Origin of the sequence: Xanthocytophaga flava (genome assembly GCF_030068545.1) — a bacterium.
Classification (GTDB): domain Bacteria; phylum Bacteroidota; class Bacteroidia; order Cytophagales; family 172606-1; genus Xanthocytophaga; species Xanthocytophaga flava.
Genome location: NZ_JASJOR010000040.1, coordinates 1 through 57,671, shown reverse-complemented (window position 1 = coordinate 57,671; position 57,671 = coordinate 1). Strand labels below are relative to the sequence as shown.

At 39.2% G+C, this 57,671-nt stretch carries 46 protein-coding genes and 1 tRNA gene (1 of these 47 running past the window's edge); 13 read left to right on the top strand and 34 right to left on the bottom strand.

The genetic code is table 11. The features are described 5' to 3' along the window. On the top strand, positions 1-734 hold the 3' portion of the coding sequence (locus QNI15_RS34845; RefSeq protein WP_313985437.1) for an MBL fold metallo-hydrolase. 706 nt of this gene lie to the left of the window's left edge; only the last 734 of its 1,440 coding nucleotides appear in the window; the start codon falls outside the window, past its left edge; its stop codon occupies positions 732-734. 119 nt (positions 735-853) lie between these two features. Here QNI15_RS34845 and QNI15_RS34840 read toward each other — a convergent pair whose 3' ends face one another. The 15 genes from QNI15_RS34840 to sufC all read right to left on the bottom strand — a co-directional run bounded on the left by QNI15_RS34840 (position 854) and on the right by sufC (position 14,884). Then, entirely contained in the window at positions 854-1,696 is an 843-nt protein-coding gene (locus QNI15_RS34840) for a hypothetical protein (protein WP_313998986.1), read from the bottom strand. Positions 1,697-2,403: 707 nt separating this feature from the next. Beyond that, a complete protein-coding gene (locus QNI15_RS34835; RefSeq protein WP_313985433.1) occupies positions 2,404-3,414 on the bottom strand; it encodes a hypothetical protein in 1,011 nt (336 codons plus the stop codon). 179 nt (positions 3,415-3,593) lie between these two features. Further along, positions 3,594-4,736 carry a DegT/DnrJ/EryC1/StrS family aminotransferase gene (locus QNI15_RS34830; RefSeq protein WP_313998988.1) on the bottom strand — a complete coding sequence of 381 codons (1,143 nt, stop codon included), beginning with the start codon at positions 4,734-4,736 and terminating at the stop codon, positions 3,594-3,596. Positions 4,737-4,823: 87 nt separating this feature from the next. Further along, a complete protein-coding gene (locus QNI15_RS34825; RefSeq protein WP_314036454.1) occupies positions 4,824-5,444 on the bottom strand; it encodes an acetyltransferase in 621 nt (206 codons plus the stop codon). A 9-nt stretch (positions 5,445-5,453) separates the two neighbouring features. Beyond that, positions 5,454-6,086, bottom strand: coding sequence for a sugar transferase (locus QNI15_RS34820; RefSeq protein WP_313985427.1), 633 nt, complete (start codon positions 6,084-6,086; stop codon positions 5,454-5,456). Between the two features lie 142 nt (positions 6,087-6,228). Further along, the gene (locus QNI15_RS34815) at positions 6,229-6,693 is read right to left on the bottom strand and encodes a DinB family protein (RefSeq protein ID WP_314036452.1); all 465 of its coding nucleotides are present in this window, start codon (positions 6,691-6,693) and stop codon (positions 6,229-6,231) included. Between the two features lie 60 nt (positions 6,694-6,753). Further along, positions 6,754-7,422, bottom strand: a complete 669-nt coding sequence (locus QNI15_RS34810) for a macro domain-containing protein (RefSeq protein WP_314036449.1) — start codon at positions 7,420-7,422, stop codon at positions 6,754-6,756. Between the two features lie 89 nt (positions 7,423-7,511). Beyond that, positions 7,512-9,374 (bottom strand): hypothetical protein, encoded by a 1,863-nt coding sequence (locus QNI15_RS34805; RefSeq protein WP_313998996.1) that lies wholly within the window; start codon positions 9,372-9,374, stop codon positions 7,512-7,514. Positions 9,375-9,664: 290 nt separating this feature from the next. Beyond that, complete coding sequence (locus QNI15_RS34800; RefSeq protein WP_313985414.1) at positions 9,665-10,087, bottom strand: BrxA/BrxB family bacilliredoxin; 423 nt, start codon at positions 10,085-10,087, stop codon at positions 9,665-9,667. A 47-nt stretch (positions 10,088-10,134) separates the two neighbouring features. Next, the gene (locus QNI15_RS34795) at positions 10,135-10,446 is read right to left on the bottom strand and encodes an SUF system Fe-S cluster assembly protein (protein ID WP_313985413.1); all 312 of its coding nucleotides are present in this window, start codon (positions 10,444-10,446) and stop codon (positions 10,135-10,137) included. Between the two features lie 61 nt (positions 10,447-10,507). Then, entirely contained in the window at positions 10,508-10,930 is a 423-nt protein-coding gene (locus tag QNI15_RS34790) for a SufE family protein (RefSeq protein ID WP_313985409.1), read from the bottom strand. A 3-nt stretch (positions 10,931-10,933) separates the two neighbouring features. After that, positions 10,934-11,332, bottom strand: coding sequence for a hypothetical protein (locus QNI15_RS34785; RefSeq protein ID WP_313998998.1), 399 nt, complete (start codon positions 11,330-11,332; stop codon positions 10,934-10,936). 14 nt (positions 11,333-11,346) lie between these two features. After that, positions 11,347-12,573, bottom strand: coding sequence for a cysteine desulfurase (locus QNI15_RS34780; protein WP_313999000.1), 1,227 nt, complete (start codon positions 12,571-12,573; stop codon positions 11,347-11,349). Positions 12,574-12,725: 152 nt separating this feature from the next. Beyond that, a complete protein-coding gene (gene sufD, locus QNI15_RS34775; protein WP_313999002.1) occupies positions 12,726-14,033 on the bottom strand; it encodes a Fe-S cluster assembly protein SufD in 1,308 nt (435 codons plus the stop codon). Positions 14,034-14,131: 98 nt separating this feature from the next. Further along, positions 14,132-14,884: a Fe-S cluster assembly ATPase SufC gene (gene sufC, locus QNI15_RS34770; protein WP_314036447.1), complete on the bottom strand. Its 753-nt coding sequence runs from the start codon at positions 14,882-14,884 to the stop codon at positions 14,132-14,134. Positions 14,885-15,190: 306 nt separating this feature from the next. On the opposite strand from sufC, the gene QNI15_RS34765 reads away from it, so the two are divergent. Further along, positions 15,191-16,822, top strand: a complete 1,632-nt coding sequence (locus QNI15_RS34765; protein WP_314036445.1) for an amidohydrolase — start codon at positions 15,191-15,193, stop codon at positions 16,820-16,822. A gap of 37 nt (positions 16,823-16,859) precedes the next feature. On the opposite strand, the gene QNI15_RS34760 is transcribed toward QNI15_RS34765, so the two are convergent. The 3 genes from QNI15_RS34760 to QNI15_RS34750 form a co-directional block, all read right to left on the bottom strand. After that, positions 16,860-17,978, bottom strand: coding sequence for a hypothetical protein (locus tag QNI15_RS34760; RefSeq protein WP_314036443.1), 1,119 nt, complete (start codon positions 17,976-17,978; stop codon positions 16,860-16,862). Positions 17,979-18,041: 63 nt separating this feature from the next. Continuing rightward, complete coding sequence (locus tag QNI15_RS34755) at positions 18,042-19,844, bottom strand: metallophosphoesterase (RefSeq protein ID WP_314036441.1); 1,803 nt, start codon at positions 19,842-19,844, stop codon at positions 18,042-18,044. Between the two features lie 121 nt (positions 19,845-19,965). Continuing rightward, positions 19,966-22,125, bottom strand: coding sequence for a S9 family peptidase (locus QNI15_RS34750; protein WP_314036439.1), 2,160 nt, complete (start codon positions 22,123-22,125; stop codon positions 19,966-19,968). A gap of 314 nt (positions 22,126-22,439) precedes the next feature. On the opposite strand from QNI15_RS34750, the gene QNI15_RS34745 reads away from it, so the two are divergent. Beyond that, positions 22,440-22,604 (top strand): DUF1328 domain-containing protein, encoded by a 165-nt coding sequence (locus tag QNI15_RS34745; RefSeq protein ID WP_313985391.1) that lies wholly within the window; start codon positions 22,440-22,442, stop codon positions 22,602-22,604. Positions 22,605-22,903: 299 nt separating this feature from the next. On the opposite strand, the gene QNI15_RS34740 is transcribed toward QNI15_RS34745, so the two are convergent. Both QNI15_RS34740 and QNI15_RS34735 read right to left on the bottom strand, forming a co-directional pair. Then, entirely contained in the window at positions 22,904-23,311 is a 408-nt protein-coding gene (locus QNI15_RS34740) for a hypothetical protein (RefSeq protein ID WP_313999014.1), read from the bottom strand. Between the two features lie 11 nt (positions 23,312-23,322). Beyond that, positions 23,323-23,823: a hypothetical protein gene (locus QNI15_RS34735; protein WP_313985387.1), complete on the bottom strand. Its 501-nt coding sequence runs from the start codon at positions 23,821-23,823 to the stop codon at positions 23,323-23,325. Positions 23,824-24,385: 562 nt separating this feature from the next. Here QNI15_RS34735 and QNI15_RS34730 point away from each other — a divergent pair. Beyond that, positions 24,386-26,197, top strand: a complete 1,812-nt coding sequence (locus QNI15_RS34730) for an alpha-amylase family glycosyl hydrolase (RefSeq protein WP_314036437.1) — start codon at positions 24,386-24,388, stop codon at positions 26,195-26,197. Positions 26,198-26,296: 99 nt separating this feature from the next. Here the strand turns inward: QNI15_RS34730 and QNI15_RS34725 are convergent, their stop codons facing one another. The 7 genes from QNI15_RS34725 to QNI15_RS34695 form a co-directional block, all read right to left on the bottom strand. Then, positions 26,297-26,689 (bottom strand): hypothetical protein, encoded by a 393-nt coding sequence (locus tag QNI15_RS34725; RefSeq protein WP_313985382.1) that lies wholly within the window; start codon positions 26,687-26,689, stop codon positions 26,297-26,299. A 144-nt stretch (positions 26,690-26,833) separates the two neighbouring features. After that, complete coding sequence (locus tag QNI15_RS34720) at positions 26,834-27,892, bottom strand: serine hydrolase domain-containing protein (protein ID WP_313985381.1); 1,059 nt, start codon at positions 27,890-27,892, stop codon at positions 26,834-26,836. A 150-nt stretch (positions 27,893-28,042) separates the two neighbouring features. Continuing rightward, positions 28,043-28,888, bottom strand: coding sequence for a helix-turn-helix domain-containing protein (locus QNI15_RS34715; protein WP_314036435.1), 846 nt, complete (start codon positions 28,886-28,888; stop codon positions 28,043-28,045). A gap of 445 nt (positions 28,889-29,333) precedes the next feature. Further along, positions 29,334-29,405 (bottom strand) — tRNA-Glu (locus tag QNI15_RS34710). 139 nt (positions 29,406-29,544) lie between these two features. After that, positions 29,545-31,116, bottom strand: a complete 1,572-nt coding sequence (locus QNI15_RS34705) for a serine hydrolase domain-containing protein (protein WP_314036433.1) — start codon at positions 31,114-31,116, stop codon at positions 29,545-29,547. Positions 31,117-31,749: 633 nt separating this feature from the next. Continuing rightward, positions 31,750-32,289, bottom strand: a complete 540-nt coding sequence (locus QNI15_RS34700; RefSeq protein ID WP_313985374.1) for a YbhB/YbcL family Raf kinase inhibitor-like protein — start codon at positions 32,287-32,289, stop codon at positions 31,750-31,752. 84 nt (positions 32,290-32,373) lie between these two features. After that, positions 32,374-33,261: a helix-turn-helix transcriptional regulator gene (locus QNI15_RS34695; RefSeq protein ID WP_314036431.1), complete on the bottom strand. Its 888-nt coding sequence runs from the start codon at positions 33,259-33,261 to the stop codon at positions 32,374-32,376. Positions 33,262-33,473: 212 nt separating this feature from the next. Between QNI15_RS34695 and QNI15_RS34690 the strand changes: the two genes are divergently transcribed. Beyond that, positions 33,474-34,871 carry an MBOAT family O-acyltransferase gene (locus QNI15_RS34690; protein ID WP_313999031.1) on the top strand — a complete coding sequence of 466 codons (1,398 nt, stop codon included), beginning with the start codon at positions 33,474-33,476 and terminating at the stop codon, positions 34,869-34,871. 35 nt (positions 34,872-34,906) lie between these two features. Then, complete coding sequence (locus QNI15_RS34685; protein WP_313999033.1) at positions 34,907-35,860, top strand: hypothetical protein; 954 nt, start codon at positions 34,907-34,909, stop codon at positions 35,858-35,860. 46 nt (positions 35,861-35,906) lie between these two features. Here QNI15_RS34685 and QNI15_RS34680 read toward each other — a convergent pair whose 3' ends face one another. The 4 genes from QNI15_RS34680 to QNI15_RS34665 all read right to left on the bottom strand — a co-directional run bounded on the left by QNI15_RS34680 (position 35,907) and on the right by QNI15_RS34665 (position 42,025). Further along, positions 35,907-38,084, bottom strand: coding sequence for a tetratricopeptide repeat protein (locus QNI15_RS34680; protein ID WP_313999035.1), 2,178 nt, complete (start codon positions 38,082-38,084; stop codon positions 35,907-35,909). 242 nt (positions 38,085-38,326) lie between these two features. Next, a complete protein-coding gene (locus QNI15_RS34675) occupies positions 38,327-39,787 on the bottom strand; it encodes an amino acid permease (protein ID WP_313999037.1) in 1,461 nt (486 codons plus the stop codon). A 286-nt stretch (positions 39,788-40,073) separates the two neighbouring features. Further along, entirely contained in the window at positions 40,074-41,351 is a 1,278-nt protein-coding gene (locus tag QNI15_RS34670; protein ID WP_314036429.1) for a sensor histidine kinase, read from the bottom strand. Next, positions 41,348-42,025 carry a response regulator transcription factor gene (locus QNI15_RS34665; RefSeq protein ID WP_313985354.1) on the bottom strand — a complete coding sequence of 226 codons (678 nt, stop codon included), beginning with the start codon at positions 42,023-42,025 and terminating at the stop codon, positions 41,348-41,350. Before QNI15_RS34665 ends, QNI15_RS34670 begins: the two co-directional genes overlap by 4 nt. Before the next feature lie 487 nt (positions 42,026-42,512). Here QNI15_RS34665 and QNI15_RS34660 point away from each other — a divergent pair, with 487 nt between their 5' ends. The 4 genes from QNI15_RS34660 to QNI15_RS34645 all read left to right on the top strand — a co-directional run bounded on the left by QNI15_RS34660 (position 42,513) and on the right by QNI15_RS34645 (position 50,264). Beyond that, on the top strand, positions 42,513-43,694 hold the full coding sequence (locus QNI15_RS34660) for a DUF5700 domain-containing putative Zn-dependent protease (RefSeq protein WP_314036427.1): 1,182 nt from the start codon (positions 42,513-42,515) through the stop codon (positions 43,692-43,694). A gap of 649 nt (positions 43,695-44,343) precedes the next feature. Next, complete coding sequence (locus tag QNI15_RS34655) at positions 44,344-45,819, top strand: TolC family protein (protein ID WP_313999044.1); 1,476 nt, start codon at positions 44,344-44,346, stop codon at positions 45,817-45,819. Positions 45,820-45,846: 27 nt separating this feature from the next. Further along, positions 45,847-49,080, top strand: coding sequence for an efflux RND transporter permease subunit (locus tag QNI15_RS34650; protein ID WP_313999046.1), 3,234 nt, complete (start codon positions 45,847-45,849; stop codon positions 49,078-49,080). Then, complete coding sequence (locus tag QNI15_RS34645; RefSeq protein WP_314036425.1) at positions 49,077-50,264, top strand: efflux RND transporter periplasmic adaptor subunit; 1,188 nt, start codon at positions 49,077-49,079, stop codon at positions 50,262-50,264. Before QNI15_RS34650 ends, QNI15_RS34645 begins: the two co-directional genes overlap by 4 nt. A gap of 766 nt (positions 50,265-51,030) precedes the next feature. Here the strand turns inward: QNI15_RS34645 and QNI15_RS34640 are convergent. Together QNI15_RS34640 and QNI15_RS34635 are read right to left on the bottom strand one after the other, a co-directional pair. After that, complete coding sequence (locus QNI15_RS34640; protein ID WP_314036423.1) at positions 51,031-51,729, bottom strand: LytR/AlgR family response regulator transcription factor; 699 nt, start codon at positions 51,727-51,729, stop codon at positions 51,031-51,033. A 55-nt stretch (positions 51,730-51,784) separates the two neighbouring features. Continuing rightward, positions 51,785-52,954 carry a sensor histidine kinase gene (locus tag QNI15_RS34635; RefSeq protein WP_314036420.1) on the bottom strand — a complete coding sequence of 390 codons (1,170 nt, stop codon included), beginning with the start codon at positions 52,952-52,954 and terminating at the stop codon, positions 51,785-51,787. Between the two features lie 152 nt (positions 52,955-53,106). Between QNI15_RS34635 and QNI15_RS34630 the strand changes: the two genes are divergently transcribed. Beyond that, entirely contained in the window at positions 53,107-53,355 is a 249-nt protein-coding gene (locus QNI15_RS34630; protein WP_314036418.1) for a cytoplasmic protein, read from the top strand. Between the two features lie 709 nt (positions 53,356-54,064). Here QNI15_RS34630 and QNI15_RS34625 read toward each other — a convergent pair. Continuing rightward, complete coding sequence (locus QNI15_RS34625; RefSeq protein WP_314036416.1) at positions 54,065-54,925, bottom strand: hypothetical protein; 861 nt, start codon at positions 54,923-54,925, stop codon at positions 54,065-54,067. A gap of 487 nt (positions 54,926-55,412) precedes the next feature. Between QNI15_RS34625 and QNI15_RS34620 the strand changes: the two genes are divergently transcribed. Both QNI15_RS34620 and QNI15_RS34615 read left to right on the top strand, forming a co-directional pair. Then, positions 55,413-56,468 carry a hypothetical protein gene (locus QNI15_RS34620; RefSeq protein ID WP_313999060.1) on the top strand — a complete coding sequence of 352 codons (1,056 nt, stop codon included), beginning with the start codon at positions 55,413-55,415 and terminating at the stop codon, positions 56,466-56,468. A 44-nt stretch (positions 56,469-56,512) separates the two neighbouring features. Beyond that, positions 56,513-57,517 (top strand): hypothetical protein, encoded by a 1,005-nt coding sequence (locus QNI15_RS34615; protein WP_314036414.1) that lies wholly within the window; start codon positions 56,513-56,515, stop codon positions 57,515-57,517. Positions 57,518-57,671 lie beyond the last annotated feature (154 nt).

The window sequence follows — 57,671 nt, the reverse complement described above, 5'->3', positions numbered from 1 at the left end:
ATGCTCCCGAAGAGGCTCTCGCAAAGATTATCAAAGAAACCTGTATTGATCAGCCCGGACGTCTTATCATCCCAGCATTCAGTGTAGGACGTACACAAGCTTTATTGTTTGTGTTAAACAAACTCTACACAGAAGAAGGGCTCCCTCCTATCAAGGTTTTTTCAGATAGTCCGCTGGCGCTGGCAAGTACACGTGTATATGAAAAGAATATTGGCCTGCTCAACAAGGAAGCGAAGGAGTTTTATGAGGAGCATGAGGAACTGTTTGACTTTGACAACCTGACCTATGTACAGGATATGAAACAAAGTAAGGCCATTGCCAATTACAATGAGCCCTGCATTATCATTTCCTCATCCGGAATGATTTCAGGAGGCCGGGTTGAGCATCACGTAATGACAAACCTTCCTAACCCGTATGCCACAATTCTGCTGGTAGGCTTTGCCGCAGAAGGAACGCTGGGCAATAAACTGCTAAAAGGAATGAGAAGCTTGTCTATCTCCAAAGACAAAGAAATTCCGATTATGGCTACGATCAAAAGTATAGATGTATTCAGCGGCCATGGCGACCTGGATGATCTTACAGACTTTGTAGAATACCAATCCAACGACAAGCTGAAAACAATCTTCCTGGTACACGGCGAACTGGAGAGCATGGAATCCTTTAAGTCGCATCTGCACTATCGGGGATACACAGACATCCAAATCCCTAAATGGGGCGATGAGTTTGAATTATAACAAAACAGGCACAATCTACATTGTGCCTGTTTTGTTTATACTATTTCCCTCGGAGTAGAATACTTCGAGGGAAATAGTATATCTACCTGGCAAAAAAAGCCTGGATCACTCAGATATGACTAATTGGAGGGCATCCGTATTTCCAGATTATCAATCTGAATTCCACTTGTGCCTTGAGCACTCGAAATCAGCACTTCGGTAATACCAGTTGTATGAGCTGAAATATTCTTTTTCCCATTACTTAAACTAGCTAAATGAAACCATCCACCATTTTCTTTCTTGTAGACTAACTGAATCGGCCCATTCAGAACATTGATGCTTAACAGATCAAATACTCGTTTGGATGTGTTATGGTCATTGGCGTAGACTTTGATCCACTGCTTCCCATCATGGGTATAAAGCGTCCGATTCTCTTTTTCAGGATTTAGGATAGGTACACAATTTTTGCCTGAAGGCTTACCTGTAGTGCCATCCCCAGGATAACAGGGCGTGAAGTTCTGATAAGGCAAGTGATAAAAGCCTCGTTTACTTATAAACTTAGGAAAATAGTCACCTCCACTATTTTCTTCCACATGTACCCACGCATTGCCTACCGGATGCATGTAAAAAGGAGAAGTAGCAAATTGATTGATGGCCTTATCCGGTATCAGAGAAAGGCCCTGCTCATTTGCAAAGTCTACAAAGTCAGTTGTACTACCTAAGCGACCACTGGCCAGGTCTGTTTTAGGGAAAGAAGCACCAGATGGATCTGTATCAACCTCTTTTAAAAGAGGGGAGGCAATTGCAATGGGTTCAGGCACCGCAGAAGTAATTTCTTGACTGGCTGATGGATCAATTGTTTTAGGAACTATTGTTTGATTGTCGTTGGAACAATTAGTAAGAAAAAAAATAACGGTTACTACGCCCAAAGCCAGCTTGCTACAAGTACGGTTTGATTGAGGCACGAATTCAGTGTGGTTCATACTTTTAAAATTAAAGTGATTGTCATTACGTTCTTTTAAATAATTGGATAACAGACATTTACTTGCCATAAACTGTGCTTACCAGCGAAGTAAGTTCTCTTCTTAGTAATAGATCATTTGCAAATTGTAACTTCAGATTTACTTTAATTTAACTTTTTCACTCTCAACCTCTTAATGTGATCAAAGTATGCATGCCAGATATTATTCCCTAACCAGCCTAAACATAACCTTTAGCTTATAATAAATAGAGAAAGATACACTCCAATCGGAAAGGCCGCGGTCTTGCCACACCTGTCCTTCTCACGCCGATGCGTGGTAGGACAAGTGTGGCGGGAAGTTCCTTCCAGGAGGACAAAAAGGAGAGATCCTTTCAGGAAATAAGCCACAAAGAGAGTTGCGATGCCTTCAATCGTGTTTGGCAGTGTAGGTGCGTAGGCAATCCTTTTCCCGCGAGGTTGGCCTTTGGCCTGCGGGTAGAAGGATCGGGAAAAGGTGTCCTTTTTGGCCTACTTTTTTGGACAAGCAAAAAAGTAGGAGGTCAGTGGAAGAAAGATGAAAAGGAATCTGAGTAAACTCAGGAAGAGAGAACATTAAAATGTAGTAAGCACTAATCCGAAAGCTGAAGAACAGAGCAATCTTACTAAAAGAAGAGAGCCTATACTCTCGAAAGAATACAGGCTCTATCTTTTGATGATATAACTCAATGTTTACTGTTGCCTGCCAAAGCTCCCATGCATAGCCAGCTTATTCGCTCCTTTCAAATTCTGAAGCATTTGCTGATAAGCAGGTTTCTGCATTTCCTTTCCTAATAACTTATACTCAGTAAGATAATTTCCTGCACCAAAACGATTCAGATAAATCCACTCATCTTCTTCCACTACTTTTACCCCTTTTGCACGCAAATCTGCAAAAATTTTCTCCTTCGTCTTCTCATATTTTTTTATCAACTGTGTAAACAACTCATTCACGTTCAGGAATGTTTCTACCAGTTCGTGGTTTTGCATCAATGCTTTGTAATCCTGTGGGTAATACTTTTGGGCATAAACCAGATACGACAAACAGAAAAATTTAAACTCCTGATGTGCATTGATAGCACTACACACATTTGAGAAATAGTCGTACCAATCTTCTGCATTGCCTGGTGTATTTTCTTCATACCAGCAATTCATATTTACATCTGTAAGCGTTCCATGATAGTAAGCAACCCACTCGTCCATTAAACCATAGATTCCCAACGTATTGGATGCGAGTGCTATGGATTCTTTGGGATTATAGATATAGGTATCAAAACGGAACGTACGTAAGTTTTTCGGAATGTTTCTTCCCATTTTTTCTGTTGGAAAGACATCTGTAAATTTCACTAAATGGTATTCATCACTTCCCAGATAATAGCACATATAGTTTTGTGCATCCTTCGGCTTTAGTTTTCCTGCTAATAAAGAGGCATATCCGTGATTCATTTCGTGCACAATCGTCCCCAATGAGTTTCTGACATCAAATTCCGTATTGCCTTCTACATATTGATCATAGGGATGATGAAATGCCAGCGAGTCTACCTGTCGGAGTATTTTCCATCCTTCCGGATTGTATTTTTTAAGTAGTTCTACTGCATACGTTCTCTTTTCTTTCGGCTGGAGAGTGCGTTGAGCATAAGAGACATGGCAAAAAGCCGATAACACGATGGCTGTCAGCCATTTACAGTAACATAATTTGTGCATATCAGGAAGGATTTATTGCGTAACCCTTTGGCAGGTTACTTAATGAAAAGATATACTACAGAGAGGAGAAACTCAAATCAAGCACCCTTACTAAAAATATAAACATGTAAGTTTCTGCTTTTATTGTATAAAAAGTAGTATATCTTTCCATTCCTGAAAGCACTGGATCTCAAGCTTTTTCAGGATTTTTTCTGAAAGGTTTTCCGTATAATAGCTACAACTCTGTTCAGATCTTCAGATGTAAGACTAGAACCTGAAGGTAGGCAAAGGCCCCGATTAAATAAATCAGCTGCCACATGGTTGGAACCATAATACGGATGCATCTCAAATACAGGCTGTAAATGCATTGGTTTCCAGAGAGGTCTTGACTCGATATTATCGGCATCCAGTGCCAGACGAACGTCTTCTCTGGTTACTCCTCCGGATAGTTCCTCATCAATGATAATACAAGTAAGCCAGCGATTGCCCATACTACTTTCAAGCTCAGGAGAAAAAGAGATAGCAGGAATATCTTTTAATGCCTCTTTATAAAAATCAAATACTTTACGGCGAGCATCCACCCGTTGTCTAATCACTTCCATTTGACCACGTCCTACGCCAGCCACAATATTGCTCATACGATAGTTATAGCCAATCTGAGAATGCTGGTAATGAGGAGCCTGATCTCGGGCTTGTGTAGCCAGAAAACGAGCCTTCTCTACCAAAGCAGGTTCGTCTGATAATAAGGCTCCACCTCCGGATGTAGTAATGATCTTATTGCCATTAAAAGATAAAATGCCAAATTTACCAAACGTTCCTAAGGCTCGGCCCCGATAAGTAGCCCCCAAGGCTTCTGCTGCATCCTCAATGACTGGTATTCCAAACTCATCAGCCAGATCCATTAATTCCAGCATGGAAGCAGACTGTCCATACAAATGAACAATAATCAAGGCTTTGGGTTTCTTGCCCAAACGAATCCGGTCTTTAATAGCCTGTCGTGTATGATCCGGACAGATATTCCAGGTACGGTAATTACTATCTACAAAAATAGGGGTTGCCTTCTGATATACAATCGGATTGGTTGTTGCAGAGAATGTAAAGGTTGGACACAATACTTCGTCTCCCTCTCCGATACCCAGTAAGATTAGCGCCAAGTGAATGGCAGCTGTTCCCGAACTTAAGGCAGCAGCTTGTTTGGCTCCGGTAAACTCACATAAATCTTTTTCAAAATTATCGACATTCGGCCCAAGAGGAGCAATCCAGTTCTGGTCAAATGCATCTGCAATATATTTCTGTTCGTTCCCACCCATATGAGGCGGAGAGAGATAAATGCGTTTGTTCATGGGTTAATTGGTTAAATACAATCGTTACACCTCACTCTCACAAAATTCAATCTGTCATCTGGCAAAAATAATATAATTTTGGAATTATTACTCTTTCGTGCCTGTATTGCCTATACTGCGAATTACACGTGCAGGCACCCCCACAGCTACAGAAAAATCGGGTATATCCTGTGTAACAACGGCTCCTGCCCCAATGACACACCACTCCCCAATATGAACGCCTGGAATTACAGTAGCGGAGGCACCAATATGTGTTCCCTTTCCAACTCTAACACCTCCACACAAAGTTGCATTAGGTGATATATGTACAAAGTCTTCCAGTATACAATCATGATCTACACTGGAAGCAGTATTGATGATACAATGCTCTCCAACATAGGTATCTGCCTGCACTACTGCTCTGTGAAAGATTACACTTCCCTCTCCAATACCTTTCACAAACCGCGACACTTCAGCAGATGGATGAACAACCGTTCCAAAGCTATGTGTAATCCGTTGACTAAGAGTCTGCCGTATCCGGTTATTCCCTATCGCAATAATTACTTTCTCCTTATCCAATACCTGCGGATTATAGGCTCCAAGAAAAGGCATATTCTGAAATGTTCGCAGATTTGGATTGTCATCAAACACCCCCAACACAGTTATTCCTCGTGCATCCAGACAATCAAAAATTACTTTTGCATGTCCGCTACCTCCATATAAAATCATAGATCTTGTTTAATTATTCAATTCTTTTTGAGAAGAAGTGTTAGTCCCTCTAAACTTCTCCATGGTAGCACTATTGTCTGCACTAATCCCCTCCCCTTGTATAATCTTTAAAATGGTCAGAAAGAAAATCTTTATATCCAGAGCAAGGCTTACATGATCAACATAGTATACATCATATTCAAACTTCTTTTCCCAGGATAGCATGTTGCGCCCGTTTACCTGTGCCCATCCTGTTATACCAGGTCGTACTTCATGACGTCGCCGTTGTGTTTCATTGTATAAAGGCAGATACTCCATTAACAAAGGTCGTGGTCCTATCAGACTGATATCCCCACGCAAAACATTGATTAGCTGTGGCAGTTCATCAATAGACGTTTTACGCACTAACCGGCCTATTTTCGTCAGGCGAATGGCGTCAGGTAAAAGTTCACCCGAAGCATCCCGTCTGTCATTCATTGTTTTAAACTTGATAATTCGAAACGGCTTCCCATGCAACCCAGGTCGTTGTTGTATAAAGAATATCTTTCCCTGGTTAGCAAAAGATAAAAGGATAGCAGCCGTCAGGCTGAAAGGCAATGTTAAAATCAATAAAACAACTGATATTATGCTATCTATCAGCCGCTTAAAATACATTCGATACATGAATAGTTTATTTTCTCTTAACTGTACTGGTCTACGAATCTTACGATACTAAAAAATCAAAAGCCCCCGAAACTATATCCGGAGGCTCAAAGTAACATATTTTGTAGGCTTAGCTCAACTAAAAAAAATATTTTCTCCCAGCTTATTTTCTAACCAGTCGTCTGATTGCTGTTGCATAGCCCAAATGGAATCCTTCATGAAAAGAAACGTATTTGACTACATCCGTGATATTTCGGATTTCAATTCCATAGGTTGGAGAAACATAGGAATTATAGTTGTCAAACAGATGGGTTGAAAGGTCTTTTTCTAATTGATCAATTAGTGTTGTGAAGTAGTTTTTCAGAATATCAAACTCTCCCTGATCAATATAGGCTTCGGGTTTAGTCCCATTCTTATACTTCAAAATGTATTTTTCTTCAATCAGTGGCTTCTGATTGGCAAACTGGTAACATAGAATTTGCTGGCTTGCTACCAGATGTCCCAGATGCCAGACAAGGTTATTGTTAAATCCAGCAGGGATCTCATTTAAGGTATCCAGTGATAGTCCATCTATCAGTTTGATAAAATTTCTTCGGGAGGTCTTTATAACATCAATAACTTTTTCCATGAAATGTAAGCAGGTAGGTTTTCTGAATGGTAAAATTGCCAAACAGCTTATAGCAGCTATTTATGGCTTGAATTTATTCATCTTTTCTGACAATGCCCAACGGGGTCCCAAAGCGTAAGGAGCCATAGCCGGATGTACCACCAGTTTCCAGTCCTCATCCAGAATGGAATGTATAGCTGTAAACATCTGTTCGGCAGCTTCCCGATAAGGCATCCCACCTATTCCTGTACAAAGGCTCGGAAGCGCGATATGACGTATTTTTTCTTCATGATTGAAATTATGTATCAAAACAGCCTGAAGAATGGCTCTCATAGCGAGATACGCATGAATAGTCTTTCCGACATTGCCAGGAATACGCATAGTAGGTGCAATAATCAGATGAGGATAGGGTTGTTTTTTCATTTCCAGAATACCTGCCATTCCAACTGGAAGTTCACCAAAGTAGTGATGACGAATGTATTGTTGAGCTTTTCGTTGAGCCTCTCCATCATAAAAATCATCTATTACTTTATCTAGTCCTCCACTCATATCACCGAAGCTATTGGCAGGACTAACCAATGCGTCAGCAGTCAGATTCAATATATTTCCCTGCACAACTTCAATACGCTTCTCATCTGCAAATACTTCTGCAAAAATCTGTACAATATCCGGATTAGTATCACAAATGGAAATTTTTACTTCCTGGTCAGCCACACCCTTCCCGAAGGGCTTGTGTATAGTCAGACGCATACGTTTTAAAAAAGTGTAGAACTGGAACCACATGTAAGTGTTGAGTCCACACAAATAGTGCCATTCTATAAGGAGAAAGCCTGATTATATCATTGTTGTATCCCTATCTTGCCAAATGGAACTACTTCAGGGGCACTTATATCAAAATCTGTTAACCGGCTTCGGGGTATCTCGGAAAACTCAGTCCGGAAAGGAGAAATCAAACCTGAAAAGCCATTATAAAAGCCAACTCTGAATTGGAAGGTATTGAAGGTCAGATTTTCATTGCGTAAGCGTATTCCTATTCCGTATCCCTGATAAAGTGGTGTATCTACAACTTCCCTACTACTGGTACCTATCCAGCCAAGATCTACATATCCAAATATAGCTATCTGAAAACCTAATATATTCAATGGAGTAAACAACACTGTTTCCATATTCAACACCATGCTTTGTTGTCCCCGCAGTCCTACATTGGAAATTCCTCTGATTCCATTTGAATTATTTATATCAATATATTCCCCGTTAAACCGTCCGAATCCTCTTGTATAACGTAAATGCACAAATTGGCGTAGTTGAGATGTTCCTACAGGAAGCAAGCGGCTAAAATAATTTACTTCTCCTCTCCATACTCCCTGCTCCCATAATCCTTTGTGTATATAACTACCTGCATTAAAACTAAGAAGCAGATAACCAAAACGTTGAAAGTATTGCCCATGAGCAGCCTTCATCCCTATATAACTCCGAACACCAAATTCTCGTCTTTCCATACCAGTAGTGAAAGACACCATGCTTCCATACGGTACATCCTCGGTTCGTCCAAAACCGTAAATCAATACATCCCGCAAATAATTACGGGTTGAGAACCCAATACTATACAAATTTAACCATCTATGTTCATACAGTTGGTTTGTGTCTGAACGCACTTCCGGACGTTCCCAATAGCGGTTGCCAATCACTCTGGCAGCTAAAATCATACGCGTACGTTCTCCTGCCCACTGTGTACGGAATGAACGACCCAGCCAAATATCCGCATAATCATACCCAACAGGAAATACGGTTGAATCTCTTACATACGGATCAACTTCTACAAATATCCTATTTCTGCTTAGCTCCAAACCTCCTGCATATTTCATAGAAGGTGTTAGAAAGTTGCGCTGTCCTACTAATGCATACCTTTCCTGATTCCAGCTATTTACATATTGTAAGGTTCCTGTAATAAATGTTTTTCCAATATAAGGGATTCGGTAAAGGCTCTGAATACTCCATCCTTTTGGCTTATGATAATATGGATGAGGTGACATATTATAGGAAACACCCACTGCTTTTTCATGTCCTAATCCAAGAAAGTTCAGATCATCTACATTAACTCCTACATTCTGTTGAAAGTCGGTATCAATACTACCATTGATTGACCATACATCCTGAGTTACTACCAGAATATCTACAGTATCGGCACTACCCTTACGAGGAATAGCATAAATCCTGGCATCCAAAAGATTAGGAGTCAAACGCAGAATCCGTTCGTTATCACTAATCATAGAGGCCATGAAGGGATATTTATGCTGGAATAACAGACTCTTCCGTATTACAGATTCACGGGTATCTCTATGCATGGCATTACCTGCCTTCTCAAACCAGTTAGCAGGCGTCCGTAAAGTGTCTGTTACCCTAGGGCCAAATGGGTCCAGACGCTGAATCTGAATATTACCTATAAACTTTCCTTCATATGCACAATTAGGATCTATGGGAGAGGTAGGTGTACGACTTACAGTGCGACTATAGGGGTCACGAAACAAAAATTCAAACACAGCCCGGCTAAGCCGATGCTTATCCATCTTTTTCTTTAGCTTCTTATATAAATGTGTTGTATCTATTCTGTGCTGATCTGCACTATCCAAACGTAATTCTTTAAGTACACCCGTTTGATTTAATGAGTCAACAGTAGAAACGGCGTCTCCCTGCTGTGCCATACATGGATGTATGACACAGCAGAAAAATATCAGTAATCTTCCTAGATAGTTTTCAATAAATCTGTACACTTGCCCGTATCTGTATTTGGATATTGTTCGAATTTACTAAAAGCGATGTATGGCTGGTGGCTTTATCAATTAGTAGAATTTCTCTGGTTTTGTAAATTAACACAAAAACCGGGCCTAAGAAAGAATTAGATAAATAATATTTAATAATGGAAAAATCCTTTTACAAAAAAGAAAAGGGCTTACGATATCGTAAGCCCTTTTCTTTTTTGTAAAATCACAAATTACTTAGTGCAAAACTCGTCGAATGCCATTACCAGATGGTCAGCAATCATTTTTGCATTACGGCCTTCAATGTGATGACGCTCAATAAAATGAACCAGTTCTCCATCTTTAAACAAAGCGATAGAAGGAGAAGATGGAGGATAAGGCAGAAAATATTCACGAGCCTTTGCTGTAGCAGCTGTATCAACTCCTGCAAACACAGTAGCAATTTTGTCTGGTTTTGCACTGCTACTTTCCAATGCCAGTTTTACACCTGGACGAGCAGCTCCAGCAGCGCAACCGCATACAGAGTTTACCACTACCAACAAAGTACCTTGCTGGTTTTCCAAAGTATTAACTACATCCTCAGGGGTTTTCAATTCTTCAAAACCCGCTACGGTCAAATCTTGACGCATAGGAGCAACTAATGGTTCAGGATACATAATATATGAATAATGGTTAATTGTTGTTTCTACTTTACTATATAAAATTACATAAAGCCTAGTTCCAGTTTGGCTACCTCAGACATCATATCCTGTGAGTAAGGAGGATCGAAAGTGAGTTCCACCTGCACGTCATTGACTCCTTCAATCTCACGTATCCGCTGTTCCGCTTCTGTAGGAATTGTACCAGCCGAAGGACAAGACGGAGAGGTAAGGGTCATTTGTACATATACATTATTAACAGGGTATATCTTTATATCATAGATCAGACCCAGTTCGTAAATATCTACAGGGATTTCCGGATCATATACTGACTTTAATGCCTGTACTACTTGTTCCTTTAAATCATTGTCATCCATATTCTTAAAGAATGTATGTGAGTAAACAGCTTGTATTTCTCTTTACTCATTGGTGGTTGGTTTAATTACTCATGGTAGAGTAAGCCAGAGCATATAATTTCATTTGTTTCAGCATAGCAAACAAGCCATTAGCCCGTGTTTGAGCCAGATGTTGTGCCATACCAATACGATCTATAAAATACAGGTCTGCCTTTGCTATTTCTTCCGGAGAGTGTCCGGACAAAACACGAATCAGCAGTCCGATCAATCCTTTTACAATTACAGCATCACTTTCTCCCAGAAACATAACCTTATCATCCTGCATCTCTGCATGCAACCACACCCGCGACTGACATCCTTTGATAATGTTTTCTTCTGTTTTATACTGAGAATCAAGTGGTGGTAACTTCTTGCCTATATCAATGATATAATCATATTTACCTTCCCAATCATCAAACAATGAAAATTCATCAATGATCTCATCCTGTATTTCGTTTATTGTCATTTGCTAGTCTAAATATATTTTAATTCCTTTTGAACTATATACAGTAAGAAATTGAATCAAGGCTTCTGCATCCTTTTTTTCCATTCCATAATACTTATTCACTAATTCTTCATAGTCGAGTGTCCTTAGTGCATCAATTGTATCTGGAATGTCTTCAATTACAGAAGATTCGCTTTTAATTCCATTAAAACCTATACACTCATTCCATTCTTTAACAATCTGAATATACTTACACTGCTTACTTGTAAAGCATGAGTCAAATAAACTTCTGACTAATTCTTCAAATTCAAGATACCTCATGACAAATTTTGCCTCTCCATCCAACGTTTCAAAAATCAAATCATCGCCATCAAACGTAGTCACGATTTCAGCTTCAGTCCATTTTGTTTTGTATAAGAACATAAAACCAAAAGCTATTATCCCAACTTCTTCTTTATCTTATGTAAGCCCTGTACTAACCGATCAATTTCCTCTTTTGTATTATACATCGCAAAAGACGCGCGGGAAGTTCCCAGAATACAGAACCTATCCATCAGAGGTTGAGTACAATGATGTCCTGTACGCACTGCGATACCATCATTATCCAGCATAATTCCTATATCCTGATGGTGAATACCTTCCAGAACATATGAAATCACACTGATTTTTTCCTTTGCCTGCCCTATAATTTGTAAACCATCAATTGACTGTAAAGATTCCGTTGCATAGGTAAGCAATTCATGTTCGTACTCACCAATCACAGATTTTCCAATAGTGGTTACATAATCGAGTGCAGCTTTAAACGCAACGGTATCTGCAATATTAGGTGTACCTGCCTCAAATTTATAGGGAAGATCATTATACGTTGTCTTGCCGAAAGATACTTCCCGAATCATCTCCCCTCCACCCTGATAAGGAGGCATAGCATCCAGCAATTCTCTCTTACCATACAATACCCCTACTCCGGTTGGGCCATATACTTTATGGGAAGAAAACACATAAAAGTCCGCATCCAGATCTTGTACATCTATATCCAGATGGGCAGAAGCCTGTGCGCCATCTATCAATACTTTAGCACCATACTGGTGTGCTTTGGTAATAATCTCTTTTACCGGATTGATCGTTCCAAGGCTGTTGGAAACATAGACAACAGCCACAATCTTTGTTTTCTCAGAAAGCAGTTTTTCGTACTCATCCATCAACAAATCTCCCTGCTCATTGATAGGTATTACTCTGAGTGTCGCCCCTTTCTCTTCACAAATCATCTGCCAGGGCACAATATTCGAATGGTGTTCCATTCCTGAGATAATTACCTCATCTCCAGCTTTCAGATTCTGGCGTCCATAGGTCTGAGCCACCAGATTAATTCCTTCTGTAGTTCCTCGGGTAAAAACAATTTCCTCCCGTTGTGCGGCATTGATAAAATCCTTTGCTTTATCACGAGTAGCCTCATACTCAGCAGTAGCTCTCTCGGCCAGTGTGTGTATACCCCGGTGAATATTGGCATTAAATTCCATATAATACTGGCTTAATGCTTCAATAACAGATAAAGGCTTTTGAGTGGTTGCGGCATTATCAAAGTACACCAGTGGTTTACCATGAATAGTCTGGTTCAGGATAGGAAAATCTTTCCGGATATCGGTTACATCAAAAGTGGCGATCATAAAACAAAATAGAAAAGTATACTAGATTAAAAACAGCCCTTACAGGCACTCCCTCACTACAACACCTGATTTTCTAGCATGTAATCATCCGGCATTATAGCCATTATAAAACAAGTTCAACCGGAAGTTTCCGGTTGAACCAATAGATCATTTTACAGGAACCGGCCAGCAATCCACCGATCCACATGAGCATGTACGTTTTCCAACGTCATATTTTGCAGCACATCATCTGCGAAGGCACGCATAAGTAAGGCTCTGGCACTTTCAAAACCAATACCTCTTGACCGAAGATAAAACAGCATTTCATCATCTAACTGACCTACAGTGGCACCATGTGAACATTTGACATCATCTGCAAAAATTTCCAGCTGAGGTTTTGTGTTCATGGCCGCATCTTTGGAAAGAACCAGATTCCGGTTAGACTGGAATGCATTGGTTTTCTGTGCATCTGGCTTCACATAGATCTTTCCATTGAATACCCCTGTGGATTTCCCATCCAGAATACCTTTATACAACTCATTACTGAAAGAATTAGGCTGCTGATGGTCTGCCAGTGTATGGTTATCTACATGGCAATTTCCATTCAACAGATATAATCCATACATATGAGCATCAATGTTTGATCCGGCCAGCACCATATTAAGGTTGTTACGAATCAAGGCACCATTCAGTGAAACAGTATGGGAGGTGAAATGGCAATCCCGTGCTAGTTGTGCCTGTGTAGTACCCACAATATATGCTTGTTCAGCTTCATTTTGCAAAATATAATGCTCTACAGAGGCATTCTCCCCCACCACTATTTCTGTTACCACATTGGTAAAGCTATGCAACTCTCCAATAGTATGAAAAGCGGTTACAAACTTAGCCTGGCTGCTACGTCCCGCCACAATCAGATTACGCAATTGGGAAAGCGGGGCAACCTGCTGGCTATCACTTATAAAGTATACATATACAGGCGCTTCCAGTACTTTCTTATCAGGCACATAGGCAAATACTCCATCTTCAGCAAAAGCTGTGTTCATTGCTGTTAATGCATCTTTTTGGAAATCAGCATATTTAGCAAAGTGAGCCTCCACAATTTCCGGATACTTGTTTAAAGCTTCCTTAAAGGTAGTTACCACAATACCTTCAGCTTCCTGAGTAAGTACAGACAAGGCAGGCTGATAGGCACCATTTACAAAGACCAAAATGCTTGCCTTTTCAGTAGGGATGATGCTATCTTGTAGTTGTTCAGCGGATATATTTCCGACTGCATTGGGTACAAAATCCTGATTGACAACCGGTTTCAGGTTGGTATATTTCCACTCTTCGTTTTTAATCGATGGAAATCCCAGCGTTTCAAAACGGGTTAGCGCTTCCAGACGAACGGCTGTTACTACTGCATTTTGTTTGGATACAGTATCAAAGGTTGATATGACCCGCTCTGCCAGGGATGATTTATCAATAGTTTGAATAGACATATTTCATATAAAGATTAAGGGTACTGATCAGGCTGACTTTACTACGTGTTGGCTGATTACAAACCTATATAGCTGTCAGATAGAAAAACAGAAAATTACTAGGCAGTTACTTCTGCTTTAATCCAGTCATATCCTTTTTCTTCCAGTTCCAGCGCCAGTTCTTTCGTACCTGATTTTACGATCTTTCCTTTATACAATACGTGCACAAAATCAGGCACGATATAGTCTAACAAACGCTGATAGTGCGTTACCACAATGATTGCATTGTCTTTTGAGCGCAGTTTGTTTACGCCTTCAGCCACAATACGCAGTGCATCTATATCCAGCCCTGAATCTGTTTCATCCAGAATAGCTAGTTTTGGTTCCAACATAGCCATTTGAAATACTTCATTGCGTTTTTTCTCTCCTCCTGAAAATCCTTCATTCAGTGCACGCTTCAATAAGGTATCATCAATATTGACCAGCTTCATTTTTTCCTTCATCAGCTTCAGGAAATTTACTGCATCCAATGCTTCTTCTCCACGTGCTTTGCGAATTTCGTTTATAGCAGTCTTTAAAAAGTTAGTCGTACTTACACCTGGTATTTCTACCGGATACTGAAATGCAAGAAAAATTCCTTTTTGCGCACGTTCTTCAGGCGAAAGTTCCAACAAATCCTCACCCAGATAGTTAACCGAACCATCTGTTACCTCATAAGCTTCACGTCCAGCTAATACAGATGCCAGTGTACTCTTTCCTGATCCATTGGGTCCCATAATAGCATGTACTTCGCCTGGCTTCACTTCCAGATTCAATCCTTTCAGGATTTCTTTTTCTTCTACTCGTGCGTGTAGGTTATTGATTGTCAGCATAAATATGTGTAGGAATATATAAATATAATATCTGCAAAAATATAAGGAGTATCACTTCGGATACAGCATTCTTAGGCTTCTTATTTAAAATAATTTTAAACAAAAACACAAAAGTAGCGGATTTTGTTCGGAACAGCGAGAATCCCGTCAAAAATAATCTCAAATGCTCATTTTATAAATTTTTCGTACATAGTATGCAAGCATGTTTTCCATATAAATTCAATTTTAAGAAACAACCCGAATACATACAATTTGCTACTTTTTTCTATTTTTAAGCACCATATCTCAAACAAACCAAACATACCCATGAAGAAATTGTACGGCATCTTTGCTCTTATATCTCTCTTGTTCTCCTGTCAGTCCAAACAAAAAGCTGATCTGATAGTCTACAATGGCATCGTCTATACAGTAAACGAGAAATTTGAAGTAGCAGAAGCACTGGCAGTAAAGGATGGAAAAATACTAGCTGTAGGCACAACCAAAGACATTCTCAATCAATATGAGGCTCCTGAGAAAACAGATGTTCAAGGCCAGGCTATATATCCAGGCTTTATTGATGCCCACTCCCATTTTTATCGTTATGGCCTAGGCTTACAGACAGTGGATCTTACAGGTACTAAAAGCTGGGATGAAATTATTCAGAAAGTAGCCGAATTTTCAAAAAATAATCCTTCAGAATGGATTATAGGACGAGGTTGGGACCAGAATGACTGGGCTGTAAAAGAATTTCCCAGTAAAGAGCGACTCGATAGCTTGCTACCTGACAAACCTGTTATTCTAACCCGAATCGACGGCCATGCAGCGATTGCGAATCAAAATGCTCTACAAAAAGCGAATATTAAACCAGGACAAACCCTTACAGGGGGTACAGTAGAGGTTCGAAATGGGAAGCTAACAGGTATTCTGATAGATAATGCCGTGGATCTGGTTGGTAGAATTATTCCTGCACCAAACCAATCGGATATTGAAAAAGCATTGCTGGATGCACAACAGAATTGCTTTGCAGTAGGATTAACTACTGTGGATGATTGTGGACTGATGGCAAACGAAGCAGAAGCTATTGATGCCCTGCAAAAAAGTGGTAAGCTTAAAATGCGGGTGTATGTCATGCTGAGTGATGACTCTACCAACTATGCCCGTTATTTATCCAAAGGCCCTTATAAAACAGACAAGCTAAACATTCGAAGCTTTAAAATTTATGGTGATGGGGCGCTGGGATCAAGAGGTGCCTGCCTGCTTGAGCCTTATGCAGACAGGCATGACTGGTCAGGATTTTTACTGAGTAAACCTGAGCATTTTCGCAAAATAGCTCGGCTACTAGCCAATACAGATTTTCAAATGTGTACCCATGCTATCGGGGATTCTGCCAACCGGGAAATTTTAGAGATTTATGGTGAAGTACTCAAAGGCAAAAATGACAAACGCTGGAGAATTGAACACGCACAGGTGGTCAATGAAAAAGATTTTGCCATGTTTGCCAACTATAATGTAGTTCCATCAGTACAACCTACACATGCTACTTCTGATATGTATTGGGCAGAACAACGTTTGGGCTCTTCGCGTGTCAAATATGCGTATGCATACAAAGATCTGTTGAAGCAAAATAACTGGCTTCCATTAGGAACAGACTTTCCAGTTGAAGATATCAGCCCATTTAAAACATTTCTAGCTTCAACATTCCGCGTAGATGCCAAAGGATACCCACAGGGAGGATTTCAGAAAGAGAATGCCCTTACACGTGAAGAAACCCTTAAGGGTATGACAATATGGGCTGCTAAATCTAATTTTGAAGAAAAAGAAAAAGGTAGTCTGGAACCTGGAAAATTTGCCGACTTTATCATTTTGAATCAGGATCTGATGAAAGTTGAATCGCAAAAAGTGCTGGAGACGAAAGTAATCGCAACCTTTATTGGAGGAGAGCAAGTCTATAAAAAGTAGTATCAAAAGCTAACATCATCCCCAACGTCTATAATTATTAGTTGGGGATGATCTGCTTGCCACAATTTACATCATGCCAGAAAACAACATTTTTTAGTGTACGGCCAGTTGGATACAACAACCACACTCCAATCATCACATATAGTATCCACCTACTCTTTCTGGAGAGTTGAGGTAATATAGTATCTATAATCGCAATAAACCCAGCTATCAGCCATATATATCCAGGCACAGCAAAACGATCAATCTCAGTCAGAGTACCTCCTATTCCTATCATAAAAAACAGATAGGACCATCCAAGAAAATTAGCTTGAAAGGCAAAGGATTTTACAGAGATTCTCTTATAAAAAAGAAACAATCCTGTACTTATTAACCATCCTATCACCAGAATAACTTTTATGCTAAAATATAAGCCAACAGGTACAATCCAGTTTCCTACAGCTTCGATATAGGAATACAATGTCTGATCTAAAGAAGCAACAAATACATTATCAACAAAAGAAGGATTGACTTCAACCTGCGTGTTTCGCCACAACCAAGCCAGTATCCCGATCATAGAAAGAGCTATATAACAACCTGCTTTTTTTACATCTTGCTGATTTAACCATAACAGCATTCCAAACAAGCCTACAACGCCAATTCCAACCAGTCGCTGCAAACACAATAAGTTACTTACCATGATCAATCCGATGAGTAAAGGCCATTTGGGAGATTGCTGATACTTCTGAAATAACAGATACATTGCCAATGTCAGCAAGACAAACAATCCCTCAGACCAAACAAAGACATTCACCAACATTAGAGGTGTCCCAACAGCAATCCCAATCAGAAGAAAAGTTCTTAGAAATTTATCTGTAATGCTCTGGCTAACTATACAATGGGTTAGATAAACTATGCCAAGTAAAACAATTCCCTGTCCAATCTTTATAAGAAATTCATTTGTACCCAAGAGAGCAAGAAATACCGGATAGAGAGGCGGCCAGTTCGAATAGGTACTCCCGTCTGCATTTTTTAACACCCCATCTTGTAAGAGGCTGGAAGCAGCACTAAGGTAATGCTGTGAGTCATAGGTAATTCCTAAACCACACCAGGTACTATATCCATACATCCCTGCACTCACCAGTAAACACAATAATACGATCAGTTTAAAATTCACAGGAAGATTGTAGTAAATAGAATATGCACTTGATTGTTTAGCTTCATAGATACAGTAAACAAATCAACTCAGATTAATCTCAATAGGTTTATCTATCAGTTCATAGGAAGCAGTTTTCCCCTTAAAGCTACACTTCCCATTCACAATCAAGGTTTCCCACTGTGTAGTCACATTCCGGACTCCAATCGGATAAATAGTTACCTTATTTTTAGCCACATGAATTCGTAAGAAGTTTTTGTATCCTTCATACCGAAAAGATGAAAAGGCCTCATTATAGTGTATATGAAAGAAATAGGTACTACAAAAAAGATAACAACCCATCAGAAACGAGCCTAAAAAACCTGCCACTCCTACTAACTCAACAATCAGCAAGGCTAGTAAGGTTACATTAATTCCAAAGTCACTGGTATGTTTGTTAGCCAGATTTTTTTCTATCTGACTGACGTCCTGTCCCAGCAACCAATAGTTGAATCGACTCAGTCCCCATAAAAAGAAGAAAAGAAGCAATACCTGTAAAATACCATGAATAGCACCTGCAAATTTAAAATGGTTTTTCTTTCCCTTCTCTCCTGTCTGATTGTCTGCAAATCCAATAAATCCACTGACCAGAATAATGACTAGGATAACAGCCATAGGACTATGTTGTAAAAAGTTGGCAGTATTACGCACAAAATCTTTTACTGTATAGGAACCAGCTAGCTGACTGATTAGCGATCGATCACCCACAGGTACAGAACTCTGCAGCATCCAGACAATAATCAGAAATAAGGTTCCCAGTACTATTCCAAATCCTGGATTTAAAAATGGAAAGAGAAAATTCTTAAAAGCCAGCGTATGTGATTCATCTTTATTTGGGAAACGTGCCTGTAACCCTAATTCTTCAGTAATGCCATTGGCATGTAAGTCTGTAAGTTTTTCTTTTAAAAAATGCGTAGGATGCAAAAAAGCCCCGCCTCCTCCTGCTGTAATATTGTGAATCACCGATTTTGTCTTTCCATTTGTACGTACACCTGTATAGTGGGAATAGTGATGAAGGTCTCCTGTAAGGGTAGCAATTAAAGAAAGTCCTTGCTCATCAATACATTTTCGCTGAAAATAAGTGAGTCGTTCATAGGAGTAGTCTGTCAAGTGATGTGTATGAAATACCCAAGACGGTTCTGCTGTACAAAGAATTACCTTATCTCCTTCTTTCATCTTCTCAGGGCATTTCAACCCCTGAAAATAGCTAAGTTGTGGTTGATCAATCTCTGAATTGAGTTGCACATCCAATCCCCATAGCCACACATTCTCAGTTAGCTTTATAGCAAAATAACTTCGGCTCTGGCGTGTATGCAATCTGCCCCATTTTCGTCCCTGTGTGAATAGTTTCAGAAATGTACCCAGACCATCATACCAGTCATGGTTGCCCGGTATAGCATACAGATAAGTCTTTTCAGCTTCTGTCTCATCACAATTTTCAGGAAAGGCTGCTTCGTAGAGATACTTGGTACGTCTGTTATATTCATCCAGACTGGGTGTAGGATATACCTCGTCTCCACCCATGATGATAATTTTGGCTGAGGGTAGTACAGTATTAATTCCATCTACATGTACCATCAGCTTTTCCTGAGCCAGCAAATCAGCCATTGTATAGGTAGAGTTGAATCCATCTCCCAGATCTGAAATATAATCTACCCATATTTCATCTTGAGCCCGATCTACATGATTTTGATTATCGTCTGCCAAATCCAGTGCAGCCTGAATCTCACGACGATCTGAGTAATTACCAAAAACTCCAGAGATTACACTTCTTAATCCGGTAAGAGCCAATTGCTTGACATCATACCATTTTACCATAGATTGTTGCTGAAAGCCTTTTTTCTTCATTAGATTCAGGTATAAGGGTACTAATTGGATATTCTCCAAAAAAATAGCAGGCTTGTGTATAAAAAACAAGCCTGCTCACTCTTTATGCAATCTATTTTATTACACCAATACCTATCAGACTTTATGGCTGCTTTTTGTCTCCTATATATCGTTCCATAAACTCATAAATACGTAACATACGATCGATCCGCTGACGCACATTACCTGAACGGCTCAATTCATGGGTTGCTCCTGGCATACGTACATACTCTACGTCTCTTCCCAATATTTTTAAGCTTTTATACAACATTTCACTTTGAATCACACCTGTCCGCAAGTCATTTTCCCCATGTTTGATCAACAACGGTGTTTTAATGTTAGTTACGAATGTCAAAGGAGAGTTATCATCCAGCACTTTCTGCGCTTCCCACGGATAGCCAAAATAGTTTGGAGTTAGACGCCATGCATTTCCTTCCCCCATAAAGGTAGTTAGGTCATACACTCCCCGTTGGGCAAAGGCTGCTTTGAATCGATTATCATGTCCTACAATCCAGGCAGTAAGATACCCCGCATAGGATCCACCTGTAATTACCTGTCTGGTAGTATCTACCCAGGATTCTTTAGCAGCTGCAGTTGTAGCAGCCAATACATCACTGGCAGGTCCTGTTCCCCAATCACGATAGTTAGCCTTCATGAAATCCAGTCCATATCCTCCTGAACCTCTTGGGTTAGCATACACAATACCATATCCCTTAGAACAGAAAAACTGAAACTCATGCCACATACTTTGCTCTCCTGGCCCCCACATAGCTGTAGGGCCACCATGCATCTCCAGTAATAACGGATATTTCTTTCCGCTCTCTACAAAGGTGGGCTTCATGATCCAATATTCGATAGTTTGCCCTTTGTCATTGATAAGCGTATGCTTTTCAGGAAGGCTTAGTCTTTTATTTTTTAACCAGGAAACATTCAGATCAGTCAGAAGTTTTGCTGATTTAAGAGATGCATCCGCCAGATATACTTCAGAAGGATTCACTATTTCTGTTCGGGCATACACAATCTTGTTTTTTGAAATATCAAAGTCTGTGATACCTGTAGTATAATCAGACAACTGGTCAATCTTCTTTGTTTTCAGATCATATCGATATACAGGCTGTCCACCATTCGATTGTGCAGAGAAGTATAAAAACTTATTGTCTGAGCTAAACTTCAGGTTACCTGCATTCCGGTCAAATGTAATACTGGCAACAGATGCATTACCTACACCCAAAGCGGTGGTAGCGAGTACAGGAATGTTCAGTCCTTCAGAAGCAGATAGCTGAAAAGCCAGAGTTTTTCCATCACCAGAAAGTACCGGACTGCTGTATCGTTTCCCTTTCTCACCCAGCAGAAGTTTATAATTACTACCATCTGCATTCATTACAAAAATACGGCTATCCAGATCTCTGTCGGGATGTTGTTCTGTTCCGCTTCCATTGGCTACATAGATAATCTGTTTACCATCTGGAGTCCAGCTAGCTTGTCCAAATGAGTAAAAGCCTTTTGTCAGAGGAGTTAGCGTTGCATTTTCCTTTAGAGCTACTACAGCCAGGTGATTAAAGTTTAGTTCAGGTTCTGTAGTAGATTCTCCCTGAAAAGTAAGACGGTTAATAACTTTCGCTTTTTTATCCTCTACGTCTTTATTCAGATAGGCTCTGATTTCTTCGAGTGAACCATCCGGATTAGGTTTGGTCTGATCTTTCAGTTTGACAAATTCATTATGTATGAATCCTGGTTTCTCAAGGCTCCAGGAAGGAGGCTGCTTGGTTGGATTAAATAAACTATCTTTCAGTAATTCACCAAAAGGCAAAGAGACAGCCACTAGAATCTGTTTCCCATCGGGTGCCCATTGAGGGTTGGAGACAGAATATTTGGATTGGGTTAATTGAAAAGCTTCTCCTCCATCCAGCGGCAATACAAACACTTGCCCTTTTCCTTTGACAGTTCTCACAAAGGCAATTTTCTTCCCATCAGGTGACCAAACAGGCTGACGGATACTTTCACCACGAGTCAGTTGCTGAGTATTTGTGTTCAGATCTGTCAGGAAGAGCTGAGTATTGTACTTATAGTCATCTTTGTTATCTACATCTGGCTCAATAGATGTCACGGTATACACTGCTTTATTCCCATCAGGAGACAAAGCGATATTTCCAGCCTGTTTGATCTTTAACAAATCTGTCACCAGAACTTTTTCAGTTCCGTTCTGAGCCAGAAGAAGTGCAAGATGAAATGTACAGACAACAGTTAGAAAGAGTTTCTTCATATATATGGCTTGTTTAGGTTATGGAATAGGACTATGTATTATTATAATTCTTCTGGTAGGCTTTCCGGGTATTCAGATTGCTAAAAATACGGACAAAAACCTATCTGGCAATTCAAATAACAACATCTTCTGTAAGGTTCTGTCTATCAATGTAGAGGAATTTTGCCCAGACTATGTATGATTTTCCACAAAATCCGGGTACAAAAGAAATATAAGTGTCCAAAACATGCTAAAAAGCCCTTTTCAGGCAATGGCAGGGAATTTTATCTATATAGTACAGAAACAAGTTATTCACTATAAACTATCTATCAACTATGTTACGTTGGACATTAATTTTCTTAGTAGTTGCCCTGGTTGCAGCATTATTTGGCTTTGGAGGTATCGCAGCAGGCGCTGCCAGCATCGCGAAAATCATATTCTACATATTCTTGATTGCCTTAGTTATTTCTTTGGTAATGAGTATGCTCCGTCGAGCCTAACAAAATCCTTACAGGTTCTGATAGACCCCGTAAGATCTATCAGAACTTTAACTAATTAAAACAGATTCTAAATGACTAAACTATTTACTATATAAGATTCCTCTATATAGTCCCATCTATATATCCTCGATGCACAGTAACACAAGTTGTTACTGTGCTTATTTATTTTATACCTACTCACCTTATATCAAAATAATCCTGCCACTGTAGAAACAATGACAATTCTACCTTTTCCTACAACAGCAAAAGGGTTGACATGTCTGTCAACCCTTTTGCTGTAAAACCATTATCATAGTATTTTAGTCTTTGATATCTTCTTTCACGTCTTCAAAAGAAGAACGTACGTCAGCTTTGAATTTCTGCCAGTTGGACTTGGTTTGTTTGCCAACATCAGATAAGTAATTATTCATACGGTCTCTGGATTTCTCCAATTTCTTCACTTGTTCATCCAGATTGTCTTTGGCGTCGCCGGAAGCATCTTTTGCTTCGGCTCTGAGCTTATCCAATCTTGTATCGAGTTTATCCAAACCTTGCTGAATTTCCAGTTTCAAATCTGCTCTTTCTTTATCCAGTTCTGCATCCGCTTTATCAGCAGCTTGTTCTACTTTATTACCAGAACTGCTCATATTACGGTTTGAAGAACAAGCACCGGCTATCAATCCTAGTGATACCAGAGCTATACCTAATGAAAGTTTATACTTTTTCATAGTTTTTAGTATTAAGCTGTAGGTTGCATCTTTTGTAAAAAAATACTTTCTACAAAACGATACACATTACGGTCTTTACGAATTGAATCAATTTGCTTTAAAATTACCTTCCGGAAATTACCACGTACACCACTGTTGGCAGCAACTTTCAGATAGGCATCAATCATAACTTCTTCCAGCAAGTTCCATGTCTGTAACAGGCCAGCCATGTTATTCTGCTGCAGATACTGACCAGCATCAGACCATATGTTTTCAATACGTTTTATCACCTTCTCAGTGATCATGTCTGAACTTTTACCTGAGAACAAAGTTAACTCTGTACGAAAACGACGTGAACTGGTAGCCATCCGCTGAAAAAAAGTCTTCATCAGAGAGTCATCTGTAGTAGCTGCGATTTTGGTATATAATGCAGCTCTGATCTTGTGCAGATCCATAACTTCTGTCAAAGGTGTTAAAGTATGGTCAGTAGTTTCTGATGAAGGAACGGAAGAGGTCAGATTCATGGTTTCCATAAGTTGATAAGTTTGTTTTTGAATAATTGAATTATAAGTGATTTGTTTAGGTACAGGGTTCTATACGAAAATCATACCATATTCGAAAAGGCATTATACAGTCTTCCTTACTAACATGTATAATCCACCAGAAAACACCATTACAAGTATGTATTCTATTGGTAAAGTATTCCTTTAAAAACATAACCTAATAGACAGAAAAATATTTCACAACACAATCATCTGTGAATCAAACAATTGCCAATCTAATAAAAAGAAATATACAGATATAGGTTTTTATTCTTTTCTTCAAATAAAAGAGGAGAAATACAGATTCCTGTCTTCTGAATCTGTAGAACACTTTCCACAAACTACTGACAAGCAGACAGCTATCATGATAAATTCCCCATATCAAGCCTCCTTCTTCTGACTTCTCATCTATTAGAATCAGGATTTGTAATGAGCATGCTTTTTTCTATTCTCAAAACAAAGCCTACCTATACTTCAATCAGCGTAAAACACAGGCATATTACCAACCATCAAAACAATGAATAACCTTATTACTTAAACAGTTACTGACAATATGACAAAAGCAAAAACATCTACCCACCCAAGTATACAGGTAGCCGGCATGGGCTCTATCCTACATAGTAAAGGAACCTATTTTAGAGTATGGGCTCCACATGCTGAAAAAGTATATGTGACAGGTACATTCAATAAATGGGCTAAAACCAAAAACGAATTACAACCCGAAGAAAATGGCTATTGGGGATGCAATGTAGAAAATGCCCAGGCGGGACATGAATACAAATACATCATCCATACAATGGATGGCCGTAAGCTATCCAGAAACGATCCTTATGCACGGGTAGTAACCAACTCTGTTGGTAACTCAGTTATTTATGATGCTCATTCGTTTGATTGGGAAGATGACGCCTATCAGATGCCAAGTTGGAACGAATTGGTGATCTATGAACTCCATATTGGCACATTCAATGTAACAGAAGAAGGCAAACCAGGTGATTTTTATTCTGCCATTGATCGGTTGCCTTATTTGAGAGCACTGGGGGTTAATGCAGTTGAAATTATGCCTCCATTTGAGTTTGCAGGAGATTACTCCTGGGGATATAATCCTGCCCACCCTTTTGCTATTGAGTCAGCTTATGGCGGTCCGGATGCCTTTAAGTCATTTATCAAAGCCTGTCACAAAAACAATATAGCCGTGATATTGGATGTAGTGTATAATCACTTTGGACCTAGCGATATGGACTTGTGGCAGTTTGATGGCTGGAGTGAAAACAATAAAGGAGGAATCTATTTCTATAATGACTGGAAGTCAACTACTCCCTGGGGAGATACACGTCCGGATTATGGCAGAGGAGAAGTACGACAATACATTCGGGACAATGCCTTGATGTGGCTTGAAGAGTATCGTTGTGATGGTCTTCGGATGGATATGATCCCCTACATCCGTAATGTGCATGCAAACGAAAACCCTGCCGACAACTTGCATGACGGATTCAGCCTTTTACAATGGATTAACCGGGAAATCTCAGAGAAATATCCTAATAAGCTTACCATTGCAGAAGATTTGCATGGAAATGACTTTGTGACAGCGAAAGTTCAGGATGGCGGTTGTGGGTATGGTTCCCAATGGGATGCTGACTTTGTACATCCAATCCGGGATGTTATTATCACAATGCATGACAATGACAGAAATATGGATGCTGTTACTCATGCACTGACACGCCGTTACAATCTGGACTCGTTTGGACGAGTAGTCTATACAGAATCACATGATGAGGTAGCGAATGGCAAAGCACGTGTAGCGGAAGAAATATCTCCTGGCAACGTAACTAATTATTATTCCAAAAAACGGGCAGCATTAGGTGTGGCGATGGTATTAACAGCGCCGGGCATTCCGATGTTATTTCAGGGACAACCTTTACTGGAAGACAAATGGTTCTCAGATACAGATCCGGTAGACTGGAACCGTTTCTCGGATGTAAAAGGGATTATTAAACTACACCGTGACCTGATCTATTTACGCACAAACCGTCATGAGACTACCAAAGGGTTAATGGGTCAGCACATACACATTATGTATGTAAATCATGAGGATAAAATAGTAGCCTACCATCGCTGGATGGAAGGTGGTCCGAAAGACAGTGTAGTTGTAGTGCTGAACTTCAGAGATCAGGAACATGCCCAATACACTATCCCAATGCCTTCCAAAGGAAAATGGAAGGTGCGGTTTAACAGCGATTGGGGTGGGTATGATGATGAATTTACAGATCATCCTGTGTATGACACTGTTGCCAAAGCTGACCAAAATGGCGCCTTCGCGACTGTGTCTATCGCTCCTTATGGCGCAATCATTCTTTCTCAGGATTAGACATTAGGCAGATTGATTAAAACAAAAACGGTTTCACTAGGTTGAAGTCGTTTTTGTTTTGTAATAAGTCCTGCAAGAAAGTTATTTTATAATCTATGACTAAATAACAGTCTGAGAATATTCTACCTCATTTGTAATCTTTTGTAGACCTTGTAACTCTGGAATAATCTCATCCAGTTCAGAAGCAGCTAACTCCTGCATTTCTTTATCTCCTGTCTCTGTATCCTGTCTCAGTAGTTGTAGTAACTTCTCTAGCAAGGGCAGTAATTCACTAATTTTTACAGGTGTCAGCTCGCGTGGCACCTCCATTTCTTCTTCATCATCCCAATCATAGGTCTGTTCCGGATGAAGTATCTCCTGCTCTTCAGCAGTGAAATTTTCTTTTACCAATGCATCGCCATTGGTATAGACAGATGCCATATGAAACAGGAAGGATTTACTATATACAACAGATGATTCTGTTGGAGTCTTTAAGTTTAGATGAGTTTCCAAGTGAGTATAGTTTGATATTACTCATTTATTAGATATAAGCGACTATTAGTAACTGTTTAGAGGTATCCTTTTAAATAAGGCAATACCCCCTTTGTTAAATTATTGACCATTGTGAGCATAGATTGTGAACCTACACTATCGGATTTATTTTAAAACTTTCTCATAAATCTCATTCAACAGGCTTTGCCTCATTTTTGAACTCCGTTGGTTTAGAAGTAGTATGATACCCCAATTTTTAGCCCTATTGTAACATATAATCGAAGATTGTCCCATAGAATCTCCTGATTTTAAGTAGATTGTATTTTTATCATCTGTCATGATGTTTATACCCAATCCTATTTCTCTATTTTCATCTTTATAGAAAACTTTTTCTGTAAGAATAGCCGCTTTACCTATTTCAGTTTCTTCATTTAAGACCACTTTTAAAAACGTAACCATATCAGAAGCACTGGATTTTACTAATCCGGCAGATGCAGTGATATTCCATTGTAAGAATTCCTGAATCCCACCATCCGCATTATGACCAACTGTTCTATTTTTGACATTGAAGTCTTTAGTCAATGTATTTGTTAGTTGTAACGGCTCTATCATTTTTTCTCTGATAATTTCAGCATAACTCCTCCCATACACCTTTTCCAATATCTGCCCAAGCAATGTATATCCAATAGTGGAATAACGATAGCTACCATAATCAATGAGTTCACTGCAATTATTGATCATGGTAGTCAATGTTTTTTTAGTTACACTATTTATAGGTTGCTGTGGATTTAGCTCAATGAGTTTTCCAAAATCGATATCAGGTAAGCCTGATTGATGAGAGGCCAGGTCAGAAATCTTTATTTTATTTTTAAGGTTTTTACGTAAGACATATCCTTTGGGAAGGAAGTCATCAATATAATCATCTGCTTTTATTTTTTTATCGATAATTGCCTGTGCAACTAAATTTGAAGTTAAAATCTTCGTGATAGATGCAATTTCAAATACTGAGTTTTTAGTAATTGCTATTTGACTTTCTGCATTCAGATTACCATAGGCAGTATAGTATTCTTCATTATTCCTGATAAAGCCAACACTAATACCTACATCAGGATTTTTTTGATAGTTATCCTTTATTAATGAGTCAATCTGTTTGGAGAGATCTTGCCCAAAAGAAAAGGTGCTGACTAATAATAGAACTGTTAAGAGTTGTAGTGAAGTTTTCATTGTATCGGTTTTTGTGTTAAAAATATTCGATACAAATGTGAGAAAGGGATTAATGCTATGCGACCGAATAAAAATAGTCGAACGCATTTGTTTCAAAGAATACGTACGAATAGTAGCAAAAACAAGTACGAATAATTACAAACTACTGCTTTACAAAGTTTTACGGTAAGCAGTTGGCGTACTACCTGTGTGCTTTTTAAAAGCCGTATTAAAAGAAGATTTTGAATTAAAGCCTACCTCATAGAGAATTTCCAGAATAGTTACCTTACTTTTTGTATCATCTCTTAAGATATCCATAGCCCTCTCTATTCGATAGGAATTAATAAAATCGTAAAAGTGCTGGTCTAATGTATGGTTAATTAAAAGAGACAGATCCCGAACAGGCATTTCAATATCAGTAGCAACATCCTGAATGGTTAAATCTGGATTAAGAAATGGATTTTTCTCAACCATGTACCTCTTTAGTTTCACTAACTCTTCACTATGTTCTTTATCATTTGTAACTAATTGCTCACTCTGTTTCTTTTCAGAAATTATATCTTTTACAAGCTTTAATTTCGAATCAACATTTCTGAATAGGCTTGGGTTATTTAGGGCTTTGTATAAATACCAACTAATTATGAGCAACTCAAATAAAAAAAGCCCGATTTTCAGCCACTCTAAAATGTGGGGATACTCGATAAACTTAAAGACGTTCTTTGCTAACGCAATAAAATAAAACCCTGATAGTGCCAGCGTAAACTGAAGTAACCAATTAAGTGACTCAATATTGGCTCCTGCATAGTTTTCAAGATATACTCTTTTTGCTTTTCTTAAAAGCAAAAAAGCTGCAATAATGTATGCTACAATTTGACTATGTATGAGAATATGATTGAGTTGTATCTCCAACCTGCTACTGCTCTGTGAAAGAAAACCAATTTTAGAAGCGAGATCTACAATGTAAAAACGCGGTATCAGAATTAAATTAGCTAGTAAAAAAGGAATAATATGAAGCAAATGTTTTGATTTTAGCTTAAAATCAGAATAGCAGACAGATAAGAGATATAAATAGAATGTAGGGAGTCGCAAGAAAAAAAGTGAACTTCTGAATATTCTTGCATATAAAGGAATGTCAAACAAATAGTCTAGATTTCCACTAACATCAATTGCAGTTAAAAGTAGAAAGAAAGCAAAAAGGCGATTACTTAACTTATGTTCTGTTTTGACCGTGCCCAAAAACAATGACAGAAATAATGAGATGAAAATTGTTAGTATAGTGGTTGTAACCAATAAATTAATTTTATCCATTAATCATTTTTTATTTTTCAATACTTATTTCTAGAAAAGTTTTGAGCTTTTAGACAAACTTTTATGCTTTCATTTTTCTGGCTTTTGACTTGATTTCTATGCAGGAATATAAATAAAAAAGGGACAAAGAAGAGTCCTTCTTTGTCCCAAGCCGTAGTCCATACGGGAATCGAACCCGTGTTTCATCCGTGAAAGGGATGCGTCCTAACCCCTAGACGAATAGACCGTTGTTCCTTAATCGGGGTGCAAATGTATGTGAATATTTTTAAAAACACATACATTTGACAAAAAATATTTTCACAAAAAAGCCACAAAGCACCTAATAGGCTAGTAATCAAAAATATAGCTCTGTAACTTTTTTTCTCTCAACTTACCTTTCCCATTAGGCCAACCCTCTTTTCAGGACTATTCTTCGCATTTTCAGCTACACTATTCAATAAAGCAACAGAAACATTGCCTCCATCAAAGACACATGTCAACTTATCTCCATGAATAGCCTCCACAAACCGAAGGTTGAGTTGTAAGGTAGTATCGTTTATCCAGGTAGCTGTACCAGCTATTTTTGAAGGTACAGGGTTTCTGCCAGCTACCGAAAAAATATAAGGAACAGAATCTTTGTTCACCAGCCAGTTCTGCCATCCAAACTTTATTGTATGTGGTCCACTTGCTGTCTTTATTGTCAAGCTACAAGCATCTTTTGTAAAATCAAATTGTAGTTGTGTAGCACCATATTCATTCTTTTCCAGTTGAATGACTTTCTTATTCCACTTTGCAGCAGATGGAGACTGCACATTTCCTATAGGAACAGATAATTTTAAACTACCCAGTTCTTTTTTCAATTCTGTTAAAGTAGTAGCATCTTCGTTTAACTTGCCGTCTTTAATTCCGGGAAGCAGATGTTCATACACAACGTTCATTGATTTTTGCATATCCCAGCTTTCACTTGTTACAGCTAGTACGGCATCATATTGTGGCATAACGAAGCAATACTGCCCAAATGCACCATCACCCCGATAAAAACCAGGTTTGCACCGCCAGAACTGATATCCATACCCCTGACTCCAATCTCCATCCCCAGCCTGTGAGGTCGTTTGTGCTTTGGTAGCATCCTCAACCCAGCTTTCTGTCAGGATTTCCTTTCCGTTCCATTTGCCTTTCTGCAGATACAACTGTCCCAATAAGGCAATGTCTTCCGTTTTTACACGCAAGCCATATCCGGCCGTATTCAATCCCTGAGGTGAGACTTCCCAGTCATAATTTTTAATACCTAATGGCTGAAACAGACGCGGCTCCAAATATTGCGTCAGTGTCTGCCCCGTCTTTTTATGTACAATTGCTCCCAGCATATAGGTTGCTCCTGTATTGTAGAGAAAATGCGTTCCGGGCTGAAAGGCTACAGGCTGACTCAAAAATGTTTTTGTCCAGGTTTGTTGTTTCTCCTGCTCACGCAATTTAGGCATAGTATCCTCTCCATGTCCGGTATTCATGGTAAGCAAATGTTTTACTTTCATCTGCTTTAAATTCTCATCCGGAGAGGAAGGCGCTTCATCTGCAAACAAAGACAATACAGAATCTTCGACACTTAGCTTTCCTTCCTTCACCAACAATCCAATAGCAGTACTCGTAAAACTTTTAGACAGTGAATATAACGTATGTTTATACTCAGCAGCAAACGGTTGCCACCACCCTTCTGCAATTACTTTTCCATGACGCAACAACATAAAGCTATGCCAGTCTATGTTGGAAGTACTGGTAGCTTTTATAAAATTAAGAATTGCAGAAGAAGAAACACCTTGTGATTCAGGACTTGTACGCGCCAATCCTGAAATACCTTTCTGATTCAGCATGCTACCATACAGGTAATCTGTGGGAAATAAGCCAATGCCCAGAGCGGTAGCTCCGATACCTTTTATAAAATCTCTTCTGTTTGTGCTCATTGTAATGGTTGGTGAAAAGTGGCAGAATTGTAGCGTCTACCTATTGCCAGAAGTGGCACCTGCTCAGTATAATAAGAGCTTCGTAAACATGAGCAATCTACAATATTTTAAAGAAAATATTCTATTATTTATCCCTATTACAAACCACTCATTTATTAGATAGCATAAAAAAGAAATATGAGTCATCCCGAATTTTGATAAAAAGAATATCAGATCCTTTAGAATAGTAGAAACAAAAGAGTTACAAAGAGAGTTATATTCACTTCAATCGCGAGTGGCTGTGTAGGTGCGTAGGGAATCTTTTCTCCGCGAGGTTGGCCTTTGGCCTGCGGGGGGAAGGATCGGAGAAAAGTGCCTTTTTTTGCTTCGTTTTTTGGGCAAGCAAAAAATGAAGAAGATACAAGAAGAGTGTTGTAAGTGACAATAAACCAACACAGGAAGAGACAATCAAAAAAATGAAGAAGCCACAAGTAGAGTGAAAAAAGGAACAATAATCAAACTCAGGAAGAGAGATTTTTCAAAAATAAACCCAAGCCTATACTATTCTCAAAAATATAGGCTTGGGTTTTATTCATATCCAACATTCGGGATCACTCATGTTTCCGGTAAAAAAGTAATCAACAGTCAATTCTCCTATTGTTGAGCATACATCACAATAGAGGCTTTGGCAATGGTATTTCCAAACAAGTTAAATCCCACATACGCAGGACTGGCATTTTTGTCCAGGGAAAGTTTGCTCTTCAAGGCATACACGGTGATCAAATACTCATGTGGGGCACCTGGAGGCGGGCAAGGACCGATGTATCCTGGTGCACCAGCATCTGTTACACTTTGTATAGAACCAGCAGGGGCCAATGCTTTACTGATGTCTCCAGCTCCCGCTTTCAATTCTGTAACATTAGCAGGAATATTAAATATCACCCAATGCCAGAAACCACTTCCTGTAGGTGCATCTTTGTCATAAATAGTGACAGCAAAGCTTTGTGTTCCGGCAGGAGCATTTTCCCAGTAGAGTTGAGGAGATATATTGCTTCCATGACATCCAAAGCTATTGGCAAATTCTTTCTGAGTAGCTTGTCCTCCAACTTCCTTACTCTTCAACGTAAATGTCTGGGCCATTGCCATAGTGCCAATCATCAGGCAGGCTGTAAATAATGCAAGTCCTTTTTTCATTGTATCTGTTGTTTTATTAGTTACAATGCAAAGGTAGCTGTACCTAAAAAGAGTAGAGTAAGGCTATCAGATCAAAAACTATTGCTAAACGTTCAACTTCTGGTTCTGATACTCTTTAGGGGTAACTCCAAAAGTCTGTTTAAAGGACTGAATAAAGCTGGATAGATTTTCATATCCTACTTTGTAATACACATCACTTGGTTTTTCTTCAGCCTGTTGCAATAGCCTGGCGGCAGTCTCCATTCTGCGTTGAAGCATCCATTTGTTAGGAGATGTCCCATAAAGCTTTGTAAATCGGCGCTTAAATGTCGAAACACTCATATTGCACAAGAATGCAAGTTCTTCTATGGTAACATGATTCTCACTATGTGTTTCAACTGTTTTCCGAATCTCAAAATCACTCTGATCTTCCTGGATACAGGTACGCAAGCCTAATAGCTTCTCAGGAAATCTATTTGCCAGATACAACATAATCTCTTCAAACTTCAGTTGCGCCATTTCTTCAGGAACTCTTTTGCTCGCAGATAACATAAGACTCAATGAAGTAATATAATTTTTCAGAAAGTCATCTTTCTCAAAAACTACAAAGGGCTCATCTGATGCTTTCTTTCCGGAAGAACGGGTAAATAGATCAGCGTATTTCAAAAAGAAATCTGTTAACACTTTATTATCAAAAAACAACAAAGTACTGCTATAGCCACCCTGCTCTGAAATAAGCTTTTCAGTCATCAGACAATTACCGGAAGACAACAACAGAAACTGGGAAGAATCAATACGAGCATGTTTTTGTGAGTACGAAACCACTTTTTGCCCTTCTGTGAGAAAGCTAAACAGATTCTGGTTTAATGTTACCCGATTTTTTGTTGAATTTTCTTTTGCCCGATAACTAACTATATGAATTCCCTCAGCAAATACAGGCTCGGCAGATGCAGCTATCAGGTCATATGGCAGAGAATGGATGTTCAAGTTCACAATAGAGAGAAGACGTGTATTTCAACAAAGATACTTTTATTCTTTTGGATTGAATACAGAATCAATATCCTATATTTTCCTACCACGTAATATCACTCTATATTACTATAAAATAATTCTTTCCCGCCACATGTATCTTTGTAGGTAAATATCTTCACGACCAAGCCTAAATCATTGAAGAATAAATAGCTGCTCATATTCTGAACATCAACATGTTATTTAATTCATTTGAATTTCTGGCATTCTTCTTACCAATCACGTTAACGGTATATTTCCTGCTAAACAATTATGGTTTTGACAAACCAGGCAAAGTGTGGTTATTGGCCTGCTCACTATTCTTTTATGCCTGGTGGAAGCCTATCTTTCTTTTACTGATATGCACCTCTATGGTCATCAACTATTTTGCTGGCCAGAAATTAAACTATATTGAAAATCCAAAAACCCGTAAGATATTTTATATCACCTGTCTTCTGGGTAACTTGTCTGTGTTGCTCTACTACAAGTACACCAACTTCATTATAGATAATGTCAATCTGCTGCTTACAGAGGATATCGTTATTGATAAGATCGCACTTCCTCTGGCAATCAGTTTCTTCACCTTTCAGAAATTCGCCTACATTACAGATAGCTACAAAGGTGAAACCAAAGGATATGACTTTCTGAATTTCTGTCTGTTTGTCACATTTTTCCCACAACTCATTGCAGGTCCGATCGTCCATCACAAAGACATTATGCCGCAGTTTCAGGATGAAAGTAAAAAACAATTCAATACAGAGAATTTCCTGAAAGGGCTATATATATTTCTACTTGGCCTGATAAAGAAAATTGCCATCGCAGATACATTTGCCATTGTTGCGAATGCGGGCTATGGTGATGCAACTCACCTGTCATTTGCAGATAGCTGGATTACGTCTATTGCCTATGCAGTACAGCTTTATTTTGACTTTAGCGGCTATTCAGATATGGCCATTGGAGCGGGGTTATTGTTCAATATCACATTACCTATCAACTTTAACTCACCCTACAAAGCTACCAATCTGCAGGATTTCTGGAGAAGATGGCATATTACGTTAGGCAATTTTTTGCGGGAATACATCTATATTCCATTAGGAGGAAACCGTAAAGGAGAATTGCTTACTTTAAATAATCTAATGATAACCTTTCTGGTAGGTGGAATATGGCATGGCGCAAACTGGACATTTCTTATCTGGGGATTTATGCATGGATTTGGATTGGTAGTACATAGATTATGGCAAAAGACCAAAATTAGTATCCCTGACAGCGTTGGTTTGCTCATCACTTTGTTATATGTCAATTTTGCCTGGGTATTCTTTCGGGCTACCTCTGTAGGTGATGCACTAGCTGTACTGAAAAGCATGGTAGGGATAGGTTCTGTCAGCTATACAGGCTCAAAAGTACTGACTGATATTTATATCTATCCTACTTTACTGGCAGGAATGTTCTTCCTGTTTTTGAAAAATCCGCCACAACTTGCCAAGGAGTTCCGATTCAATACACAGCACCTGTTGTATATGCTAGGTCTTACTCTGATAGGGCTGATTTATCTGAACTCCATTACCTCTAATGATTTCCTTTATTTTGATTTCTAATGTAAGAAGATCAACACCTGATATTTTAATCCATCATGAATAGCAAAAAGTTTCTTTTTACGTATGTTATACTAACCCTCGTGTTGGTAACGCTTATGGCTGGAATCAATTATTTTATTGATATATATGGACTATTCAGAGGAAAGAAAGATCGTAAAGTATATATCAATGAACGGACATCCAAATACCTGATGTCCTATCGGTATATTCCTGAAAATTTTGAAGGCTTTATTATGGGCCCTTCACTGTCTGCAAACTTAAATCCCGAACAAATAAAAGAGTACAAGATATATAATGCCAGCATTATGGGTGCTAACATCTCCGAACTCAATTATCTGGTTGATAACATCGTAGAACGGGGAAATATGAAGTTCGCTATTATCTGTCTGGACCCTTATCTGACCAAAGATCATGGACGAAAAAGTGCCAATATCACAACAGAAGAATATTATGGAGCATTGGGTTCTACCAACCTGCTCAAAACGTATCTTTTGTATTTTGTCCGAAATAATAACATAGCACCTCATCGCTATGCTCCGGATTTGCACAATACAGTAGGTTGGAACAATTTTGAAAAAGAAACACACAATATAGATTCCAAACGTTCTATTGAGGAAAAGGCAGCTAAACGACAATATGAAAAAACAGAGATTGATCCGGTTGCTTATAAGGAACTGAATACAACGTTGATCAAACTGCGTCATAAGAATATTAAAGTAATTGGCTACTTTAGTCCTGTGCCCTATAAGCTCTACCAATTAGGTAAATCAGATTACCAGAAATTTGAAAGTGATATCAGCGCCTTATTCACTAAAAATGATGTTTTAATTAATCTGAATGAAGAAAAATACAAAGGCATTACTAATAACTACAATACATTTATTGATCATGGGCATTTAAGTGCAGAGGGACAGCACTTTGTTTTAAGTGTACTAGAGAGAGAATTAAAGGAGTTATTTCCTGCTAAAGTAAATTATGCATCCAACTAACCCTATCTTGATTCGGAATCACTACTATTATCCTATAAACAATCCATTATTTGGGTAAATGTATTTCAAAACGAGTTCCGACATTTTCTTTACTTCTGACCACTACCCAGCCATGTAATACCTCCACCTGTGTTTTTACCAGGAAAAGTCCATACCCTTTTCCTTTTACATGGGTATGTAAACGTTGATAGAGGCCAAATATCTTATACAATTCCGCATCTTCCAGGTCAAAACCGATTCCATTGTCTTCTACACTTAGAATATTTTCTTTCTCTGTGGAAGATATATGAATAGAAACCCAAGGAATTCGGTCAGGTGAACGATACTTAAGAGCATTTGAAATAAGGTGATATAGAATACTCTCCATATAACTCCGGATTGTAATAATCTCAGGAACCTCAACTCTACTATCTATTTTTGCGTGTGTATTTTCTATCTGATCATTAAACAGGTCCACCGTATAACTCACAAGTCTTACTGTATCAATCTTTTCTTTATACTGATCAACATTATTTTTGATAGATAATATGGACGTGAGGTCACTAATGGTTATATCCATTTCATGAGCTGCTTTATGCAGTAAGGAGACCAATTCATGGTCAGAAGAGGTTGTATCCTCATCCGTATCTGTTTCCATCAAATGCAGTAAACCCAGAATACGGGCTACAGGTGCTCTCAGATTATGGGAAACAATATAGGTAAACTGTTGAATATCCTGATTTTGCTGAGTCAGATTCGAAACTGTAGCCTCCAGTTCTGTTGTTCGGGCTTGTACTTGTCGCTCCAGGTCTTTATTCAGAAATTCAATTTCCTGATTACGCTGATGCAGATTGTCCATTAATATAAGTTGCGTTTCATTGCTAGCCTGTAACTCTTCGTTACTGGCACTTAATTCTTCACTTACAGCTGCAAGTTCTTCATTTTTATATTCCAGATCGAGTTTTTGTGAATGCAATAGCTTGTTTGTACGAATCTTCTCTCTGACAATATAGGTTAGTAACAAAGAAGTTAGTATAAGTGCACTTATCACTGTGACAAAAATAATCTGTTGCTGTCGTTCACGACTTTCAGCTAATAACAGTCTGTATTCACTTTCCTTCTTTTCCAATTCAAAAGAAGATTTCAGCCGAATCTCCCGAATAATCTGACTCTGGTCAAAAAGTAGTTTGCTCAGGCTGTCTGCCGAAAATAGACTTTGTGTTGCTAATTCATGTCTGCCAGTCTTCTGGTAATATCTGGCTAATTGTTTATGAAATGTATAGTTCAGTTCAGCATTATGAACGTTTTTTTGAAATTCAATAGCTTTCTCATAATAATCCTGCGCCAGATTGGACTGTTTTGTATATTCATATACTTCGGCTATAGACAGACTGACAGTCAGTGCCTCATCCCAGAATTTATGAGAAAGGGCTATATTCAGATCCTGAAAGTAAAAAGGCAAAGCTTTTGTGTAGTTTCCCTCCATCTTATAGCTATTCCCAATACCCCTGGCAGCAATTCCTATCCAGACGGTATCTTTATAGGTCCTGGCTGCCTGCATTGACTTTTCAAAGAACTGAATAGCCTTAGCATAGTTCTTCATATCGCTATATGCCAGTCCAATGGTGTTAAAAGTGGATATGTACCCACGTTTATTCAATGAATCCGGTGAAGATCTGACTATCTCCTGTAAATTAGCAATACAATTAGTATAATCTTTTACCTTGTAATAGAGATCTCCAACAAGGTAACGTATACGCAAAATGAATGCATTTTTATGTAGCTTTTCAAAATACAGGAGAGCCTGTTGATAGAATTTCAGTGCCTGTGAAGACTTATGTACACTTTGGTTAAGATTTCCCAGCTTAATACAGATAAGACCTGCTTCAGGATATAATTGCTCGTCAAGAGCCTGTTTTAACGTAGCCTCATATATACTGTCTGATTTGTTAAAGAATCTCTCACCATAATACAGTGCACCTGCCAGCATATAAAAGTATATCTGTGTTTTGGGTTCAGCAGATTGCTCAGCCAGAGTAATCACTTTCTGCAATTCATAGGCACGCCGGTTATCAGATAAATGTTCAACATCAGAAGTGTATTTTTCAACTAATGCTTCATAGGTCTCCACAGAAGTCTCAGGCATTTGAGCCACAATCTGATTTAGATTGGTAACCTGAGTAAAAGCAACTGTAAAGAGAAAGAAGAGTGATAGACTTAAAAATATATTTCGTATAAAAAGCATACGTATATTCTGGCGGTTCCGTGCGTCTTATTAAGTAAAGTCTTTTTTTAATTAAATCCAATTGTTCAAACATCTTGTTCAAAATTATGACAATAGAAACATCTTAAAGATGGATTTCCCTTAAAAAAATACCATTGACAGATAAACACCAAATAAACAAAAAGTCAGGCATCTAATACCTGACCTTTTAGTATAGTTTAGCTTTTAACTAGGTTTATTTCTCTCTAAAAAGATCAATTAATCTATTTACCAGATCCTGTTTGTAAATATTGCTGACGAAGTTTACTATTTTTCTTGCCATATACAAAATATACGACTAAGCCAATTGCCAGCCATATAATCAATCGAATCCATGTACCGGCTGGTAAATAAACCATCATAATAATACATGTAATAATTCCCAGAATGGGCACAATAGGAACTAAAGGAGTTTTAAAAGCGCGAGGAGCGTCAGGATTTGTTTTTCGCAGAATCATTACGCCAATACATACCATTACAAATGCCAGCAGTGTACCAATACTTGTCATCTCTCCAACTACACTGATAGGAACCAAGCCTGCAAACAAACTAATAAATGCACACAATAGAATATTGGACTTATAGGGCGTACGAAACTTTGGATGTAATTCCGAAAAAACAGCCGGAAGCAATCCATCTTTACTCATAGAATAAAAGACTCTTGATTGTCCCAATAAATCAACCAGAATAACAGATGTATATCCAACCAAAATTGCCAGAATGATCACGGGGCTCAACCATGCATAAGGCGTTTTCTGAATAGCGATAGCTACTGGAGCAGCACTGTTTTTAAATTCGGTATAATTTGCCAGTCCGGTCATGACATGACTAAAAGCAACAAACAAAAAGGTACAAATAGCCAGTGAACCAATAATCCCGATTGGCATATTCCGCTGAGGATTCTTTGATTCCTGTGCCATAGTGGCTACAATATCAAACCCAATGAACACAAAAAATACAACCCCAGCCCCTCTTAGTATTCCACTCCATCCATATTCTCCAAAAGTACCCGTATTCGCAGGGATATAAGGCTGATAGTTGGCTGGATTGATATACTTCCACCCGAGAGCAATAAAGACAATGACAACGCCTACCTTCAAAGCTACCACCAAGGCATTGTACAAGGCAGATCCTTTTGTGCCCCGAATGATGATGCTTGTAATCAACACGATGATTAGTACTGCCGGAATATTTATAATTCCGTGCACTTCTGTACCATCAGCCAGTTTCATACTTTCAAAAGGGGACTGGATGAATTGTGGAGGAAGATAAATACCGTAACCCGATAAAAACTTTACCAGATATTGAGACCAGCTGATACCAATAGTAGCCGCTCCTACAGAATACTCCAGCACCAGATCCCAACCAATAATCCAGGCAAATAACTCACCTACAGTAGCATACGAATACGTATAGGCACTTCCGGCAACAGGCACCATGGATGAAAACTCAGCGTAACATAGAGCACTGAATGCACACCCTACAGCTGCCACTATAAACGATATGGTCACAGCCGGCCCTGCATTATTTGCAGCAGCCAGTCCGGTCAGTGAGAATAGGCCGGCTCCGATAATAACCCCAATGCCAATAGCAATCAGATTCACTGCACCCAAACTTCGCTTCAACGTATTTCCCTGAGTTTGTGCAGCTTCCTGTTGCAGGCTTTCCAATGATTTTTTAAACATGTTAATGAAGAACATCAGAGAAGGTATCTCTCTGGATAAGATAATGTGTTGGTAAGATAATTAAACATGACAATCCTTTTTATAACAGTATCCTGCGCTACAGATCCTGTGCAGATAAAAAAGTACATTGTCCATTGGAAAATGAACAATGTAAAACAAAAGCGGCTGCAAACTTAGGAAATCGTTTTCAGATTCATTTCAATACAGAGGATAATCTTTTCGTTCTCTGTATTTTTCCTGCTTTATGAGAATAGGTTTTCCAACTATCAGACTGGGAAAATACAGGTTATGACAATTTGGAAACAGGAGCGGATACACAAAAGCAATGCATTCCATACGAGTAGGTGTATTGAAGCTGTAACTGGTAGTTTTCGCAAATCTGTTTTACAATAGCAAGCCCTAAGCCTAATGACTCTGAACCATCGCTGTCTTTCTTGAACCGATCAAAAAGTTTCTCCGGATCATTTTTCAGTGGCTCACCACTATTGTATATACATAATTGTCTGGCGTGCGTAAAGATGCGTAGTATACCTTCAGGCTTACTATATTTGATGGCATTGCTCAACAGGTTATTTACTAAGCTGTCTGCAAGTGCAGGAGAAATATTTACCAGAAACGGTTCTTTCAGATCAACATCTACTGTTAGCTGACGCATAATCAGGAACTCTTCAAAGTCAAGAACTTTATTTTTTGCCAGTTCTGTCAGATTTACCTCTTCAGCATCCCGAAACTGATGATTTTCAATCTTGGTAAGCAGCAGCAACCCCTGGTGCAATCGCGACATACGCCTGGATGCCTGATAAATTTCATCAATCCAGTAGGTTTGTTGCTGAGAAAGTGAAGAGGATTGCAGCAGTTGTTCCACCCGTACATTAATCAGAGCCAGCGGTGTCTGAATTTCATGGGATGCATTCTCGGTAAATTCTTTCAGACTCCGATAATCATGCTGCATCTTCTCTGCCATACGTTTCAATACCTGATTCAATTCGTCAAATTCGTCTACTTCTTCTTTCTTCAAGTCTATAGGCGTCACACTGGTCAGGTCAAATTGCTTGATTTTGGATAACGTATTATAAAATGGCTTCCATAGGTTTCCGGACAACCGTCGCTGAAACCAGTACATCAAAATTAGCAGCAAGCTTAAGAATGTCACCATCACAAAGGTAATAACCTCAATGAGCTTATACGTCTGAATCAGCGACTTACGAATAGAAACTTTGTAGTCGGTATTACCAATTTTTGTATAGAAGGTTATCTGCCGGAAAGGGTCGTCCTGGTCTTCGTACCGATTGTAGATCAGTGTATCTTTATACATCTCTGTTATCGGCTCTTTGAAAGTGGCAGGTACTACCTCAATTTTGTTTTCAACAAAGTAACAACTGCTGGACCATGCCTGATGAAGTTGTATGTAAGCTTCAAAATCACGTTTTTCTACCTGGAGCCTACTCTCAACCTCATCATAGATGACCACACGTGTGATCCAATAAAAGGCCAAAGCTGTAATCAGATACAGACTTAACAGAAACAGAAGATAAATGCCACTGGCTTTGGTGAGTAGTTTCACGGAGTACCAAATTTATAGCCAATGCCGTAAATAGACTGTATGTAATCTGTACTTCCCTTCTCAAGAAGTTTACGGCGCAGGTTTTTAATGTGAGAATAAACAATATCAAGAGAATCCACAGTGTCAATATTATCGCCCCACAGATGCTCAGCTATAGAGGATTTCGTCAGGGCTACATCTACATTTGAAAGGAAGTACAATAACAGATCGTATTCTTTTCGGGACAAAGGTGTCTCCTCATCTTGCACAAATACCTTCCGGGATTGTGTCTGTACCCGAATCTCGTGGTAAGTAATTTCTGTATTTCCTCCAAAATGACGTCTGCGAATCAGAGATTTAATACGCGCATTCAATTCAGATAGATGAAAGGGCTTGGTCAAATAATCGTCCGACCCTAACTCCAAACCTTTGATCTTATCTTCCAGTGCATTACGGGCTGAGATAATAATGATACCTGTTGTGACTGCTATTTTCTTGAGCATACCCACAATATCATATCCATCTCCCCCTGGCAGCATCAGATCTACTACCACACACTCATAGTAATACAGATTAACCTTTTCTTCTGCCTCCCAGTAATTACTGGCTACCTCACATACAAAGCCTTCTTTGGTTAAATAATCTGAAATACTTTCGGACAACCCTTTTTCATCTTCTATAATCAGAATCTTCATAGCTGGATATGGAAACGTGTAACTGGCAAAATAAAAACGAAAATACACTCCAATTCTGGAAAAATACTGGAAGGGATAGTGAAGCCTCTACTAATTTTGTTTAGTATAATACAAGCATTATTTTACCAATTGGAAACAGAGATTATTTTACTATTGTTTAGACTGGACTTATTCGATCAGAAAAAATAGTTGTGTTTTCGAATTTTACTATCTTTAACTAATAACAACGTCCTGAGTTTACCTTTTATATAAAACTAAATTCAGCATACTAAAAACTGCTCTAACATCTATCTGAGCAGATAACAGATAACCAACCTATATGAGTAAACAAAATGGTAGTTGTATTTTTTCAGATGCTTTTTCGAATCATTTCTGACAAAACCGTTGAAAAGTGATTTGGAGCCAATTAAACTTCTATAAATAAACTGATTCCTTTTTAAAATAGGCTTATCAGTATTTTTTATTCTTTCTTCCAGAACATCCTTTTATGAAAAGTAAATGTATATCCCTACATATTTCCACTTTTATTCTTTTGGTCTGTATAACTATACCATATACTCCTTCTTACAGTCAAACACAAAATAAAAGCACATCTCAGCCTGTCAAGTACAATACAAAAGAAAAGAATACCAAGCCAATCAGTACGAACGGAAAAAATTTAGCGGCAGTTACCGACTTTGTAGATGTATCCGCAGTGAAAGCCTACTTTGTTATAGCAGATCGTTTTAAAGTTCACCAAAAGCCATCGGCAAAGGAATGGGCATCTTTGTTTAATTCGCCTGTCCATGCAATGATGATAACAGCAGGAGCCTTAGATACCACAAAGTTTAAACATGCTATGCAAACAGTGTATGAGAATGGTACAACGAACACACCAACAGATCCGGAATTGGCTCATCATCTAAAATATCAGAAACTGGAAAAACAGCTTCTGGCACATATTTCTTTTTTGGAATCATCTTCTATACAACAAAATATCTTTAACTATCTGCAGCCGTTTCTACCTCCACGTTTACTGGCAAAAAATAAGCTACCTAAACAATACTATATATTCTATGGCAATGAGGATGCTACTGCCGGACCAGGAATGGTTATTAATGACTTATTGCTTTCTTATAAAATTGATGGATATAAATTAGGTATTTTATCTGCTCATGAAACTTTCCATGCGGTGGTATCAGAAGCATTTGCAAACTTGTTAAAAGACGGATTTTCTAATCAGGACCCTAATGCAATCTTATTGTACTTCCTGAGTAATATATCACAGGAAGGAGTTGCTGACCTGATAGACAAACCAGCACTCACCCAATCAGGATCACCTGTACTCCAGGAAATGAAAGCTCTCACAGAAAATGAAACTATACTAAGCAAACAGTATATCACCAAGCTCGATAGCTTACTTCAGGCAAAGGGAACAAATATCGATTACAATCTATTATTCCAGGGATTCAGTAAAAATGGAGGACACATTCCGGGAAGAGTTATGGGACAAGCCATCAAACAGGCCGGCTTACTTTCAGTTTTAATCCGCTCAGTCGAAGATCCTGTTTCGTTTTTTGAATTATATAATCAGGCTATTCAAAAAAACAAATCTGAACTACCTCTATTTTCAGAAACAAGTATAGCTTACCTAAAACAGCTTAAAGAGCGTTATTTCAAACAAATCTAACTTTTCAGACAAGCAAAGCAGTACATACTAATCGCAGGTCTATAACCAGGTATATTACTGGACTATATCTTTTAAAACCTATCAACTGAAGTACTGACTTCAGTTGATAGGTTTTAATGTTTTATGGAAAGTAATACACTTTCCAGAGACTGGGATCTTATACACAGGTTGATCTCTTCTCCCTTCTTGCTATTTCCTAATCTGTTTTAGGAAAAGGATGATTCTACTTAAAGGCATGTTGGTCCATGATCAGGATCATTTTCCCTTGCCTTATATACTCAATACAGCTCCCTTATAAACGAATTTCCATCAAAACAGACACCAGGAATTTGAAGCTTCTTCACAAAATCACCCGAAACAACTGCTATTAAAATACTATTGGTGAGGGACTTCATTTCCCAAATATTTCCAGAATTGGCTCCTAGTTTTGGTATTGAATCAGAAAGGTGGTCTAAACTATTTTATAAAGGCTACAAAGTCAGATACTAGTAAAGTTCTTTAAGAACTAAAAACACATGTGCTGCGCCTTCGCCTATTTTTCAGCCCGTAGCTGATTGAGGCTCGCTACAAAATCTGGCCTTTTCGCTTCTTTAATAATAGTATAGACCACCTCTAGTTGGAATCCTAAAACTTTATTCTTTTGATACCAATGAATCATCCAACATCAATTCTTTCAGAGATGCAAAACACCTTTCACCCGTCGGTTCAGTCGCAGGAGAAAGATCCATCTCAACCATCCAAAACACGATATTTTGTAAGGCTTACTTTATTGACTCTAGTATTAATAGGTACAACAATATCCAGCCAGGGGCAACAGGTAAACTTGCAGCAGGTTTTGAATGAAAGCAAACAAAACTATCCTTTACTGAAGGCCAAACAAGCAGAAGTGACCAGTGCGCAACGAAGAGTAAAGTCTGCTAATACGGAGTATCTGCCTAATGTAATCATACAGGATCAGTATACATACGCTACTAACAATAGTGTTACAGGAGCTTTTTACCCCAATGAAGGAACTGCCATATCACCTTCGGGCGGTATTCGTCCTGACAATATTTATCAGGGTGTCTTTGGCAGCTTTACAACAGCTTTGCTGGAATGGAAAATCATCAACTTTGGTAAAGTAGCAGCCAATGTCCAGGCAGCACGCAATGAGATGGCTCGCAGCCAGCTGGAATATGAAAACGAGTTATTCCAGCAACAAATCCGGGTGATTGATTCCTATCTGTTGCTCTTGATCAGTCAGAAACTGGTAACGGTACAACGGAGCAATCTGGAAAGAGCCCGTATTTTTAGAGAAGTTGTAGCATCAGGCGTTTCGTCCGGAATGCGTCCTGGTGTAGATAGTTCACTGGCCAATGCAGAATATACCAAAGCGCAACTTCTGCTGCTGGAAAGCCAGCGCAATGAAAAAGCGCAACGTCTGCGTCTCTCTGAGCTGACAGGTAATCTTCAGGATAGCCTAGCTGTAGATAGCATGAGCTTTTATACAAAGCTTCCGATTATACCTGCAGGAGCCTCTTCTATTCAAAACAATCCTCTGTTACGGCTGTATCAGGCTCAGACTTCAGCAGCAGAAGCCAGAAGTATCGCTGTTCGCAGGTCATTTCGTCCATCTATTTCATTTCTGGCTGCAGGCTGGGCCAGAGGATCAGGTGTCTCCAATAAGGATGACTCTTATCGGACTGACTTTGCGAGTGGGGTTAACTATCAGGTATATAACTACATGATTGGTATCTCAACCCGCTGGAACCTGACCAGTATTTTTAAGGTCCACAACGATTACCAAAGCGAAAAAGCCCAGTTGCAACGGTATCAGGAACTATACAATGATCAGTCACTGAAACTCAATCGGCAATTTCGTGAATCAGAAATGCAGTTTGCCCTTACACTAGACCAGGCCAGACTGGCACCTGTTCAGTTAAATGCAGCCCGCCGGGCAATGAATCAGGCACGTGCACGCTACGAAAGCGGTCTGACAGATCTCCCTACTGTCATGCAGAGTTTGCTGACACTCAACCGGGCAGAAGTAGACCAGTACGTAGCTATCAGCAATGCCTGGCGATCGCTGTTACTTCAGGCAGCAGCTACTGGTGATCTGTCACTGTTTCTGAACCAGCTTAACTAATCTTTTGTCATTAAACACTGTTTAGATATGTATCAATTAATTCGAAATGCCTTGCGAAAGCCGATTGCGGTCATTGTGGCCGTCATGGGAATTCTCTTTTTCTCTGTGCTTTCGTTGTCAAGTATTCCAGTAGATATTTTCCCCAATCTGGATCTGCCGACTATCTATGTTGTACAACCGTATGGTGGTATGGCTCCTGATCAGATGGATGGATTTATCGCCACCCGTTATCAGGATCACTTTCTGTATGTGTCTGGAATCAAAGATGTGGATGTAAAAACTATTCAGGGTCTTTGTCTGATCAAATTACAGTTTTATCCGGGTACGGATATGGCTCAGGCAGCGGCAGAGGTAGCCAATAACGTCTCACGTGCTAAGGCCTATATGCCAGAAGGGACGGTGCCACCCCAGGTGGTACGCTTTGACGCCAGTTCGGTCCCGGTTGGTCAGCTGGTATTTGAAAGCAAAACCCGATCCTTAAACGAGATACAGGACTTTGCTTCTTCACGGATACGACCTATGTTCTCCCGGATTGAAGGGGTATCCAGCCCTCCGCCATTTGGAGGGAACCAACGTACTATTGTGGTTAAGGTAGACCCTCAACTGGTACGCAGCTACAATCTTACACCGGAAGAAATTATTCGTTCGATTGTTTCTAATAACCAGCCCTCCCCTGCCGGAAACATTCGTATGGGAGACAAAACGCTGATGACTCCTGTAAATTCTCTGGTTCGCAAGCCTGAAGATTTCCTGAATATACCTATTCGGATTGGATCAGGTCCTACCGTATTTGTACGAGATATCGGCACTGTAGAAGATGGAGCGGATATTACAGTGAGTTATGCCTTGGTCAACGGACGCCGGGCAGTATATATCCCGGTTGTTAAAAAATCAGATGCGTCTACACTGGCGGTAGTAAACAACATCAAAAAGGCAATGCCAGAACTTCGCAATGCCATTCCGGAAGATGTAAAGGTTTCGTATGAGTTTGACCAGTCCGTATATGTAACCAATGCCTTAAAGAGTCTGGTCACGGAAGGTATTTTAGGAGCGGTGTTGACAGGTCTGATGGTATTGTTATTCCTGAAAGACTGGCGTAGTGTAATCATTGTGGTATTGACAATTCCTATATCTGTACTTTCTGCGGTGATTCTGCTTCAACTGGCAGGTCAATCTATTAATATCATGACATTGAGTGGCTTAGCATTAGCCATTGGGGTACTTGTCGATCAGGCAACGGTAACAATAGAAAACATTCACCAACACCTAGAAATGGGAAAACCCAAAGCGCAGGCTATCTGGGATGCCTGTAAAGAGATCGCATTTCCCGAGTTTCTGATTCTGCTGGCAATTCTGGCGGTATTTGCTCCAGCGTTTGTTATGAGTGGTATTCCCCGTTCTATGTTCCTACCATTATCACTTTCGGTGGGTTTTGCCATGATTGCATCCTTCCTGTTGTCTCAAACCTTTGTGCCTGTTCTGGCAAACTGGCTGCTAAAAAGCCATCCACCTCATGAAGCACCAACACTGGCACTGGACAAACAGGAAATATCAGATATGATTGAAGAAGAAAAACACCATGCGCCAGCACCAAAGGGATTCGACAAATTCAAACTCAAATACAGTCAGTTCCTGGAAAAAGTATTGGCTCATGGAAACAGTACAGTTATTGGATACCTGGTAGTCTCTGTGTTGCTAGTGGTGGGAGGATTTCTTCTGATTGGAACAGACATTCTTCCTAAAGCAAACAGCAATCAGTTTCAGCTTCGGTTACGAGTACCGGATGGAACACGGGTGGAACGTACAGAAGAAGCAACGTTAAAAGTATTGGATATTATTCGTTCAGAAGTAGGTCCTAATCATGTTGAGATCTCTTCGGCGTATGTAGGGACAGTACCTTCCAGTTATGGTACTTCTAACATATTCGTATTTAATAGTGGCCCTCACGAGGCTGTGTTACAAGTAGCGCTGGCAGAAGGATTTTCAGTTCGCATGGATGCTCTCCAAGAGAAATTGCGTAAACGAATGACAACTGAAATACCAGGATTAAGAGTATTGTTCGAACCGATTGAGCTGGTAGATAAAATCATGAGTCAGGGTTCCGCTACTCCTATTGAGGTAACTGTAGCAGCTAAAGATGTCAAAGAGGCTGGACGCTTTGCTCAAAAGATTTTGGATCAGATGAAACAGGTTTCGTTCCTCCGGGATGTCCAAATCGCCCAACCTCTCTCCTATCCGGTGCTAAAAGTAGAAATGGATCGTCAACGGGCTGGACAGCTGGGCGTGACTTCATCACAGGTTGCACGTTCGCTGGTGGCGGCTACCTCTTCCAGTCGTTTTACAGATAAAAACCTCTGGTTAGATGATGCAAAAGGGCTTGCCTATCAGGTACAGGTACAGATTCCTGAAAATCTGATGAGTACTGTTGAGGATATTGGCAATATTCCCTTACATACAGGGGCCCAACATCCGGTATTGTCTGATGTAGCTACATTTTCTGAGGAGACAGCACCAGGTCAATATGACCGTTCGGGTCCAAACCGACTGGTAACCATCAATGCCAATGTATTCCGAAAAGATCTGGGTGCAGCAGATAAAGCTGTAAAAGAGGCCATTCGCAAAGCAGGTGAACCACCACGTGGGGTGATTGTGGAACAGAAAGGACAGACACAACTATTAACAGATACATTGAGCAGCCTTCAAACCGGATTGATCATTGCCATTGTCATTATCTTCTTATTGTTAAGTGCAACGTTCCAATCCTTCAAACTGTCTTTTGTGGTATTATCTGCTATTCCGGCTGTAGTGGTTGGGGCATTGGGAATGCTTCTGCTGACAGGTTCTACACTGAATCTGCAATCATACATGGGATTAATCATGTCTGTGGGGGTTTCAGTAGCCAATGCTATTCTGATGGTGACCAATGCTGAAAACCTGCGGCTGGAACTGAAAGATGCCCGTCAGGCAGTTGTCATTGCCGCAAACAGTCGTATTCGTCCTATTCTGATGACCAGTATCGCCATGATTGCCGGTATGATTCCGATGGCTTCCGGACTAGGCGAAGGCGGTGATCAGATTGCGCCTCTTGGACAAGCTGTAATTGGAGGCTTGATTGCTTCTACGCTAGCCTCTCTGCTGATTTTACCTGGAGTTTTTGTCCAGATACAACGAAAAGCATCTCTCGCGTCCGTATCTCTTGACCCTGAAGATCCTGAAAGTACCTTTTTCCAACCAACTACTCAAACACATTCTGTCCTATGAAATATATTCCTTTAGTGCTAGTACTGGCCTCAGCCATTTTAACAGGTGCATGCAGCAGCCATGAAGAAGAAGCAGATGGAAACAAAGAAGCTTCTTCTGTAGCTGAAGTTCAGGAAATTACTATAGTGCCTGTACAACAGTTGCAACCTTCCAAGCAAATAGTATTACCCGGTGAATTAAAGCCTTGGAACAAAGTAAATATTCATCCCAAAGTAAAGGGGTTTGTCAAAAGCTTGGCAGTGGATCGTGGATCTGTTGTGAAAAAGGGACAGGTGCTGGCTATACTGGATGCACCGGAATCCTTGTCTGAACTTAGTCAGGCTAAAGCTCAGCTACAGGCTGCCGAAGCAACGGCCAGTGAACAAAGCACCCGGGCTCAGGCAAGTAAGCTTACCTATCAGCGTATGCTCAAAACCAGTAAAATGGAAGGTGCCGTTTCGCTCAACGAGTTGGATCTTGCAAAAGCCCGTATGATGGGTGACAGTGCATCAGCTACTGTGGCACAGGGGAATGTGCAGGCAGCACGCGCCTATTACCAAACTAAATCCCAACTAGCCCAGTATTTAACTATTACTGCTCCGTTTGATGGTGTGATTATTGAGCGGAATACCAGTCCGGGAGCATTGGTAGGACCTTCGGAGAGTAGCAGTGCCAAACCCTTATTTGTATTGGAAGATAGTCGTACCTTACGTTTGACGGTAGCTATTCCAGAGGTATATGCCAATCAGATTTCGGGCAAAGGAACTGTAAACTTCACAGTGAATGCGGTTCCTGAAAAGCTGTTTACAGCCAACTATGCCCGTAGTGGAAGTAGCCTGCAGGAAGAGAACCGATCTATGATGACAGAGTTTGATATAAAGAATACCAATGATGAACTTAAAGCAGGGATGTATGCAGAAGTCCGTCTGCCTATCACCCGATCTGCGCAGACTTTATTTGTTCCTGTGAAATCAGTGGTAAGTTCTTCTGAAAAGGTGTTTGTGATTCGGGTAAAAGATGACAAAGCAGAACGCATTGCTATTAAAAAAGGCAATGTAGTAGATACTCTTGTAGAGGTATTTGGTAACCTGCAACCTGGCGATTGGATTGTGAAAGAAGCCTCAGATGAAATAAGGGAAGGCCAATCTGCCAAATGGCATCGCACAGAGTCCAAGCCTGTATCTACAACCAGTTATCAAAAGTAGAAGTCTTTTTTCGCTATATATATGAATCATCCCGAATGTTGGATGTGAGATCAGCGCCTATGCTTTTTTCAAAAGCATAGGCGCTGATTTATTTTTGAGTGAGACATCTCTTCTTTTGCCTTCTCAGATTCCTTTTATCAGTCTTATTACAGTTTCCTCATCTACAGGGCTTTTTATGTTTATTTATTGTCCAGAACTTATGCTTATCCCACGCCGTATCAATTTTTTGTCACGCAATGAGTAATAACCCCAAAAGGGCACTTTCTGCCAAATCTTCCACCACAAAGCCTGAAGCTTTCCATTATCATGTCCCATATCTTTTTCAATTTTGAAGATTTCAGAAAAAACTCTCTTTTTACCCTATCACCTTTTTTTGTCCTCCTGAAAGGAACTCGTGGCAAGACCGGCGGCCTTTGGATTTGGAATGTATTTGTTTTTCTCACAAACCAAGCGTAACTCTATTTGTCACGAGATTCTTTCAGAAGGACAGGAAGTGTGTTTCAGGGAATGCAGAACTGGCTCTAATAGAAATAGACTAGTTTGAACATCCATTGTGTTGGTCGGTAGAAACCTGTTTGGGTACAATCGCAAACTTGAACTTGACACAACTGTATGTTGCTGTTGCTTTCAATATGGTGTGAGTGAACACCACACCAGAGACCTTCTTTATTTCCTGCAAAATTATGGAACACGATAAGGTCTAGAATTGGCCTGCGAGCAGAACGAAAAGTATCTTTTTCTTTTCCTTCTACTCTAAAAAATTCAATCACCTTTCCTTCCACTCCTGAATAAACCCTGTATAACTATCACTAATTGGCAACTCTTTGCCAGAATCGAGTATAGCCTTTCGGTTATGAATAGAAGTGACTCGATCAATAGCTACTACAAAGCTACGATGTATCCGTTTAAACTGTTGTTCAGGTAGCTTTTCAAGCACCTTTTTTAAGGTCATCAGGGTAACTACAGGTTTCAGCCCACTCAAATGTATCCGAATATAATCTTCCAGGCTTTCGACGTATTCAATCTCGTTGAGATTAATCCGTACTTGCCGGTATTCGGAATACACATACAGGTACTCAGCAGATTCTCCTGAAGATCGGGTTTTATATTGATGGTAGTCAACAGCCTTGGAGATGGCTTTGGCAAATCGCCCAAAATCGATGGGTTTCAGTAAATAATCAACCGCATTGAGTTCAAATCCTTCAAATGCGTAATTCTTGTGTGCTGTCGTAAAAATGATCAGAGGCATAATATCAAGCGAACGAACCAGATCCAGACCGGACAGATCGGGCATATGTATGTCAACCAGCAAAAGATCCACAGGGTTCTGCTTCAAAAAGTCGACTGCCAGAACTGCATCATCAAAAGTTTGTATCAATTGCAAAACAGGTAATCTGGCAATATAGGTTTTGAGAATATCCAAAGCCAGGGGTTCATCATCGACAGCAATACACTTTAGGAACATTTTGCAAAAAATTAGTCAGGCAATATCCTGTTTCTTCAAAAACACTGTACAATGACTAAGAGTATAAGGTTAGCTCAACAGTGAATATATTATCTTCTGATTTAATAGTCAAAGAATGCTTATCTGAATAAAGTCGATTCAAGCGTTGTCTGGTATTAACAATCCCTACTCCCTCCCGATTTGTATTCTGAGTGGTGGTAAAAATCTGATTCTGGCAAAAAAAGTAGATGTGCTGTCGTTCTGCAAGTATTTTGATTATAATGCTCCCCGGATGATGATTACTAACACCATACTTAAATACATTCTCAATAAAAGTCATCAATAACAATGGAGCTATTTTTACCCGTTCCTGATTACCATTTACAGAGAAATCGATTTGCATATTTTTTCCTAATCGTAACCGCTGCAGGTCAATATAGTTTCGGATACATTCTACTTCATTGCTCAGAGGTACAAAATCTTCCAGTACTTCATCTGTTACATAACGCATGATATTAGAGAGCTTCATGATAGAAGTAGCTGTGTTCTCATTCTGTGTGATTGCCAATGCATAAATATTATTCAGGGTATTGAAAAGAAAGTGTGGGTGAATCTGGGCTTTCAGGAAAGACAGCTCGGCACTAATCTTGTCAGCCTCAGCCTGTACTGCCCGTTTTTCCGTTTCACGCCACTGATACATGGTCTCAATAGCAATGCTCAGAGCCATCATAATCACAAAGAGGAAAATACTGGTAATGTCTATATGGTCGCCCTTTGGTAACCTCTCTACACTTTCGCTGGGTTCTGGCCTAAAGTCTGGACGATCATGCATAGGCTTACCGAGACGAGGTGGTGGTACCAGACCTGGTGGTGGCTCTCCTTCTCTTCTGGAAAAGGAATTATGCACAATAAGCTGATCAAACGGCTTTAGCATGTATACACTGGCAAACAGACAGATAACCGCAAATCCATATAAAATATATCTCTTTTTAAAAAACAGAAACGGAAATATCCAGTAGGTATGCAAATAAAAGAGAGCAATATAAAACAAGCAAAACTGCCAGTAATACATGGAAGTCAGGAGTTCTCCTATACTCTCTATGTCACTCATAAATAACAGAGGAAAAATAAAGAGCAATATCCAGCCTGCACTATGAATGAAGAGGGAAGTTGTTTTTAGACGAACCATACTCAAAGATACTAATTTCACTATTTCTCTATCAGTCAAAGCATGATTTGTATTCATTCTGACACCAGGATACACACATGTAAGATATATTCTGAACTAGAATATGTAATTTCGGAAATAAGTCTAGTGATTTTCGAGTTACACTATACTTCCCTATCGTATAAAGGGTAGATACTCTTACTTGTCATCTTGTTATCCTGGATATGCGTATGAATAAAGATGTACTGGAAAAATCTCTTAAATATACCACCATCAATAAAAAAGCACTGGGAGAATCTGTTCAGGCAGGGTGTTATTACTGTTTAAAAGTATATCCTGCATACAAAGTAGTGGATTTTGTAGAAGCAGATGAGACAGGCATTTGTCCTTATTGTGGTATAGATTGCGTGTTACCAGATAAGTCTCCGTATGAACTGACAAGGGAAAACCTTCAGGAACTACACGCCTTCTGGTTTTAGAATAAAACAGCCATATATAAGCCAACAAATGTAGAAGCTGAGGCTTATTCTATTTTGTTAAGATCATCCTTATCAAGAGAAATCTCTTTATTACATGCATTCTTTTTTATTACAGCATGTAATTCCTTCTCCAGTCTTACACCTTCCTGAATAAGTTTTCGCAGATTCTGATATTGAATATAAATAAGAAAAGGCAATCCACATACTAAGAGTATTAACAGCAGACTTGTCGTATCCATCACAAAAAAATAAACAGATAGGTTAGTGAATTGTTTTTCTATACTTCACCCTTTCTGCCAGCCGGCTCTTTATGTCTGTCTATGACCTAGATAAACATTTAGACATAAGATGCAATATATCAGACGCTTAACAAGATAAAGAACAATAGTCCGAATGGGATATTATCCTGAAGAAGTATTGATACAATATGCACCAACTTGTTGCAGTAAACAAATAACTTCAAGGGGTATTTTCCCCGTATTTTACGGTATTTTTCCCTTTGTAATCTAAAACAGATAGTGTGGAAAAACTCTACTCAGACATAAAAATCTATTTTTGACCATTCTGTAAGTTGTATTTTTACATTATTCTCATTCTTCCTATAAGATACTTTACAGATTGATCTGGTAGCTTCAAGGTTTTAGAAGCTATAAGTCCAGGCATATACTACAGTACAGATAGAAACGATTATCTACCTGTACTGCAAAGCTTATTTGGAATACCTCTGATAATCAAACTCAAAAGGTCCTGTGAATGTGGTACTATCTGTTGTTTGTAAAGACCTCATTCGGGTAGGATGGTTTTCTGTATACTCATAAGCCACCTGCAATTCTGTTTTGTTACCTTGCAGGTCCGTATAAGTACATTGTGTAATGTTGTTTTTATAGGATAGAAACAACGCAGGAGATTTATCTGCAAAATAGGTTAGACTTACCAGCCACCAGTAAATCAGATTACTACGTATATCTGTTTGCCATACACTATTCTGGCTATCATACGCTGTAGCGTGTAATGAAAAGTTCAATGCAGCAGGACTTCCTGACCGAATGATAGAACTCAAATTACCATCCAGGGTATAATTATACAGATACTTGTTACTGGACCCCATCATCCGATCTTCAAAAACTGCCAAACGGCCCAGTGAATCATAGGAAAAGGTATTTTCAAAGATAAAGTTTCCAACTACAGCGCGTATAGCTCTTGTTACACGTCCTGTACTATCAGTAGTTACCTCTATATATGAACCATCTTCACTCTTCAGTTTATCCAGATGTCCTATAGAATCATATACAAACGTCCAATGACTCGCCATAATACCATATGTATTTTTCAGCGAATCAGTCAGATCTGACTGAGTAATCTCTCCATTGGGTCCATATTGAAAAGTAACCACTCTGCCTGGAGATAAAGTAATCTTACCAATTCGATACAAGGTTGTAGGTTCTTCAACAGGAGGTGGAGGTGTAACAGGTGGTACAGGTTCTTGTGGCTTAACAGGTTCTGCAGACTTATGGCATCCTACTATACCAAACACGAAAATCATTCCTAACCAGTAAAAGGTTCTCTTCATATAAAAAATTTAAGTGGTAGTTTCGTAAACTCTATTTAGTAATAAACTTAAGACAGGGTAAACACACTATTTTATTCTCATGGGTCTGAATACTAATCTGTATTTTTTATTTTACACTTTACTAAAAGACAATTTTTCTGGCATTTAGCTGATTGTATTTCTTCATTTTGATAAACTCTATTCTTAGAAAAAAAATCTCAGCTTTATTACTTTTTAGAAGATTGTTGCACACAACAGATCTCATTCTTACCAGTATCAGGCATACTACCCATCTATGTTATCCCTGGAAAACAATCAATTGCGATTCATAACCACTCCTGGTGCTGCTAAATATTACTGAAGTAAGATTTCTCTGAAAAGGTGCTTTAAACCAGGCTGCAATACTAGAAGAAATTGCGTTCTGAAGCAATGGAAATACAATTACCTTTTTGTTTATGAGTGTATTAACACTCGCACGCCCACACAGTAACATCTTAACTTTGCATATATGATAGTATTTGGATGGAATTCATTCTCTATAGTATCTCATCGGCCTTCAGAGATCGGGCTACCTCAGGATTGGGATCAGCAATATATGATCCAGCAACGCCAGAAGTACTTTCACCTATTCTGGATTCCGTTTTTTCCAATAGGACAAATATGGGTTTTGAAAGGACGTGATGGTAAACTGTATGAACCCACTATAGATCTGCTTCGTTATTTGACCAGTACGTCACTAGGACGTGGAATTCCCTGGTATACCTTTATCGGACCTATCCTGCTGGTTTGTGGAGGTATAGGCTTTTCCATCTTTTCTGAAATAGATTCTGCTCTTTCTAAAAGAAGATATGAAGCCTATCTGAAAGAAACGTATGTTGAGAACAAACAAAAAATCAATGAGGCTAAAGCTGGCTATTACTATAAACTGGAAGATGAACACTACAAAAGCACCTATCTGAAAGTGCTATCAGCTACCCCTAAGACTGTTACCTGCCTCTGGAGTCAAAAGTCACCTCAATCATATGGCGAGTACGCCATTCTGGATGCCTTTCAGGCTGATTCATCTTATCAATCATTTGATACAGTAGTGATTAACAAAACCACCCTGATACAATCTTTGTCTGAAACATCAGAGAGAAAGCGGATAGCTATCATTCCAAAACAAAATCCTACCGCTATTCAGGAAATCAAATACATCTATGAACCTGTATTTGAAAAGGTTACGTTTGGCTTTGAAGATGGAAAATTTGCGTATGCTATCCGAAATAAAGGGGTTCCGGTCCATTTTGACAGATATGAAACACTTTCCAAAGATGAACGCAATACATATACAAATAATGCACAGGTAGATCCGAACCTGATTCCAATGCGGGAAGAAGAAGGGATATTTATCTTTAAAGGTATTTTTAAGGGTATGGAACCAGAAATATCAGGTCTTATTCATTTTAAAGATGCAGAAGGTGGTGAGTTTACTTATCATCTTAAAATACAAGGTACACATTACTATCTAACCAAATATGAAGGAAAGCCTGTAAAGCAAGAGGACGGAAGCAATCGTATTTAAACACAAAAGTACCACACACTACACTCTTTTTAAGACATATAATTATGGAATTTAATAGACGCAGAAAAATATGGCTGGGAGCAGTCATTACTACCCTCTATCTATTCTGGAGTGGAATTTCGATAGGTACCTACAATCAGTACCCTGGCTTTCTATCCTTTGCAGGTGCCGCTCTCACTGCATTATTTCTGGCATTACTCATTGGTGACTTTACATCTGTCTATGAGTTTACAGAAGATATTCCAAAGGGTAGCCCCAAAGGAGTGGCACCTTTGGCTATTATACCAGGTATCATTCTCATATTTGTGTTCTGGATGCATTTCAGTAGTCGCAAAGAAGCTGTTCTTGAGAAAGAAGGGGTTATTATCACAGCGAATATAGTGGATGGAGAATCTACCACTACTACCCGCAGATTTCAGAGCAACACTACCTATGAAGTACGTGTCAGCTATCAGCCTCCCAAAACCCGCAAATACTATTTTTCACAATCCATCAATGGGTCTGAGTTCAATAGCCTTTATAAAGGAGCAACCATTGATGTAATATACTGGAAACAAGACCCCAGTGTAAGTAAAGCACTTCTCAGTGAAGATGAGATTAAAAAAGCGTTTAAAATCGAAGATCGGAAACTAGAATTTCAGGATATAGACAAGATTTTTACAGCCAACATGACGGAAAAAGCTATCTTATCTCATTTGAATACGATAGGCTACAAATGGGAAACTCAGGAAGGTATCTTTGTCAATGAACGCCAGAAAATAGCTCTAAAGATTGATAATGAGAGCCAAAGTATGGTATATCTTGAAAAGTTATCCATTGGCCATTTAAATGGATCTTCATTTGAATCATCCTTACGTAATGCAGAGGATGGATTCAAAAAAAGTGCAAGACTTGTAGGAGAAGAAGAACGAATCAGCTACGAAAGCAACCATTATATTATATTCAAGGAACATAAACGTGCGAAACAAGAGAATTCATACAATACAAGTGGCACATTTCGCTTTCCGGAAGAAATATTTATGTATACCATTGTCCGAAAGAATCCTTAAGGTCATACATAAAAATAAATTGTATATAATGAAGTTGTTTAGTATTTATTAAGAGGTTGGATTTTACGTAAAAAACGAATAGAGAAAGCCATATAGAGAAATGCAGTCCAGTTAGGCGCCTTCTTCTCAAACCGAATTAATAAGACTTTGAAAC

What these genes read in the sequence shown, in the direction of transcription:
- QNI15_RS34840 (WP_313998986.1), bottom strand. Translation starts at nt 1,696, where the DNA reads ATGAACCACACTGAATTCGTGCCTCAATCAAACCGTACTTGTAGCAAG.
- QNI15_RS34835 (WP_313985433.1), bottom strand. Translation starts at nt 3,414, where the DNA reads ATGCACAAATTATGTTACTGTAAATGGCTGACAGCCATCGTGTTATCG.
- QNI15_RS34830 (WP_313998988.1), bottom strand. Translation starts at nt 4,736, where the DNA reads ATGAACAAACGCATTTATCTCTCTCCGCCTCATATGGGTGGGAACGAA.
- QNI15_RS34825 (WP_314036454.1), bottom strand. Translation starts at nt 5,444, where the DNA reads ATGATTTTATATGGAGGTAGCGGACATGCAAAAGTAATTTTTGATTGT.
- QNI15_RS34820 (WP_313985427.1), bottom strand. Translation starts at nt 6,086, where the DNA reads ATGTATCGAATGTATTTTAAGCGGCTGATAGATAGCATAATATCAGTT.
- QNI15_RS34815 (WP_314036452.1), bottom strand. Translation starts at nt 6,693, where the DNA reads ATGGAAAAAGTTATTGATGTTATAAAGACCTCCCGAAGAAATTTTATC.
- QNI15_RS34810 (WP_314036449.1), bottom strand. Translation starts at nt 7,422, where the DNA reads ATGCGTCTGACTATACACAAGCCCTTCGGGAAGGGTGTGGCTGACCAG.
- QNI15_RS34805 (WP_313998996.1), bottom strand. Translation starts at nt 9,374, where the DNA reads ATGGCACAGCAGGGAGACGCCGTTTCTACTGTTGACTCATTAAATCAA.
- QNI15_RS34800 (WP_313985414.1), bottom strand. Translation starts at nt 10,087, where the DNA reads ATGTATCCTGAACCATTAGTTGCTCCTATGCGTCAAGATTTGACCGTA.
- QNI15_RS34795 (WP_313985413.1), bottom strand. Translation starts at nt 10,446, where the DNA reads ATGGATGACAATGATTTAAAGGAACAAGTAGTACAGGCATTAAAGTCA.
- QNI15_RS34790 (WP_313985409.1), bottom strand. Translation starts at nt 10,930, where the DNA reads ATGACAATAAACGAAATACAGGATGAGATCATTGATGAATTTTCATTG.
- QNI15_RS34785 (WP_313998998.1), bottom strand. Translation starts at nt 11,332, where the DNA reads ATGTTCTTATACAAAACAAAATGGACTGAAGCTGAAATCGTGACTACG.
- QNI15_RS34780 (WP_313999000.1), bottom strand. Translation starts at nt 12,573, where the DNA reads ATGATCGCCACTTTTGATGTAACCGATATCCGGAAAGATTTTCCTATC.
- sufD (WP_313999002.1), bottom strand. Translation starts at nt 14,033, where the DNA reads ATGTCTATTCAAACTATTGATAAATCATCCCTGGCAGAGCGGGTCATA.
- sufC (WP_314036447.1), bottom strand. Translation starts at nt 14,884, where the DNA reads ATGCTGACAATCAATAACCTACACGCACGAGTAGAAGAAAAAGAAATC.
- QNI15_RS34765 (WP_314036445.1), top strand. Translation starts at nt 15,191, where the DNA reads ATGAAGAAATTGTACGGCATCTTTGCTCTTATATCTCTCTTGTTCTCC.
- QNI15_RS34755 (WP_314036441.1), bottom strand. Translation starts at nt 19,844, where the DNA reads ATGAAGAAAAAAGGCTTTCAGCAACAATCTATGGTAAAATGGTATGAT.
- QNI15_RS34750 (WP_314036439.1), bottom strand. Translation starts at nt 22,125, where the DNA reads ATGAAGAAACTCTTTCTAACTGTTGTCTGTACATTTCATCTTGCACTT.
- QNI15_RS34745 (WP_313985391.1), top strand. Translation starts at nt 22,440, where the DNA reads ATGTTACGTTGGACATTAATTTTCTTAGTAGTTGCCCTGGTTGCAGCA.
- QNI15_RS34740 (WP_313999014.1), bottom strand. Translation starts at nt 23,311, where the DNA reads ATGAAAAAGTATAAACTTTCATTAGGTATAGCTCTGGTATCACTAGGA.
- QNI15_RS34735 (WP_313985387.1), bottom strand. Translation starts at nt 23,823, where the DNA reads ATGGAAACCATGAATCTGACCTCTTCCGTTCCTTCATCAGAAACTACT.
- QNI15_RS34730 (WP_314036437.1), top strand. Translation starts at nt 24,386, where the DNA reads ATGACAAAAGCAAAAACATCTACCCACCCAAGTATACAGGTAGCCGGC.
- QNI15_RS34720 (WP_313985381.1), bottom strand. Translation starts at nt 27,892, where the DNA reads ATGAAAACTTCACTACAACTCTTAACAGTTCTATTATTAGTCAGCACC.
- QNI15_RS34705 (WP_314036433.1), bottom strand. Translation starts at nt 31,116, where the DNA reads ATGAGCACAAACAGAAGAGATTTTATAAAAGGTATCGGAGCTACCGCT.
- QNI15_RS34700 (WP_313985374.1), bottom strand. Translation starts at nt 32,289, where the DNA reads ATGAAAAAAGGACTTGCATTATTTACAGCCTGCCTGATGATTGGCACT.
- QNI15_RS34690 (WP_313999031.1), top strand. Translation starts at nt 33,474, where the DNA reads ATGTTATTTAATTCATTTGAATTTCTGGCATTCTTCTTACCAATCACG.
- QNI15_RS34685 (WP_313999033.1), top strand. Translation starts at nt 34,907, where the DNA reads ATGAATAGCAAAAAGTTTCTTTTTACGTATGTTATACTAACCCTCGTG.
- QNI15_RS34680 (WP_313999035.1), bottom strand. Translation starts at nt 38,084, where the DNA reads ATGCTTTTTATACGAAATATATTTTTAAGTCTATCACTCTTCTTTCTC.
- QNI15_RS34675 (WP_313999037.1), bottom strand. Translation starts at nt 39,787, where the DNA reads ATGTTTAAAAAATCATTGGAAAGCCTGCAACAGGAAGCTGCACAAACT.
- QNI15_RS34665 (WP_313985354.1), bottom strand. Translation starts at nt 42,025, where the DNA reads ATGAAGATTCTGATTATAGAAGATGAAAAAGGGTTGTCCGAAAGTATT.
- QNI15_RS34660 (WP_314036427.1), top strand. Translation starts at nt 42,513, where the DNA reads ATGAAAAGTAAATGTATATCCCTACATATTTCCACTTTTATTCTTTTG.
- QNI15_RS34655 (WP_313999044.1), top strand. Translation starts at nt 44,344, where the DNA reads ATGAATCATCCAACATCAATTCTTTCAGAGATGCAAAACACCTTTCAC.
- QNI15_RS34650 (WP_313999046.1), top strand. Translation starts at nt 45,847, where the DNA reads ATGTATCAATTAATTCGAAATGCCTTGCGAAAGCCGATTGCGGTCATT.
- QNI15_RS34645 (WP_314036425.1), top strand. Translation starts at nt 49,077, where the DNA reads ATGAAATATATTCCTTTAGTGCTAGTACTGGCCTCAGCCATTTTAACA.
- QNI15_RS34640 (WP_314036423.1), bottom strand. Translation starts at nt 51,729, where the DNA reads ATGTTCCTAAAGTGTATTGCTGTCGATGATGAACCCCTGGCTTTGGAT.
- QNI15_RS34635 (WP_314036420.1), bottom strand. Translation starts at nt 52,954, where the DNA reads ATGAATACAAATCATGCTTTGACTGATAGAGAAATAGTGAAATTAGTA.
- QNI15_RS34630 (WP_314036418.1), top strand. Translation starts at nt 53,107, where the DNA reads ATGAATAAAGATGTACTGGAAAAATCTCTTAAATATACCACCATCAAT.
- QNI15_RS34625 (WP_314036416.1), bottom strand. Translation starts at nt 54,925, where the DNA reads ATGAAGAGAACCTTTTACTGGTTAGGAATGATTTTCGTGTTTGGTATA.
- QNI15_RS34620 (WP_313999060.1), top strand. Translation starts at nt 55,413, where the DNA reads ATGATAGTATTTGGATGGAATTCATTCTCTATAGTATCTCATCGGCCT.
- QNI15_RS34615 (WP_314036414.1), top strand. Translation starts at nt 56,513, where the DNA reads ATGGAATTTAATAGACGCAGAAAAATATGGCTGGGAGCAGTCATTACT.